This window comes from Micromonospora rifamycinica (genome assembly GCF_900090265.1).
GTDB classification, from domain to species: domain Bacteria; phylum Actinomycetota; class Actinomycetes; order Mycobacteriales; family Micromonosporaceae; genus Micromonospora; species Micromonospora rifamycinica.
The window spans coordinates 6,090,615-6,147,592 of sequence record NZ_LT607752.1; the positions used below are offsets into that span (position 1 = coordinate 6,090,615).

General features: G+C 70.0%; 53 protein-coding genes, 1 tRNA gene and 1 other RNA gene (2 of these 55 cut by a window edge). 35 read left to right on the top strand and 20 right to left on the bottom strand.

The window, feature by feature from the left end; genetic code table 11:
- From GA0070623_RS25805 to GA0070623_RS25815, 3 genes are all read left to right on the top strand, one after another.
- Positions 1–209 carry the 3' end of a peroxiredoxin gene (locus GA0070623_RS25805; protein WP_067315611.1) on the top strand. It extends 259 nt beyond the left edge of the window, so only the last 209 of its 468 coding nucleotides appear in the window; its start codon lies off the left edge, out of view; it ends in the stop codon at positions 207–209.
- Positions 210–292: 83 nt separating this feature from the next.
- Positions 293–367, top strand: a tRNA-Val gene (locus GA0070623_RS25810).
- Positions 368–497: 130 nt separating this feature from the next.
- A complete protein-coding gene (locus GA0070623_RS25815) occupies positions 498–1,286 on the top strand; it encodes an alpha/beta fold hydrolase (protein ID WP_067315608.1) in 789 nt (262 codons plus the stop codon).
- A 475-nt stretch (positions 1,287–1,761) separates the two neighbouring features.
- Here GA0070623_RS25815 and GA0070623_RS25820 read toward each other — a convergent pair whose 3' ends face one another.
- A complete protein-coding gene (locus tag GA0070623_RS25820; protein WP_067315915.1) occupies positions 1,762–2,700 on the bottom strand; it encodes an aminoglycoside phosphotransferase family protein in 939 nt (312 codons plus the stop codon).
- Between the two features lie 369 nt (positions 2,701–3,069).
- Between GA0070623_RS25820 and GA0070623_RS25825 the strand changes: the two genes are divergently transcribed.
- Complete coding sequence (locus GA0070623_RS25825) at positions 3,070–4,218, top strand: polysaccharide pyruvyl transferase family protein (protein WP_067313661.1); 1,149 nt, start codon at positions 3,070–3,072, stop codon at positions 4,216–4,218.
- Between the two features lie 136 nt (positions 4,219–4,354).
- On the opposite strand, the gene GA0070623_RS25830 is transcribed toward GA0070623_RS25825, so the two are convergent.
- Positions 4,355–4,552, bottom strand: a complete 198-nt coding sequence (locus GA0070623_RS25830) for a hypothetical protein (RefSeq protein ID WP_067313659.1) — start codon at positions 4,550–4,552, stop codon at positions 4,355–4,357.
- A gap of 82 nt (positions 4,553–4,634) precedes the next feature.
- Between GA0070623_RS25830 and GA0070623_RS25835 the strand changes: the two genes are divergently transcribed.
- The 3 genes from GA0070623_RS25835 (at position 4,635) to GA0070623_RS25845 (ending at position 9,664) form a co-directional block, all read left to right on the top strand.
- A complete protein-coding gene (locus GA0070623_RS25835; protein WP_067313656.1) occupies positions 4,635–5,156 on the top strand; it encodes a DinB family protein in 522 nt (173 codons plus the stop codon).
- Positions 5,157–5,390: 234 nt separating this feature from the next.
- Positions 5,391–8,681, top strand: a complete 3,291-nt coding sequence (locus GA0070623_RS25840) for a DEAD/DEAH box helicase (RefSeq protein ID WP_067313654.1) — start codon at positions 5,391–5,393, stop codon at positions 8,679–8,681.
- Entirely contained in the window at positions 8,678–9,664 is a 987-nt protein-coding gene (locus tag GA0070623_RS25845; RefSeq protein ID WP_067313651.1) for an SWIM zinc finger family protein, read from the top strand. Before GA0070623_RS25840 ends, GA0070623_RS25845 begins: the two co-directional genes overlap by 4 nt.
- Before the next feature lie 92 nt (positions 9,665–9,756).
- Here GA0070623_RS25845 and GA0070623_RS25850 read toward each other — a convergent pair whose 3' ends face one another.
- Positions 9,757–10,020 carry a DUF3040 domain-containing protein gene (locus GA0070623_RS25850; protein WP_067313648.1) on the bottom strand — a complete coding sequence of 88 codons (264 nt, stop codon included), beginning with the start codon at positions 10,018–10,020 and terminating at the stop codon, positions 9,757–9,759.
- Positions 10,021–10,538: 518 nt separating this feature from the next.
- On the opposite strand from GA0070623_RS25850, the gene GA0070623_RS25855 reads away from it, so the two are divergent.
- The 5 genes from GA0070623_RS25855 to GA0070623_RS25875 are packed head-to-tail and all read left to right on the top strand — an operon-like array spanning position 10,539 to position 16,677.
- On the top strand, positions 10,539–12,473 hold the full coding sequence (locus GA0070623_RS25855) for a DUF1800 domain-containing protein (RefSeq protein WP_067313646.1): 1,935 nt from the start codon (positions 10,539–10,541) through the stop codon (positions 12,471–12,473).
- 44 nt (positions 12,474–12,517) lie between these two features.
- A complete protein-coding gene (locus GA0070623_RS25860; RefSeq protein ID WP_231932550.1) occupies positions 12,518–13,885 on the top strand; it encodes a DUF1501 domain-containing protein in 1,368 nt (455 codons plus the stop codon).
- On the top strand, positions 13,882–15,303 hold the full coding sequence (locus GA0070623_RS25865; protein ID WP_067313642.1) for a ferredoxin reductase family protein: 1,422 nt from the start codon (positions 13,882–13,884) through the stop codon (positions 15,301–15,303). The genes GA0070623_RS25860 and GA0070623_RS25865 overlap by 4 nt, the downstream gene beginning before the upstream one ends.
- Positions 15,304–15,313: 10 nt before the next feature.
- Positions 15,314–15,910, top strand: coding sequence for an FMN-binding protein (locus tag GA0070623_RS25870; protein ID WP_067313639.1), 597 nt, complete (start codon positions 15,314–15,316; stop codon positions 15,908–15,910).
- A gap of 44 nt (positions 15,911–15,954) precedes the next feature.
- Entirely contained in the window at positions 15,955–16,677 is a 723-nt protein-coding gene (locus GA0070623_RS25875) for an FAD:protein FMN transferase (protein ID WP_067313664.1), read from the top strand.
- A 90-nt stretch (positions 16,678–16,767) separates the two neighbouring features.
- Here GA0070623_RS25875 and GA0070623_RS30145 read toward each other — a convergent pair whose 3' ends face one another.
- Positions 16,768–16,926, bottom strand: coding sequence for a hypothetical protein (locus GA0070623_RS30145; RefSeq protein WP_157517623.1), 159 nt, complete (start codon positions 16,924–16,926; stop codon positions 16,768–16,770).
- 198 nt (positions 16,927–17,124) lie between these two features.
- Positions 17,125–17,796, bottom strand: a complete 672-nt coding sequence (locus GA0070623_RS25880; protein ID WP_067314857.1) for a bifunctional DNA primase/polymerase — start codon at positions 17,794–17,796, stop codon at positions 17,125–17,127.
- 248 nt (positions 17,797–18,044) lie between these two features.
- Between GA0070623_RS25880 and GA0070623_RS25885 the strand changes: the two genes are divergently transcribed.
- The 7 genes from GA0070623_RS25885 (at position 18,045) to mctP (ending at position 25,085) form a co-directional block, all read left to right on the top strand.
- Positions 18,045–19,271, top strand: a complete 1,227-nt coding sequence (locus GA0070623_RS25885; protein WP_067314860.1) for a helix-turn-helix domain-containing protein — start codon at positions 18,045–18,047, stop codon at positions 19,269–19,271.
- 16 nt (positions 19,272–19,287) lie between these two features.
- Positions 19,288–19,869 (top strand): flavoprotein, encoded by a 582-nt coding sequence (locus GA0070623_RS25890; RefSeq protein ID WP_067314863.1) that lies wholly within the window; start codon positions 19,288–19,290, stop codon positions 19,867–19,869.
- A gap of 56 nt (positions 19,870–19,925) precedes the next feature.
- On the top strand, positions 19,926–20,792 hold the full coding sequence (locus tag GA0070623_RS25895) for a Nif3-like dinuclear metal center hexameric protein (RefSeq protein ID WP_067314865.1): 867 nt from the start codon (positions 19,926–19,928) through the stop codon (positions 20,790–20,792).
- Positions 20,789–21,526 (top strand): zinc ribbon domain-containing protein, encoded by a 738-nt coding sequence (locus tag GA0070623_RS25900; RefSeq protein WP_067314868.1) that lies wholly within the window; start codon positions 20,789–20,791, stop codon positions 21,524–21,526. The genes GA0070623_RS25895 and GA0070623_RS25900 overlap by 4 nt, the downstream gene beginning before the upstream one ends.
- 4 nt (positions 21,527–21,530) lie before the next feature.
- The gene (locus GA0070623_RS25905) at positions 21,531–22,814 is read left to right on the top strand and encodes a bifunctional RNase H/acid phosphatase (RefSeq protein WP_067314870.1); all 1,284 of its coding nucleotides are present in this window, start codon (positions 21,531–21,533) and stop codon (positions 22,812–22,814) included.
- A 251-nt stretch (positions 22,815–23,065) separates the two neighbouring features.
- The gene (locus GA0070623_RS25910; protein WP_067314872.1) at positions 23,066–23,311 is read left to right on the top strand and encodes a DUF3311 domain-containing protein; all 246 of its coding nucleotides are present in this window, start codon (positions 23,066–23,068) and stop codon (positions 23,309–23,311) included.
- A gap of 118 nt (positions 23,312–23,429) precedes the next feature.
- Positions 23,430–25,085, top strand: a complete 1,656-nt coding sequence (gene mctP, locus GA0070623_RS25915; protein ID WP_067314875.1) for a monocarboxylate uptake permease MctP — start codon at positions 23,430–23,432, stop codon at positions 25,083–25,085.
- Positions 25,086–25,383: 298 nt separating this feature from the next.
- Here mctP and GA0070623_RS25920 read toward each other — a convergent pair whose 3' ends face one another.
- A complete protein-coding gene (locus GA0070623_RS25920; protein WP_067305947.1) occupies positions 25,384–25,863 on the bottom strand; it encodes a MarR family winged helix-turn-helix transcriptional regulator in 480 nt (159 codons plus the stop codon).
- Positions 25,864–25,933: 70 nt separating this feature from the next.
- Here GA0070623_RS25920 and GA0070623_RS25925 point away from each other — a divergent pair, with 70 nt between their 5' ends.
- The gene (locus GA0070623_RS25925) at positions 25,934–27,157 is read left to right on the top strand and encodes an MFS transporter (RefSeq protein ID WP_067305950.1); all 1,224 of its coding nucleotides are present in this window, start codon (positions 25,934–25,936) and stop codon (positions 27,155–27,157) included.
- A gap of 16 nt (positions 27,158–27,173) precedes the next feature.
- On the opposite strand, the gene GA0070623_RS25930 is transcribed toward GA0070623_RS25925, so the two are convergent.
- Positions 27,174–27,935 (bottom strand): sulfite exporter TauE/SafE family protein, encoded by a 762-nt coding sequence (locus tag GA0070623_RS25930; protein ID WP_067305953.1) that lies wholly within the window; start codon positions 27,933–27,935, stop codon positions 27,174–27,176.
- Positions 27,936–28,075: 140 nt separating this feature from the next.
- Here GA0070623_RS25930 and rnpB point away from each other — a divergent pair.
- Positions 28,076–28,493: RNase P RNA component class A (gene rnpB / locus GA0070623_RS25935), an RNA gene on the top strand.
- A gap of 396 nt (positions 28,494–28,889) precedes the next feature.
- Here the strand turns inward: rnpB and GA0070623_RS25940 are convergent.
- The 5 genes from GA0070623_RS25940 to GA0070623_RS25960 form a co-directional block, all read right to left on the bottom strand.
- Complete coding sequence (locus tag GA0070623_RS25940) at positions 28,890–29,363, bottom strand: hypothetical protein (protein ID WP_067305956.1); 474 nt, start codon at positions 29,361–29,363, stop codon at positions 28,890–28,892.
- A gap of 259 nt (positions 29,364–29,622) precedes the next feature.
- Entirely contained in the window at positions 29,623–31,743 is a 2,121-nt protein-coding gene (locus GA0070623_RS25945) for a hypothetical protein (protein ID WP_089004186.1), read from the bottom strand.
- Between the two features lie 78 nt (positions 31,744–31,821).
- A complete protein-coding gene (locus GA0070623_RS30150) occupies positions 31,822–34,020 on the bottom strand; it encodes an ATP-binding protein (protein WP_157517500.1) in 2,199 nt (732 codons plus the stop codon).
- Positions 34,017–34,565, bottom strand: coding sequence for a hypothetical protein (locus GA0070623_RS25955; protein WP_157517501.1), 549 nt, complete (start codon positions 34,563–34,565; stop codon positions 34,017–34,019). Before GA0070623_RS25955 ends, GA0070623_RS30150 begins: the two co-directional genes overlap by 4 nt.
- Positions 34,566–34,911: 346 nt before the next feature.
- Positions 34,912–35,325: a GntR family transcriptional regulator gene (locus GA0070623_RS25960; protein WP_157746994.1), complete on the bottom strand. Its 414-nt coding sequence runs from the start codon at positions 35,323–35,325 to the stop codon at positions 34,912–34,914.
- Between the two features lie 555 nt (positions 35,326–35,880).
- Between GA0070623_RS25960 and GA0070623_RS31185 the strand changes: the two genes are divergently transcribed.
- The 4 genes from GA0070623_RS31185 (at position 35,881) to GA0070623_RS25980 (ending at position 38,282) form a co-directional block, all read left to right on the top strand.
- Positions 35,881–36,213: a hypothetical protein gene (locus GA0070623_RS31185; protein WP_231932551.1), complete on the top strand. Its 333-nt coding sequence runs from the start codon at positions 35,881–35,883 to the stop codon at positions 36,211–36,213.
- Positions 36,214–36,352: 139 nt separating this feature from the next.
- The gene (locus tag GA0070623_RS25970; RefSeq protein ID WP_231932552.1) at positions 36,353–36,550 is read left to right on the top strand and encodes a precorrin-4 C11-methyltransferase; all 198 of its coding nucleotides are present in this window, start codon (positions 36,353–36,355) and stop codon (positions 36,548–36,550) included.
- A 149-nt stretch (positions 36,551–36,699) separates the two neighbouring features.
- On the top strand, positions 36,700–37,521 hold the full coding sequence (locus GA0070623_RS25975) for a GntR family transcriptional regulator (protein ID WP_067305978.1): 822 nt from the start codon (positions 36,700–36,702) through the stop codon (positions 37,519–37,521).
- Positions 37,509–38,282 (top strand): glycosyltransferase family 2 protein, encoded by a 774-nt coding sequence (locus GA0070623_RS25980; RefSeq protein WP_231932553.1) that lies wholly within the window; start codon positions 37,509–37,511, stop codon positions 38,280–38,282. The genes GA0070623_RS25975 and GA0070623_RS25980 overlap by 13 nt, the downstream gene beginning before the upstream one ends.
- On the opposite strand, the gene GA0070623_RS30155 is transcribed toward GA0070623_RS25980, so the two are convergent.
- The gene (locus tag GA0070623_RS30155; protein WP_157517502.1) at positions 38,272–39,537 is read right to left on the bottom strand and encodes a hypothetical protein; all 1,266 of its coding nucleotides are present in this window, start codon (positions 39,535–39,537) and stop codon (positions 38,272–38,274) included. The two genes, GA0070623_RS25980 and GA0070623_RS30155, sit on opposite strands and share 11 nt — an antisense overlap.
- A gap of 216 nt (positions 39,538–39,753) precedes the next feature.
- Here GA0070623_RS30155 and GA0070623_RS25985 point away from each other — a divergent pair, with 216 nt between their 5' ends.
- The 4 genes from GA0070623_RS25985 to GA0070623_RS26005 all read left to right on the top strand — a co-directional run bounded on the left by GA0070623_RS25985 (position 39,754) and on the right by GA0070623_RS26005 (position 43,056).
- Positions 39,754–40,146, top strand: coding sequence for a transcriptional regulator (locus tag GA0070623_RS25985; RefSeq protein WP_067305982.1), 393 nt, complete (start codon positions 39,754–39,756; stop codon positions 40,144–40,146).
- A 306-nt stretch (positions 40,147–40,452) separates the two neighbouring features.
- Positions 40,453–42,042 (top strand): FtsK/SpoIIIE domain-containing protein, encoded by a 1,590-nt coding sequence (locus GA0070623_RS25990; RefSeq protein ID WP_067305985.1) that lies wholly within the window; start codon positions 40,453–40,455, stop codon positions 42,040–42,042.
- Positions 42,043–42,298: 256 nt separating this feature from the next.
- Complete coding sequence (locus GA0070623_RS26000) at positions 42,299–42,490, top strand: hypothetical protein (protein WP_067305992.1); 192 nt, start codon at positions 42,299–42,301, stop codon at positions 42,488–42,490.
- Positions 42,487–43,056, top strand: a complete 570-nt coding sequence (locus GA0070623_RS26005; protein ID WP_067306041.1) for a DUF2637 domain-containing protein — start codon at positions 42,487–42,489, stop codon at positions 43,054–43,056. The genes GA0070623_RS26000 and GA0070623_RS26005 overlap by 4 nt, the downstream gene beginning before the upstream one ends.
- Positions 43,057–43,082: 26 nt before the next feature.
- On the opposite strand, the gene GA0070623_RS26010 is transcribed toward GA0070623_RS26005, so the two are convergent.
- Entirely contained in the window at positions 43,083–43,436 is a 354-nt protein-coding gene (locus GA0070623_RS26010; protein ID WP_067306043.1) for a hypothetical protein, read from the bottom strand.
- A gap of 95 nt (positions 43,437–43,531) precedes the next feature.
- On the opposite strand from GA0070623_RS26010, the gene GA0070623_RS26015 reads away from it, so the two are divergent.
- The 3 genes from GA0070623_RS26015 to GA0070623_RS26025 all read left to right on the top strand — a co-directional run bounded on the left by GA0070623_RS26015 (position 43,532) and on the right by GA0070623_RS26025 (position 46,673).
- On the top strand, positions 43,532–45,286 hold the full coding sequence (locus GA0070623_RS26015) for a replication initiator (protein WP_067305995.1): 1,755 nt from the start codon (positions 43,532–43,534) through the stop codon (positions 45,284–45,286).
- A complete protein-coding gene (locus GA0070623_RS26020) occupies positions 45,286–45,471 on the top strand; it encodes a helix-turn-helix domain-containing protein (protein ID WP_067306045.1) in 186 nt (61 codons plus the stop codon). The genes GA0070623_RS26015 and GA0070623_RS26020 overlap by 1 nt, the downstream gene beginning before the upstream one ends.
- 62 nt (positions 45,472–45,533) lie before the next feature.
- A complete protein-coding gene (locus GA0070623_RS26025) occupies positions 45,534–46,673 on the top strand; it encodes a tyrosine-type recombinase/integrase (RefSeq protein ID WP_231932555.1) in 1,140 nt (379 codons plus the stop codon).
- Between the two features lie 59 nt (positions 46,674–46,732).
- On the opposite strand, the gene GA0070623_RS30160 is transcribed toward GA0070623_RS26025, so the two are convergent.
- Positions 46,733–47,197, bottom strand: coding sequence for a hypothetical protein (locus GA0070623_RS30160; RefSeq protein WP_157746995.1), 465 nt, complete (start codon positions 47,195–47,197; stop codon positions 46,733–46,735).
- A 740-nt stretch (positions 47,198–47,937) separates the two neighbouring features.
- Between GA0070623_RS30160 and GA0070623_RS30165 the strand changes: the two genes are divergently transcribed.
- From GA0070623_RS30165 to GA0070623_RS26035, 3 genes are all read left to right on the top strand, one after another.
- Positions 47,938–48,330: a hypothetical protein gene (locus GA0070623_RS30165; protein WP_157517503.1), complete on the top strand. Its 393-nt coding sequence runs from the start codon at positions 47,938–47,940 to the stop codon at positions 48,328–48,330.
- Positions 48,331–49,073: 743 nt separating this feature from the next.
- The gene (locus GA0070623_RS26030; RefSeq protein WP_067305999.1) at positions 49,074–51,203 is read left to right on the top strand and encodes a DUF1156 domain-containing protein; all 2,130 of its coding nucleotides are present in this window, start codon (positions 49,074–49,076) and stop codon (positions 51,201–51,203) included.
- Entirely contained in the window at positions 51,196–52,239 is a 1,044-nt protein-coding gene (locus GA0070623_RS26035) for a hypothetical protein (protein ID WP_067306002.1), read from the top strand. Before GA0070623_RS26030 ends, GA0070623_RS26035 begins: the two co-directional genes overlap by 8 nt.
- 70 nt (positions 52,240–52,309) lie before the next feature.
- Here the strand turns inward: GA0070623_RS26035 and GA0070623_RS26040 are convergent, their stop codons facing one another.
- The 5 genes from GA0070623_RS26040 to GA0070623_RS30470 form a co-directional block, all read right to left on the bottom strand.
- Positions 52,310–53,176, bottom strand: coding sequence for a hypothetical protein (locus tag GA0070623_RS26040; RefSeq protein ID WP_067306005.1), 867 nt, complete (start codon positions 53,174–53,176; stop codon positions 52,310–52,312).
- Between the two features lie 292 nt (positions 53,177–53,468).
- Positions 53,469–54,074, bottom strand: a complete 606-nt coding sequence (locus GA0070623_RS26045; protein ID WP_067306008.1) for a hypothetical protein — start codon at positions 54,072–54,074, stop codon at positions 53,469–53,471.
- Positions 54,075–55,337: 1,263 nt separating this feature from the next.
- Positions 55,338–55,826, bottom strand: coding sequence for a roadblock/LC7 domain-containing protein (locus GA0070623_RS26055; protein WP_084261209.1), 489 nt, complete (start codon positions 55,824–55,826; stop codon positions 55,338–55,340).
- A complete protein-coding gene (locus GA0070623_RS26060) occupies positions 55,823–56,194 on the bottom strand; it encodes a hypothetical protein (protein ID WP_067306011.1) in 372 nt (123 codons plus the stop codon). The genes GA0070623_RS26055 and GA0070623_RS26060 overlap by 4 nt, the downstream gene beginning before the upstream one ends.
- Positions 56,170–56,978: the 3' end of a hypothetical protein gene (locus GA0070623_RS30470; protein WP_172898465.1), read on the bottom strand. Its footprint extends 937 nt past the window's final position; the window shows 809 of its 1,746 coding nt (coding positions 938–1,746); its start codon lies off the right edge, out of view — the gene reads right to left on this strand; its stop codon occupies positions 56,170–56,172. The genes GA0070623_RS26060 and GA0070623_RS30470 overlap by 25 nt, the downstream gene beginning before the upstream one ends.

Consider the following 56,978-nt stretch of genomic DNA (forward strand, 5'->3'; position numbering starts at 1 on the left):
ACCAGTTCCCGCTGCTGTCCGACTTCTGGCCGCACGGGGCGGTCGCCCAGGCGTACGGCGTCTTCAACGACCTCGCCGGCATCGCCAACCGGGGCACCTTCGTCATCGACAAGGACGGCATCGTCCGGTTCGCCGAGATGAACATGCCGGGTGAGGCGCGCGACCAGCAGGGCTGGCGCAAGGCCCTCGCCGACACGGTCGCCGCCTGACCGGTCACCGGGCACACCGTTGCGACGGGTCGGGGGCCGGCAGGTAGGCTTGCCAGCCTCCGGCCCGCTCGCACGGGCGTTCCGGGCGCGTAGCTCAGCGGGAGAGCACTCGCCTTACAAGCGAGGGGTCGCAGGTTCGAAACCTGCCGCGCCCACCACACCATCGGCACCGGATCCGAAGGCCGCCGCCGGCCGGCTTGAGCAGCACCGTCGTTGCCGTCAGAGGCCGGGGGGACGCCGTCGGGGCCTCCGCTCCCGGCCCGCCGCAGCAGGTCGGGGGAGACGCCGGTGAGCTACGCGGACGTCAACGGACTACGCCTGTGGTACGAGGAGCACGGCGAGGGACGGCCGTTGGTGCTGCTGCACGGCGGCTACGGCTCGGTGGAGACGTTCGCTTCGATCCTGCCGGCCCTGGCACGGCGTCGCCGGGTGATCGCGGTGGACCTCCAGGGTCACGGCCGGACCGCCGACGTGGACCGACCCCTGCGGTACGAGTCGATGGCCGACGACGTCGCCGCGCTGCTGCGGCACCTCGACCTGCCCGGGGCGGAGGTGCTCGGTTACTCCCTCGGCGGCGGGGTGGCGCTGCGTGCCGCGATCCAGCACCCGGAGCTGGTGCACCGGCTGGTGCTGGTCTCCACCCCGTGCAAGCGGCAGGGCTGGTATCCCGAGGTGCTGGCCGCGCTGGCCGGCCAGGACGAGCGGACCGGCGAGCAGATGCGCGGCACGCCCCCGCACCAGCTCTACGAGCGGATCGCCCCCCGGCCGCAGGACTGGCCGACGCTGTGGGCCAGGACCGGTGACCTGCTGCGCCGCGAGTACGACTGGTCGCCGGAGGTGGCCGCCCTCGCCGTACCGACCCTGTTGGTCTTCGCCGACGCCGACTCGATCCCGGTCGCCCACATGGCCGAGTTCTACGGGCTGCTCGGCGGCGGCCACCGCGCCCCGGGCGGGGACGGCACCACCCGCCCCCTCTCCCGCCTGGCCATCCTCCCCGGCCTCACCCACCAGGAGATCCCCACCACCCCCCTCCTCCCCCACCTGGTCCTCCCCTTCCTGACCCACCAACTCCACTGACCCCCCGCCCGCCGACTCCTCCCCTCCCTCCGCCCCCGCCCCGCCCCTTACTCGGCCCCGCCCCTTGCTCGGCCCCGCCCCTTGCTCGGCCCCGCCCCTTGCTCGGCCCCGCCCCTTGCTCGGCCCCGCCCCTTGCTCGGCCCCGCCCCTTGCTCGGCCCCGCCCCTTGCTCGGCCCCGCCCCTTGCTCGGCCCCGCCCCTTGCTCGGCCCCGTCCCGGCTCAGCCCCGTCCCGGCTCAGCCCCGTCCCGGCTCAGCCCCGGTCCGGCTCAGCCCCGGTCCGGTGATCAAGAGGTTTAGGTCAGGCTGGGCGCTGAGGCTGACCCAAACCTCTTGATCACCCGTTCAGGCGGGCCGGGTGGGTTGGTGATCAAGAGGTTTGGGTCAGGGTGGGACGGGCAGGGTGACGTAAACCTCTTGATCACCGGGCCTAGCCGGGGGAGGGCGGGGCGGAGAGGTGGGGCGCCGAGGGGGTTTTACTGCGGGAGGCGGTGGGTTAGCCAGGGGAGGAGGGCGTCGGCCTGGGCCTGTTGGAAGTGGCGGACGGTGGGGATGCCCGGCGGTGGCGGCCGGCGGGCACTGTCGGTGAAGAAACCGGCCAGGCCCGCATAGAAGCCGGTCAGCACGGCAGGGTCGACGTCGGCGGTGAGCGGCAGCCCACGTACCAGGGCCTCGGTGTCGTGCCCGCCGTGCAGCTGCACGTTGACCAGCAGCAGTGCGGTGTCCAACCAGGCGGGGCCCCGGCAGGCCCACGGCCAGTCCACCACGGTGACCGAACCGTCCGGGCCGATCAGCAGGTTGTCAGCCCGGACGTCGAGGTGACACAGGGTGTCGCCGGTCAGTGCGGCCAACCCCCGGTCGGCTGCCGCGCACAGCTCGGTCAGGTGCGCGGCGGCCCACGGGTCGAGCCGGGGCGGCGGGTCGGCGACGATCCGCCGCCAGCCGGCGAAGTCGTGGGCCAGCCGCTCGGCGGCGGTCGGTACGTCCGGCACCGGGTTCGGGGTGAGCGCGCCGGCCAGGGCGGCCAGCGCGCGGAGCACCGAGTCGAGTTCGGCGGCCCGCCAGGGCGTGTACGGGTGCCGGCCCTCGACGTCGGTGAGCACCAACGCCACCCACTCGCCGTCGTCGTGCCAGCCGAGCAGCCGGGGCGTCGGCGCCGATCCGGGCAGGGCGGCGGTGTGCCTGGCCTCGGCCCGGTGCATCCGGGGCGTCTGCGGGTTCTGCGCCGGGCTGACCGCCTTGACGAACGCGCGCCGCCCACCGGCCGTTCTCACCCGGTCGGCGGTGCCGGGGGAGTACCCACCCGGTTGGGAACGCGCCTCGACCACCCGGTCGCCGATGATCTGCTCCACCGCCAGCCGGACCGACCGGGGCAACTCGGCCCACCCGATCCTGCCCCCGCCCGTGCCATCCATCCCCCCACCCTGATCGCCCCCCGCAAACCAGACAATCGGATTACCTCCCCCACCCCACCCCCACCCCACCCCCACCCCCACCCCCACCCCCACCCCCGCCCCTCGCCCCGCCCCTCGCCCCCGCCTCCTGCCCCTGCTCCCGCCGCCACCCCCGCGCATCGCGCGCACAAGCCGTTGATCAAGAGGTTTACGCCAGAGAAGTTGAGCAGGTTGACGTAAACCTCTTGATCAACGGGCTGAAGCGCCGGGGGGCGGGCCGGGCTGGGGAGGGTGGGGGCGGGCCGGGCGGGCGGGGTGGGGGAGGAAGGGTGGGCATGGGTTGGGGTTGGGGGGGAATGCGGGCGGGACGGTCCTGGGGAGGAGTGACGGATGAGAGGTCCCACCGGCTTGACCATCGGTGTGCTCGGCTCGTACGGCGGTCGGAACCTGGGTGACGAGGCGATCCTCACCGGGCTCCTCGCCGATCTCCGCGAGCAGGAGCCGAACGCCCGGATCATCGTGTTCTCCCGCAATCCGGCGCACACCGCGCTGGCCCATCCGGACGTGGAGGCGGTGCCCTGGGAGGGCGTCAGCCGGGTCGACTCGGCCGAGGTGCTCGGCCAGCTCGACCTGCTCATCCTCGGCGGCGGCGGCATCCTGTACGACAGGGAGGCCCGCCGTTACCTACGGGTCGTCCGGGTCGCCCAGGAACGGGGGCTGCCCCTGCTGACGTACGCGGTGGGTGTCGGGCCGCTCAACGACGGGGTGGACACCGGCATGGTCCGGGAGACCCTGGCCGGGGCGACCGAGGTGACCGTCCGGGACCAGGAGTCCCGGATGGTGCTGGAGGAGGCCGGGCTGCTCAACCCGATCACCGTCACCGCCGACCCGGCGTTCCTGCTGGAACCGGAGGACTTCCCGGCCCGGCTGCTGCGCGAGGAGGGGGTGCCCGCCGGTCGACGCCTGGTCGGGCTGAGCGTTCGTGAGCCGGGGCGGGCGGCCGAGCGGCTCGACGTCGACGGGTACCACCGGTTGCTGGCCCAGATCGGCGACTTCCTGGTGCAGCGGATCGACGCGCACGTGCTGTTCGTCCCGATGGAGCGGGACGACATCCGGCACTCGCACGGGGTGCTGTCACACATGGTGGCCGCCGACCGGGGGCGGATCCTGCACGGTGACTACTCGCCCCGGCAGGTGCTCGGCCTGATGCGACACTTCGACCTTGCCGTCGGGATGCGGCTGCACTTCCTGATCTTCGCGGCGATGGTCGGCACCCCGTTCCTGCCGCTGCCGTACGCGGGAAAGGTCTTCGACCTGGCCCAGCGGCTCGGCGTGCCGGCACTGCGCGGGGTGGAACGCGAGGTGGAGGGTCCGCTGCTGGCGGAGGTGGACCGGCTCTGGGACGAGCGGGACTTCCGCCGCGAGGCCACCGCCCAACGGGTCGCCGAGGTCTGCGAACAGGCCCGGGGCACCTCGCAGGTCACCCGGGCCGTGCTGGACGGCCTGCGGTCCCGTTCGCTGGCCCGGACGGCCGTCTGACGGCGCGGAAACGCCGGCCGGTCTGGGCGGCGCGGAAACGCCGGCCGGTGTGGGCGGCGCGGAAGGGACCGGTGTGCGCTGGCCCGGACGGGCTCTCTGACGGCGCGGACGCGCCCGGTGGCGCAAGCGCAGCGGGTCAGACCGCCGGGCCGCGCCACCGGTAGCGCCACTGGTCGCCCGCCGACTCCAGTTCGTAGATCTGGGCGTCGACCAGCCCCTGCGGGCCGAGGTGGTGGTGGGTCAGCGGGGGGCGCTGGTTGCTGTCCAGCTCGACGTCGACCGTCTCACCGTCAGCCGGGCCGTCCGCCAGGGGAATCCGTACCGTCGAAGCCATGCGCCCATCCTGCCAAGCCGACCGCCGGGCCGCAGGGTTTGCCGGGACAGCGGGCACCGGCGGGCGCGACTATCGTACGGCGATGACGGAGATCCACATTGACCCGACGCTGGGTCCGGTGCTCGCCCGGACCGGGGACGAACGGGCGGTGCTCGACGCGTTTCTCGACTTCCACCGCGCGGCGGTGCTGCGCAAGGCGCGGGGGCTGACCGACGCCGAGGCGTCCCGCCGGCTGGTGCCGTCGGCGACCACCCTGGCCGGCCTCCTGCGGCACCTCACCCTGGTCGAACGGAACTGGTTCCCCTTCCTGCTCGACCCGACCCCCGGTGACGTCTTCCCGACCACCGAGGAGGACGCGGCGGCCAGCTTCACCGTGCCGCCGGGGGAGACGCTCGACGCGCTCGCCGACGCCTACGAACGGGCCTGCGTCCGCTCCCGCGAGCTGGCCGCCCGGTTCCCGCTGGACCGGGTGGTCGCCCATCCGCAGCTCGGTGAGGTGTCGCTGCGCTGGATCATGGTGCACATGATCGAGGAGACCGCCCGGCACGCCGGGCACGCCGACATCCTCCGTGAGCTGACCGACGGCAGCACCGGCGCGATCTGACCCGACACCCCGCTCCGGTACGGTCCGACCCGCCCATCCCGGGCCGTCGCCCATCCCGGGCCGTCGCCCACCCTCGGTCGTCGGCCGCCCTCGCTGTCGACCACCCTGACCACCCCCGGGCCGTCGGCCACCCCGGTTCGTCGGTCATCCCGGGCCGGTCCGCCATGGCGTGCGGCGCTGACCGGTCGTCGCCGCCTATCCTGGCCCCCGGCGTCGACGACGAGGGAGAAGCGCGTGCTGGTCGTCCACGGATCGTGGCTGGTCGGGGCCGGTCTGGCGATCTGGGCGGAGGATTCCACCCGGCCGACGCAGGTGCCGCGTCGCCCCGGCCGGGCACCCCGCGAGCGCCCCCACCCCTTCGCCGCCGGGCCGGGCGCGCTCGGCGCGCTGCTCGGCGACCGCCCGGCCGGCACCGTGCTGCTCACCCTGCCGACCCGGGCCGGGGCGCCGCTGCACTCCCCGGAGCTGGTCCCGACCGCCGTCGGGGAACCGGCCCGCGGCCCGGTCACCCTCGCCGGTTGGCGGACCCCCGCCCTCCGGTACGCCCCGGACGACGCGCTCGCCCTGCTGGGTGACCTCGACGGGCTCGACGCCGTGGTCGGGGCGGGCCTGCGTCACCTGGCCCGGGTGGCCGAGCTCGCGGTCGACCTGGTGGCCCGGGGCCGGCTGCTGCCCGGCGTGGCCGACCCTCCCCCGGGGGAGGCGACCCCGGCACCGGCGACCCGGGTGGCGACCGGCCGGGCGGCGCGTTCCGCCGGGGAGGCGGTCGGGTGGGCGGTGTGGCGGCCCCTGCTCACCGGCGCGGACGCCGCCTGGGTCCGGTCGCTGGCCCTCGCCCTGCCCCCGGCGGTCCGGGCCGCCAGCGACGACCCGGTGCCCACCACCCGTCCCCGCCCCGGCACGGGCCGGGCGGCCGGGACGCCGTCCGGTCCGGGTGTGGCCGGAATGTCGTCCGTTCCCGATGCGGCCGGGGTGTCGTCCGCTCCCGGTGTGTCGTCCGGTCCGGGCGCGGCGGGGGCGGCTCGGGTCGTACCGGGTACCGGGGCCGGTGAGCTGGTGGCCGACGCGCTGGACCTGCTCACCGATGCCGCCGCCCGGCGGGCGCTGGCCGGCACCGACCTGGTCGGGGGCGGTCGGCGCGACGGCGTGACGGCCGGGTGGCTGGCGGCGCTGACCGGCCCGCACCGTCGGTTCACCGCCGGACCGACCGCCCTGGCCACCCTCCGCACCGAGCTGGACGCCTGGCAGCGCGACGCCGTCGGCGGCCCGGTCCGGGCCAGTTTCCGGCTGGTCGAGCCGGCCGACGACGAGATCGTCGACCCGCTGACCGTGGTGCCGGTCGACCCGTCGGGCGTCGTCGGTCAGGGGGGACGGTGGCGGGTCGAGTTCGGCCTCCAGGCCGCCGACGAGCCGGGCCTGCACGTCGCCGCCGGGGACGTCTGGCGGACGCCGGAGCGGCTGCCGGCGCTCGCCGGCCGGGGGGACGACCCACAGGAGACCCTGCTGGCCGAGCTGGGCCGGGCCGGGCGGCTCTGGCCGGAGCTGGACGAGGCGCTGCGTACCCCCGCCCCGGAGCAGCTCGACCTGGACGTCGAGGGGGCGCACCGGTTCCTGCGCGACGGCGCACCGGTGCTGCACGCCGCCGGCTTCGGGGTGCTGCTGCCGTCCTGGTGGCAGCGGCCGTCGGCGCGGCTCGGCACCCGGTTGCAGGCGCGCAGCCGGACCGCCCCGGGCACCGTCGCCGCCGCCTCCGCGCTCGGGCTGGACGCGTTGGTCGACTACCGCTGGGAGGTGGCGCTCGGCGACGAGACGATCGACGCCGACGAGCTGGCCGAGCTGGCCGCGTTGAAGACCCCGCTGGTGCGGCTGCGCGGCCGGTGGGTGGAGCTGGATCCGAAGCGGTTGGCCGCCGGCCTGCGGCTGCTGCGTTCCGCCGGTGAGCTGACCGTGGCCGACCTGCTCAAGATGGGGCTGGCCGGGTCGGACCGGCCGGACGCCCTGCCGGTGCTGGCGGTGACCGCCGACGGCCCGCTCGGTGACCTGCTGGCCGGGCAGGCCGAACGGCGGCTCGCCCCGCTGGACCCGCCGCCCGCCTTCCGGGGCACCCTGCGGCCGTACCAGCGGCGCGGGTTGGCCTGGCTCGCCTTCCTCCAGTCGCTCGGGCTCGGCGGGGTGCTCGCCGACGACATGGGGTTGGGCAAGACCGTGCAGCTGCTCGCCCTGCTCGCCGGGGACCGGCCGGACTCCGGGCCGACCCTGCTGGTCTGTCCGATGTCGCTGGTCGGCAACTGGCAGCGCGAGGCGGCCCGGTTCACCCCTGACCTGCGCGTCCACGTGCACCACGGCGCGGACCGGGCACGGGGCGCGGAGTTCGAGGCGGCGGTGCACGCCGCCGACCTGGTGCTCACCACCTACGCGGTGGCCGCCCGGGACGCCGTCGCGCTGGCTTCGGTCGGCTGGCACCGGGTGGTGGTCGACGAGGCCCAGGCGATCAAGAACGCGGCCACCCGGCAGGCCGAGGCGATCCGGGCGTTGCCCGCCCGGCACCGGGTCGCGGTCACCGGTACCCCGGTGGAGAACCGGCTGGCCGACCTCTGGTCGATCATGCAGTTCGCCAATCCCGGCCTGCTCGGCCCGGCGAGCAGTTTCCGGCAGTCGTACGCGGTGCCGATCGAGCGGCACGGCGACGCCGAGACCGCCGCCCGGCTGCGCCGGATCACCGGCCCGTTCGTGCTGCGTCGACTCAAGACCGACGCCTCGATCATCTCCGACCTGCCGGAGAAGCTGGAGATGGAGGTGCTCTGCAACCTGACCGCCGAGCAGGCCTCGCTCTACCGGGCGATCGTCGACGAGATGCTGGCGAAGATCGAGTCCAGCACGGGGATGGAACGCCGGGGCCTGGTGCTGGCCACCATGACCCGGCTCAAACAGGTCTGCAACCACCCCGCCCAGCTGCTGCGGGACGGCTCGCCGCTGGCCGGCCGCTCCGGCAAGCTGCAACGGCTGGAGGAGATCGTCGACGAGGTGCTCGCCGCCGACGAGAAGGCCCTGCTGTTCACCCAGTACGCCGAGTTCGGCGCGCTGCTGCGCGGGCACCTGTCCGCCCGCTTCGGCCGGGAGGTGCTCTACCTGCACGGCGGGGTCGGCAAGGCCGACCGGGACGACCTGGTGACCCGGTTCCAGTCCCCGGACGGCCCGGCCCTGTTCGTGCTCTCCCTCAAGGCCGGTGGCACCGGCCTCACCCTGACCGCCGCCAACCACGTCGTGCACGTCGACCGGTGGTGGAATCCGGCGGTCGAGGACCAGGCCACCGACCGGGCGTTCCGGATCGGCCAGCGACGGCGGGTGCAGGTGCGCAAGTTCGTCTGCGCCGGCACGGTGGAGGAACGGGTGGCCGCGATGATCGCCGACAAGCGGAGCCTGGCCGCGTCCGTGGTGGGCAGCGGCGAACAGTGGGTCACCGAGCTGTCCACCGGCCAACTGCGGGAGCTGTTCGCGCTGGACGCCGGGGCGGTGGTCGAATGACCGCCCGACGGGCCGGGCCGTCCGCCGGCCGCCCCGGCCCGGCTGGTCCCGGGGCGGGAGGCGGGTTCGCCGACTTCGGCCCGCCGCACCGGGTCGACGACGGGTTGCGGGCGCGCAGCACCCGGGGAGCCATCGGGGTCTCCTGGTGGTCCCGACGGTTCCTGGAGGTGCTGGAGTCGTTCGCGCTCGGCACCCGGCTCACCCGGGGCCGGGCGTACGCCCGCCGTGGTCAGGTCCGCCGGCTGGTCGTGTCACCCGGACGGGTCGAGGCGAGCGTGCAGGGTTCCCGCCCTGCGCCGTACCCGGTGGTCATCGCCCTGCCGCCCTTTCCCGACCCGCTCTGGGGGCGGGTCGAGCGGGAGCTGGCCGGGCAGGCGTTCTTCAGCGCCCGGCTGCTCGCCGGTGACCTGCCGGCCGAGCTGGAGGAGGTGTTCGCCGCCGCCGGGGCGCCGCTGTTCCCCGCCTCGGTGGGGGAGCTGACCCAGCACTGCGGCTGCCCCGACTTCGCGGTGCCGTGCAAGCACCTCGCGGCGACGTTCTACCTGCTCGCCGAGGCGTTCGACGCCGACCCGTTCGCGTTGCTGCACTGGCGGGGCCGGAGCCGGGACGAACTGCTGGGCCGGCTCCGTACGCTTCGCGCCGGCACCGCCGGGTCGCCCGATGTCGGCGGCAGGGCACCGGGTGGGTCGGCGGCGGCGGACCCCGTACCGTCGATGGTGGACGGTACGGCGACCGGCCCGGGCGGGGCGGATCCTGCTCCGGCGGGCGCGGCCCGGGTGCTCGCCGACCTGCCCGACGTGCCGCTGAGCGCGGCGGTGGACCGGTTCTGGCTGCCACCGGTGCCGTTGCCGGACCGACCGGCGGTCCTGGCCACCGACCCGGAACTGCTGCTGCGCCAACTCGGCGCACCCGCACCGGAGATCGGCGGGCCGGGCCTGCTGGAACGCCTGCGCCGGGCCTACCAGGCCCTCGAACCCGGCTGACCGGCCTCCCGACCAGCGTCGGACCACCGCCCGACCGGACCTCGGCCCGGTGCGGGCGGCGGGTCGGTCCGGGGGCGGCCGGAGCGGCGGGATCAGCGCCAGCGCCAACGGTGCCGGAAGTGCCACATGAGTCCGGTGTGGGCCGTCAGGACCATCAGACACATGGCACCGGCGGTCCGCCCGGCCAGGACGGTCATCGCGGGCAGGGCCGCCCACAGGACGACGGTCAACAGCAACAGCCAGCGTCCGCGCCGGGCTCGAATCCGATGGTCGAGTCGGGCGAAGAACCTCGGATCGCTCTCCCGGAGATGCCGGGTGATCTGGTCGAATCTGCGCTGATCCTCTTTGCTGAGCATGGCGGTGCCTTCCCCTCACGGCTTCAGCGGTTCGGCGGCTTACCCGCTCCGGCAGCGGGTCACGCCCTCCTGCTGCTGCTACTTTCGCCTCCCCGGACCGGCGGCGGAACGGGCTGTCCGCTGCGGCGGGGCGGCTGTCCGTTTCGACGGGACGGGTCGTCCGAAAACGGACCGCGGGGCGCGGGGCACGACCTCAGCGCGGGTTTACCGGCACCTTAAGTTTCGCTGTGCCGGTGAACGTCGTGCTTCCACGGCACGTACCACCGAACGGTCGCGGCGGGGTCGAGGCCGGACACGTCGTCCCTGCTGGGGACGCCGGCCCCCGCCCGGGGCGCAACCACCCGGTCGGCGGCGCTGCTGAGCTGCGCCTTAAGTGCCCCGCCCGGCCGTCGCGCGCGGCCTTGAAGGCCACCCACCGCTTGGCTACCTTCCCGGGCAACTCCTCCGGCAACAGCCGCCGCACCCGCCGCCCCGCCCGGTCGCAGCGTACGGCGCATCGAAGAAAGCGGGACTGGCGCATGGCCGACCGGAACGTGCCACCGCGGCGACCGCGTGACGGACAGGGGTACGGTGCCGCCCGTGGCCCGCAGTGGGTCGGCCCCGAGGGCCTGGGTCGGCAGGCGTTCCACCAGCCGGCCGGCAGCGGACTGCCCATTCTGGACGACGACGGTGACGACGATCGGAGCCGGGTCGGCCGGCGACGTGCCCTGGTCGCGCTGGGCGGCACCGCCGCCGTGGTGGCCGGTGGCGCGGCGCTGGCGATGAGCCCCCGGGTGCGGGGCCTGTTCGACGAGGCCGCCGGGGACGCCACCGGCGTCACCGCCACCGACGGCACGCCGGCCCGTCCGAGCGGCCAGCAGCCGAGCACGGTACGCACCTACACCGAGCAGAACGAGAGCTACATGGGCTCCCGGGCCGGCGCGGCGCTGAAGCGGAACTCGCCCAGTGGTGGCCGTACCTTCTCCGGGCCGGCCGACGCGGCGGCGCGGACCCCGGTGACGGTCAAGACCGTGCTGGCCAAGGACCCGGTCCGGCACCTGGCCAGCCGGGCCACCTTCGGGGCCACCCCCAAGGTGCTCGCCGACATCAGGCGGATGGGCATCGACGCCTGGGTGCGTCAGCAGCTCGACCCGGAGAAGATCGCCCCGAGCGCCGCCGAGCTGAAGCTCGCCGAGCTGCCCACTCTCGCGCTGACCAGCAAGCAGCTACGCGACCAGCGGGAACAGCTCGCCGCGCGGGGGGCACAGCCGGAGAAGGAGATGGTCGACGGCACGCTGGCCCGGCAGATCTGGTCGCAGCGGCAGCTCTACGAGGTGATGGTCGACTTCTGGAACGACTTCCTGCACGTCGCGGCGGACTTCGACGGCGGTGAGGCGTACCGGAACTCGTTCGACCGGGACGTGATCCGCGAGCACGCCATGGGCAGCTACCCGGAGATGCTGGTGGCCGCCAACCGGCACCCGGCGCTGCTGCTCTACCTCAACCAGAACGACTCCCGGGCCGACGCGGTCAACGAGAACCTCGCCCGGGAGAACCTGGAGCTGTACTCGGTCGGGGTCGACGGCGGCTACACCGAGAAGGACGTCCGGCAGGCCGCCCTGCTCCAGACCGGCCGGGGTGTCGACGACGGGCGGTACGTCTTCCGCCACGACCGGCACTACCGGGGCAAGGTCAAGATCCTCGGCTTCAGTCACCCCAACGACTCGACCGACCCGAAGAGGGCCGACCAGGTCGTCGACGCGTACCTCACCTACCTCGCGCTGCACCCGTCGACCGCCCGGTCGGTGGCGCGTGCCCTGGCCACCCGGTTCGTCTCGGACACCCCGCCGAAGTCCCTGGTGGACCGGCTCGCCCGGATCTACACGGTCAACAGGGGCTCGGTGAAACCGCTGCTGATGTCGCTGTTCAGCTCCTCGGAGTTCTGGGCGGCGGTGGGCCAGAAGGTGCGCCGGCCGATGGAGTACCTGGTCGCCACCTACCGGACGCTGGGCGTCGGGCCGCAGGCCGGGCCGGGCTTCCGCCAGGGCGACAGCAAGCGCACCGCGTTCGCCCAGGGGCTGCGCCAGATCCACGACAAGCTACGCGAGCTGGGCCACCACCCGATGGGCCAGCCCACCCCGGACGGCTACCCCGACGTCTACGTCGCCTGGACGTCGGCCGGCACGATGGTCAACGGCTGGAACGAGGCGGCCGAGCTGATCGCCGGGAACCGCACCCCGTTCACGTACACCCGGCCGGAGAAGCTGGTGGCGAAGCCGCCGGCGACCGCCGGGGCGTACGTGGACGCGCTGGCCCAGCGGCTGGTGCACCAGAAGCTGTCCACCCGGGAGCGGAACCTGATCCTCGGGGTGGCCGGGGTGTCCGCCAGCACCAGGGTCGACGCCACGTTCGACGGGGCGATCGCCGCCGTCGCGCGGGCGATCCTCGCGTCCCCCCAGCACCACCTGCGGTGAGGCAGTCGATGGAGAAGCCGGCGACGCATCCGAGGGAGAAGACCGTGCCCGCGTTCCCCCCGCACCCCGAGTGCCCCGACCTGCGCCGGCTCGCCGACAACCCGGCCGAGGCGCTGCTGCGCGCCGAGGCCGACGTCGTCGCCGCCGAGAACGCCGCCGAGGCCGACCGCTACCGCCGGCTGGAGGAGCTGGAGGAGGCGCAGCAGGACGGGCGCGGGGTGACCCGGCGGACCTTCGTCGCCGGTGCCGCCGCCACCGCCACCACGCTGGCCACCGCCCAGTTCGTCAGCACATCGGCGTCGTTCGCGGCGACGAGGACCGGCACCCTGATCCACGTCTTCCTCTACGGCGGGCTGGACGGACTGAGCCTGGTCGCCCCGGCCGACGACCCGGTGCTCGCCAAGGTCCGCCCCGACCTGCTGCTCGGCGACGACTCGCTGGCCCTGGGCCGGGGCTTCAAGCTGACCAGCGCCTTCGCCCCGCTGGAGAAGTGGCTGCGGACCGGGCGGCTCGGCTTCGTCCCGGCGGTCTCCGACGAGCGGCTGTCCCGCAGCCACTTCCAGGCCGCCGATGCCTGCAACCTGGGCGGCCTGCCCAGCGAGACCGGCGGCCGGGGCTGGCTGGACAGCCTGGTCGACTCCCTCGGCAAGGGCACCGCGTTCCGTAGCGTCGGCATCGGCAGCACGCTGCCCCGCTCGCTGGTCGGCACCAACGGCGCGCTGTCGCTCAACAGCGTCGGCTCGCTGCGGCTCAACGGCGACGACCGCTACCGGGCGGCCACCGAGAAGGCGATCCGGGGGCTGTTCACCGGGATCCACCATCCCGTCGAGGAGGCGGTGATCGAGGGGATGGGCGCGCTGTCGACCGCCCAGCAGCTCGCCGCGAAGCCGTACCGGCCGGCGGAGGGGGTGACCTACGAGGGCATCGGGTACGCCTTCCAGCAGCTCGCCCAGTTGATCAAGGGTGGGGCGAACGTCCGGGTCGCCACGGTCGGCATGGGTGGCTACGACACCCACGAGAACCAGGGCACCCGCGCCGGCGGCCAGCTCCACCGGCGACTGGGCGAGCTGGCGAAGGCGATGGCGGCCTTCCTCACCGACCTGGGCGACCGGGCGGACGACGTCACGATCATGGTGTCCAGCGAGTTCGGCCGGCGGGTCGCCTCCAACGGCGGCGGCACCGACCACGGCCACGGCGGGGTGGTCACCGTCCTGTCCGGCCGCCGGCTCGCCGGCCCGCTGCTCGGTGCCTGGGACGGCCTGGGCGACCTGGACTCGGGCGACGTGCCCGAGTACAACAACATGTTCGACGTCTACGGCACGGTGGCGCAGGGCCGGTTCGGGCTGACCACGGCCCAGGTGGACGGGATCTTCCCGAGAAGGAAGTTCACCCCGATGAAGCTCTACGCGTGACCTGTCGGGACCTGCCCGCCGCCGGCCGTCGTACCGGGGATCCGTCCCGGCACGGCGGCCGGTCGGCTGCGTCCGTACCCCCGCCGCCGGCCCTGCCCCGGCGGGGGTCCACCGGCCGGCGGGTGCTGTCCGCGCTGTTCTGGCTGGGCCTGGTCGCGGCGGTGCTCCCGTGGTGGCTCGACACCCCGGCCGGTTCGCTGGCCGGCACCGCCGACCTGCTCACCGCGGCCGGGCGGGTCACCGGCCTGATCGCCGGCTACCTGCTGCTCGTGCAGGTGCTGATGATGAGCCGCCTCGGCGTGCTGGAACGCGGGGTCGGCGGCGAGCGGCTGTCCCGGGTGCACCGGGACCTGGGCGCGACCCTGCTGGTGGCGGTGCTGGCCCACCTGTCGCTGCTGGTGGTCGGCTACGCGCGGACCCAGGGCAACCCGGTCACCACCCAGGTGGGGGTGCTGCTGCGCGACTTCGACGACCTGGTGTCCGCCTTCGTCGCGGCCGGCATCCTGGTGCTGGTCGGCGGCACCGGCGTCCGGGCCGTCCGCCGGGCGGTGCCCTACGAACTCTGGTACCACCTGCACCTGACCAGCTATCTCGCGCTGCTGCTCGGCTTCGGCCACCAGTTCAGCAACGGCGCGCAGCTCTTCCCGCCCGGCCCGGTCCGCACCGGCTGGACCGCCGGCTACCTGCTGGTGGCCGCCGCCCTGGTCTGGGGCCGGCTGGTCGCGCCGCTGCTGCTCAACCTGCGGCACCGGCTGCGGGTGACCGACGTGGTGGCGGAGAGCCCGGACACCGTCTCGATCTACCTGACCGGCCACCGGCTCCTCCAGCTCGACCTGCTCGGCGGGCAGTACCTGCGCTGGCGGTTCCTGACCCGGGGGTGCTGGTGGCAGTCGCACCCGTTCTCGCCGTCCGCCGCGGCGAACGGCCGCTGGCTGCGGCTGACCGTCAAGGTGGTCGGCGGGCACACCGCCGACCTGCGCGACCTGCGACCCGGCACCCGGGTCTGGGTGGAGGGTCCGTCCGGGACCTGCACCGCCGCGCACCGGACCCGGGAGCGGGCCCTGCTGATCGCCGGCGGCAGCGGCATCGGCCCGCTCCGGGCGATGCTGGAGGAGCTGCCGCCCGGCGCAGCCCTGATCTACCGGGCCCGCACCCCGGCCGACGTGCTGCTGCAGCACGAGCTGGACTGGCTGGCCCAGGCCCGGCAGACCGCCGTCTGGTACGTCGTCGGCTCCCGCGACGACGCCGGCCCCCGGCAGGTGATGAGCCCGGACGGGTTGCGCCGGCTGGTGCCCGACCTGACCCGCCGGGACGTGTACCTGTGCGGACCACAGGGGCTGGTCGACTCCTCGGTGCGGGCGCTGCGCCGGGCCGGGGTGCCCCGCCGGCAGATCCACCTCGCCCCGTTCGAGCTGTAGGAGGGCTGACATGCGTCGCGCGCTTCTCGCGATCACCGGGCTGGCCGCCGGCACCACCGCGCTGGTGGTGCTCAAGGGGGCACCGGGCACCGGCCAGGCCCACCAGGGCCTGCCGGCCACCACGCCGGCCGGCACCCCGGCCCGGAGCGGCCCGGCCACCACCGGCCCGGCCACCACCGACGCGACCCCGCAGCGCGCCACGGCGACGAGCCGGCCGACCGGCCGACCCGGCGCCACCCCGAGCCGCACCCCCGGCGGCACCCGGAGCACCCCCGGCGGCACCCCGCCCGCCCCGAGGGCCGGCTCCGCCGCGCCGCCGTCGGCCACCCGCCGGGTCACCGGCCCGGTGATCTCCACGGAGTACGGCAACGTGCAGGTGCGGATCACCGTCTCCGGGACGAGGATCGTCGACGCGGTGGCCGTGGAGCTGCCCCAGGGTGGCCAGTCCGACCTGCGCAGCGCCCGGGTCGACGACGCCTACAGCGGCACCTCCGGGGCGGTGGTGCGTCAGCAGAGCGCCCTGCTGGACACCGTCTCCCAGGCGACCGCCACCAGCGACGGCTACCGGCGGTCGTTGCAGGCCGCGCTCGACCGGGCACGCGGGTGACCGTGCCACGGACCCGGCCCGGCCTGCGCCGGGTCGAACAGGTGATGGGTACGGCGATCAGCCTGGACCTCGCCGACGACCTGCCCGCCGCCACCCTGCGTACGCTCGCCGGCGACACCTTCCGCTGGCTGCGTGAGGTCGACGCCCGGTTCACCACCTACCGCGACGACAGCGAGGTACGCCGCGTCGACCGGGGCGAGCTGCCGCTGTCCGGGGCGTCGGCGGACCTGCGCGCGGTGCTGGCCCGCTGCGCCGACCTCTGGGGCGACACCGACGGCTACTTCGACGTGTACGCCACCGGACGGCTGGATCCCTCCGGTTTCGTGAAGGGCTGGTCGGTCCAGGTCGCCTCGGACCGGCTGGTGGCCGCCGGGGCCGCCCACCACTGCCTGAACGCCGGTGGCGACGTCCGGGTACGCGGGCACTCGTCGTCCGGGCGGCCGTGGCGGATCGGCGTCCGGCACCCCTGGGACGCGTTCGCCACCTGCCTGGTGCTCACCGGTACCGACCTGGCGGTCGCCACCTCGGGCGTCTACGAGCGGGGGCACCACGTCCTCGATCCCCGGCGGGGCGAGCCGGCGCGGGGCCTGCGCTCGGTCACCGTGGTCGGCTCCGACCTGGGCGTCGCCGACGCCTACGCCACGGCGGCGGTGGCGATGGGGGTGGCCGGCGTCGGCTGGCTCGACCGGCTGCCCGGCCACCGGCACGCGGTGGTCACCGACGACGGCCGGCTGCTGCGCTCCACCAGCCTGCCGCTGGTCGACTGACCGCACGACCGGGCGGTACGGGTGCAGGGGCGTGGTGGGGCCGGTGGACGGTGCCGGCCGGTGGACGGCAGCGGGTGACCGCGGTGCGGGTCACCGGGCGGTGCGCCGGGTGCCGGCCGGGCGGGAGCCGGTGGGTCGGGGCCGCCCCGGTCGGGAACCGGCGGGTCGGCTGTCCGACCAGTGCCGGGGTCGCCGCCGGTGCGGTGGTTCGGTGCCGTCGGTGTGCCGCATCTCGTCGTCCCTGGCCATGTTCCTACCCCCGCTCCGCAGGCGCACCCGCGCCGTCGTGGTGTGCAACGAGCGCGGCGGCGGCCGGGACGCTGGCCGGAACCCGACCCTGCCGTGCGGCACCCGGCCATTGCCGCCGTGCGGCACCCGGCCATTGCCGCCGTGCGGCACCCGGCCATTGCCGCCGTGCGGTGCCCCGCTGTGGCCGCCGCGCGGTGGTCAGTGGCCGCGCCGGGGCAGCGGGAGCTGGCCGGGCAGCAGCTCCGGGGTCAGCGTCACCCCGTCGGCCCGTAACGCCTCGATCAGGGTGTTCTGCAGCAGGTACGAGTCGGGCAGTTGCCAGCGGGCCTGTTCCGGGGCGACCGCCCAGCGCACCGTGCCCTCGGGCAGCCGGGTGGGCGGGGCCGGTATCCACGACCCGGCACCGTGGCGCACCACGTGGAAGCAGTGCTCCAGTTCGGGGCGGAGCGGGTCGCCGGGGCGGACCAGGAACATCCACCGCCCGGTCGGGGTCACCACCACCGGCCCCTGGGCACCCGACCCGGCCGGGTGGCCGGGAACCGCGTCGAGCAGCCGCCGGCCCAGCTGCGCCGAGACCTCCAGCACGTCGAAGGCGCGGCCGGTGGGCAGCAGCACCCCGTGCGGACGACTGCGCCACCAGGTGGCCACCCGGGCCGGGTCGGTGCTCGCCCCGCGTTCCCAGTTCTCCAGGGCGGGATGACAGCCGACCGTGGGGCAGCCGGCCCGGCCGCAGACGAAGCGGCTGCGCGCGAGGCAGGCACCGGGGGTCACCTCCCAGCCGTGCACCGCGTACCGCACGGCGATCCGGCGCAGCCGGACCCGCTCGATCGGCGACAGCTGGGCGACCCTCGGCCCGACGTTTCCCCACATGTCCCGTGCTCTCCGCTCACTCCGACCGGTCACCGCGCCACCCCCTACGTCGAGCGCCGTCACTGTCCCGACCCGGGATCGTTGACCTGACGAACAGCCCGTGCAACTTGCACGAAAAGTTACGAGAACCACCTGTATGGGTGCCGCACACGCTGTGCGACCAGCAGGGACGGACGGATCGGAAGCACCCCGCCGGGGTCGTCCGCAGACCGGCCGGACGAACCGACGAGGGGGAGGAACGGGAGAAGATGGACGAGCTGCCGATCGGGCGACGGGTGGCCTACTGGCGCGGGCGGCGCAAGATGTCGCAACAGGTCTTCGCCGACCGGCTGGGCAAGTCCAAGAGCTGGGTCGACAAGGTCGAGCGCGGGGTCCGCCGGCTGGACAAGTTCTCCGTCCTGTACGAGATCGCCGTCATCCTCCGGATCGACGTGCAACTGCTGCTCGGCAAGGACCCGGAACGGCGCAGCGACGCGCTGACCTGCATCGACCAGATCGAGGTGCAGGAGATCCGGGCTGCCCTGGAGCAGTACAGCTCGATGACCGCGTACTTCGACGCGGTGTCGCACCCGCCGCCCCTGCCCGACCTGGGCAAGGCCGTCACCCACGCCTGGCTCACCTACCAGTACGGCCGCTACGCCATGCTCACCCGGGCGCTGCCGAAGCTGCTGCGCGACGCCCAGGCCGCCGACGCCGGCCACCAGGGGGAGCAGGCGAAGGAGGCCGCCAACCTGCTCGGGCAGGTCTACCAGATCGCCTCCTCGGTGCTGCGCAAGCTGGGCGAGTGCGACCTGGCCTGGTTGGCCGCCGACCGGTCGATGGCGGTCGCCCAGCGTGCCGACGACCCGCTGCTGGCCGGGGTCGCCACCACCCGGGTCTGCAACGCGCTGGTGGCGATGGGCCGGGCCCGCCCCGCCCTGGAGTTGAACGTCAGCATCGCGAACCGGCTCGCCCCCGGCGGCATGAACGACAGCGGGCCGGGCCGGCTCTCCGTCTACGGCATGCTGCTGTTGCAGGGGGCGATGGCCGCCGCCCGGTTCGGTGACTCGGACACCGTCGAGGACCTGTTCCACGGCGCCCACGAGGCGGCCGTCATGCTGGGCGGCGACCAGAACCACTACTGGACCTCCTTCGGCCCGACGAACCTGGAGCTGCACCGGGCCGCCGCCGCGGTGGAGATGGGCGACGGCGGACGGGCGGTGGAGATCCACCAGCGGATCCCCGAGCCACGCTTCAACGGGTTGCTGCCCGAACGCCGCGCCCACCACCTGCTCGACATCGCCCGGGGCTACACCCAGGTCGGTGACATGGCCAAGGCGGGGGAGATGCTGCTGCGCGGCGACCGGCTCGCCCCGTCGGAGATCCGCTGCCGGCCGATCGCCCACGAGGTGATGTCCGACGTGCTGCGTCGCACACGGGGTGCGTTGCCCGCGCCGCTGGCGGAGTTGGCTGAGCAGATGGGAGTCGGAGTATGAACGCGGCGGTGGCCGGATGAGCGGCGGACCGCACCGGAACGACGAGCGCCGGACGGTGCTCTACGTCATCGCCTGCGGTTCGCCGCTGGCCCGTCACCTCGACCGCCTGGTCGGCCTGGCCCAGGACGACGGCTGGGAGGTCTGCGTCGTCACCACCCCGGACGGGGCGAAGTTCGTGGACCGGTCCGCGCTGGCCCGGCAGACCGGCCACCCGGTGCGGACCCACTACAAGAACCCGGGCGACCCGGACCTGCTGCCCCCGGCGGACGCCATGGTGGTCTGCCCGGCCACCGTCAACACGGTCAACAAGTGGGCGGCCGGGATCACCGACACCCTGGCGCTGGGCCTGCTGGTCGAGGGGCAGGGTCGGGGGGTGCCGGTGGTGGTGGTGCCGTTCACCAACGCGGCGATGGCCGGGCACCCGGCCTTCCAGAGCGGCCTGCAACGGCTCCGCGAGTGGGGCGCCACGGTGCTCTTCGGCGACCACGTCTACCCGTTGCACCCGCCCGGTACGGGGGAACGGCACCTGCACGCCTTCCCGTGGGAGGTGGCGGTGGCCGCCCTGCCGGACCGGTCCCGGGCCGCCTCGGCGGCCTGACCCGGGCGGCGGGCGGCGGGCGTGGTCGCCGCTGCGCGCCGGTAAGCTGACCGGCCGTGAGCACAACCGCGTCCCCGCCGTCCGTCGCCGACGTCGTCACCGAGCTGGACCGGCGTTACCCGCCCGCCTGGGCCGAGGAGTGGGACCGGGTCGGTCTGGTGCTCGGCGAGCCCACCGACCCGGTCCGCCGGATCCTCGGCACGGTGGACGTCGTACCCGAGACGGTCGCCGAGGCCCTCGCCGCCGGGGCCGACCTGATCGTCGCCCACCATCCGCTGCTGCTGCGTGGTGTCTCCTCGGTCGCCCCGACCACCTGGAAGGGGCGGATCGTGCACGACCTGATCCGCGCCGGTGTCGCCCTGTACGTGGCGCACACCAACGCCGACGTCGCCGCACCCGGCGTCTCCGACGCGCTGGCCGCCCGGTTCGGGCTGACCGACCTGCGCCCCCTCGCGCCCTCCGCCCCCGGTTCCCCGTCGGCCGGTGGTGGCCGGGGCATCGGCCGGATCGGCGAGCTGCCCGCCCCGATGAGCCTGGCCGAGCTGACCCGGCACGCCGCCGCCGTCCTGCCGGCCACGGTCTGGGGGGTTCGCGCCGGGGGTGATCCCGGGCGTATCGTGCATACCCTCGCGGTCAGCGGCGGCTCGGGCGAGGGTTTCCTGGCCGCCGCGACCGCCGCCGGAGCGGACGCGTTCCTCAGCTCCGACCTGCGGCACCACTCCGCCGGTGAGCACCTCGCCGCCGGTGGACCCGCCCTGCTGGAGGCCGCGCACTGGGCGACCGAACGACCCTGGCTGGACGACGTGGCCGCCCACCTGCGGGCCGGCTTCGGCGTCGAGACCGTGGTGTCCGACCTGGACACCGACCCGTGGACCGTGCACGCCGCCGCACCCGCGATGGACGACAAGGAGCCCCGACCGTGAAGGCTGAACCCCAGGTCCAGCGCCGCCTGCTCGATCTTCAGGCGATCGACACCACCCTCGCCCAGCTCGCCCACCGACGCCGGTCGCTGCCCGAACGGGCCGAGTTGGAGGGGTTGGCCCGCGAGCTGTCCGGGTTGGAGGACGAGCGGGTCCGGGCCCAGGTCGCCGTCGACGACCTGGACCGGGACATCGCCCGGCTGGAAAAGGACATCGACCAGGTACGGGCCCGGAAGAGCAAGGACGAGACCCGGCTGGCCAGCGGCAGCGGGCCGGCCCGCGAGCTGGAGGCACTCCAGCACGAGCTGGTCTCCCTCAACCGGCGTCAGAGTGACCTGGAGGACGCCGAGCTGGAGCTGATGGAGCAGCGCGAGACGGCGCAGGCCACCCTGGACGGGATCGAGGCCCGGATCGCCGAGACCCGGGACCGGCGGGCCGCCGCCGAGCAGCGCCGCGACGAGAGCCTGGCCGCCATCGCCAAGGAGGAGGAGTTCAAGCAGGGCGCTCGTAAGCCGCTCGCCGCGGACCTCCCCGCCGACCTGGTGAGCCTCTACGACAAGATCCGCGAGGACACCGGCCTCGGTGCGGCACTGCTCACCTCGGGCCGCTGCGGTGGGTGCCGGCTGGAGCTGTCCGGGGCGGACCTGGCCCGGATCCGCCGGTCGGACCCGGACGAGGTGGTCCGCTGCGAGGACTGCCGGCGGATCATGGTGCGTACCAACGAGTCGGGGCTGTAGCCCGGTGGCGGTACGCGCGGTCGTCATCGAGGCCGACGGCGGGTCGCGGGGCAACCCCGGTCCGGCCGGGTACGGTGCCGTGGTCCGGGATCCGGCCTCCGGCGAGGTACTGCTCGAACGTGCCGAGGCGATCGGCACGGCCACCAACAACGTCGCCGAGTACCGGGGTCTGATCGCCGGGCTGGAGGCCGCCGCCGAGCTGGGCGCGGTCGAGGTCGACGCCCGGATGGACTCCAAGCTGGTGGTCGAGCAGATGTGCGGCCGGTGGCAGATCAAGCATCCGGGGCTGCGCCCGCTCGCCGCGCGGGCCGCCGCGCTGGTCGACCGCTTCGACACCGTCCGGTTCAGCTGGATCCCCCGGGACCGCAACAGGCACGCCGACGCCCTGGCCAACGCGGCGATGGACGCCGCCGCCGGCAAGCCGTTCCGGCCGACGCCCGGTTCGTCCGCCGGCCAGCCGTCCCGGCCGACGCCCGGTTCGTCCGCCGGCCAGCCGTCCCGGCCGACGCCCTCGTCGTCCGGCGACGAGCCGTCCCGGCCGGTGGCCGGTGCCGACTCGCCGGGCCGGGCGCAGGCCCGCGAGGTGGCCGCCCGCGCGGCCACCCGGACCGCCGGCACCGACCCGGCGACCACCAAGGCGTCCTGGGAGCCGCGACCGACCTTCACCGCCACCCGGCTGATCCTGGTCCGGCACGGCGCGACCGAGTGGACCGTGCAGCACCGCTACGCCGGCCGCGCCGACGTGCCGCTGTCCGAGTCCGGCCAGGCCCAGGCCCGGGCCACCGCCGCCCGGGTGGCCGCGCTGGCCCCGTCCGTCGCGGCCGTGCTCAGCTCCCCGCTGTCCCGGTGTACGGCCACCGCCGAGGCGATCGCCGGGGCACTCGGCGGTCTGCCGGTACGCCCGCAGGACGACTGGATCGAGTGCGACTTCGGCGACTGGGACGGCCACACCTTCGCCGAGGTGCGGGACCGCTGGCCCGGCGAGTTGGACGCCTGGCTCGCCTCCACCCGGATCGCCCCGCCGGGCGGTGAGTCGTTCACCGAGGTCGGGCAGCGGGTCGACCGGGCGATGGCGGCGCTGCGCGAGGCGTACCCCGGAGAGACCGTGGTGGTCGTCTCACACGTCTCGCCGATCAAGCTGGCGTTGCGCGACGCCCTCGCGGCCGGCGATGCCTTCCTGCACCGGCTCTACCTGGACGCGGCGGGCATCTCGGTGCTCGACATGTGGCCCGATGGCGGGATCGCGGTCCGCTCGGTCAACGACACCGCCCACCTGCCGCCCGACTGAGCCCCGGTCGCCCACCGGCCGGTCCGGGACGTCCCGGACCGGCCGGTTCGCTGTGGCCCGGTTCGTCGTGGCCCGGTCCGCGGGTCGATGCGCCGTCCGTCGCCGGTCGATGTGCCGGGCCTGGGGTACGCCGCTCGGCGCAGCCGGCCGGCCGTTGAGCGCATCGTCGCGCGCCGATGGAAGGTGAACCGCTCCACCGGGTCGTAGCGTCCGGCCGTTACCGGTCGGCACGACTACCGGAGGTGGGTCAGATGACCGTCGGCGAACCGGAGACACCCCGTGCGGCGTCGTCCAGGGCGAAGGACCACAGCCCCTGGAACTGGTTGCTCTTCGTCCCGATCGTGGTGCCGCTGATCCCGGTGCTGTTCAACGCGGACTCGCCCCGGCTGTTCGGCTTCCCGCGCTTCTACTGGCTGCAACTGGCCTGGATCCTGCTCGGGGTGGCCACCACCACGCTGGTCTACCGGATGACCCGGAAGCGGGGTGGGGACCGGTGAGCGCGAGGAGTGAGCCGGTTGTGCGAGCCCCGCAGTCGCGAACGGCAGGTGGCTCGGTGAGTGCGAGGAGTGAGCCGGTTGTGCGAGCCCCGCAGTCGCGAACGGAGGGGGAACGCTGATGTGGCGTGATCATCTGACCGAGATCATCGTCTTCTCGGTGCTCTTCCTGCTGGTCAGCGCGATGGGTTTCGTGGCGGCCCGGTGGCGGGCGCCGAAGGACATGGCGCACCTCGACGAGTGGGGTCTGGGCGGGCGCAGCTTCGGCGGCTGGATCACCTGGTTCCTGGTCGGCGGTGACCTCTACACGGCGTACACCTTCGTGGCGGTGCCGGCGCTGATGTTCGGGGCGGGCGCGGCCGGTTTCTTCGCGGTGCCGTACACGATCGTCATCTATCCGCTGGTGTTCCTGGTGCTCTGCCGGCTCTGGTCGGTGTCGCACCGGCACGGCTTCGTCACCCCGGCCGACTTCGTGCGCCGCCGGTTCGACTCGCCGGTGCTGGCCCTGCTGATCGCGATCACCGGCATCGTGGCGACCATGCCGTACATCGCGTTGCAGCTGGTGGGCATCGAGGCGGTGCTCAAGACGATGGGGGTCACCGGGGACAACGCGGTGGCCCGGCACCTGCCGATCATCATCGCGTTCGCGATCCTGGCCGCCTACACCTACCAGTCCGGGTTGCGCGCCCCGGCGCTGATCGCGTTCGTCAAGGACAGCCTGATCTACGTCGTCATCCTGGTGGCGGTGATCTACCTGCCGTACAAGCTGGGGGGTTGGGGTTCGATCTTCGACGCGGCGGACGCGAAGTTCGCCGCCTCGCCCAACCCGAACGACGGCATCCTGCTCAACGCCGACAATCAGCTCCAGTACGTCACCCTGGCGTTCGGTTCGGCGCTGGCGCTCTTCCTCTACCCGCACAGCATCACCGGTGTGCTGGCCAGCCGGAGCCGGGACGTGATCAAGCGGAACATGTCGGCGTTGCCGGCGTACAGCCTGCTGCTCGGGCTGATCGCGCTGCTCGGCTTCATGGCCATCGCGGCCGGGGTGAAGCCGCTGCCCGGGGCGAAGGAGGGCACCCTCGACAGCAACACGGTGGTGCCGGTGCTGTTCGACCAGCAGTTCCCGGACTGGTTCGCCGGGGTGGCGTACGCGGCGATCGGCATCGGCGCGCTGGTGCCGGCGGCGATCATGTCGATCGCGGCGGCGAACCTGTTCACCCGCAACATCTACAAGGAGTACCTGAGGCGGGACGCCAGCCCGGCCCAGGAGGCGACCGTATCGAAGGTCACCTCGCTGGTGGTGAAGGTCGGCGCGGTGGCCTGCATCGTCTTCCTCGACCCGCAGTTCTCCATCGACCTCCAGCTGATCGGCGGCGTGATCATCCTGCAGACGCTGCCGGCGGTGGCGCTGGGTCTCTACACCCGCTGGTTCCACCGGGGCGCGCTGATCGCCGGTTGGGCGGCCGGCATGGGGCTGGGGATGTGGATGCTCTACCAGATCCCCAACCCGGCATCGAAGCGCGCGCACTTCGGCGGGTCGGCGTTCCCGCTGTCCGACTTCGGCTTCGACACCAAGAAGACGATCTACGTGGGCATCGTCGCCGTGCTGGTGAACCTGGTGGTGGCGGCGCTGGTCACGCTGGCGCTGCGGGCGGCGAAGGTGGCCGAGGGCACCGACGGCACCACCCCCGACGACTACTTCGCCGACGAGGGCGACCCCCGCATCACCCCCGCCCCATCCCGGACCACCACCCCGTCCCCCGAACCCATCGCCTGACCAACCCCCGCCCTCCGCCGCCCCCGTTTCCGCGCCCGCCCCGGTGATCAAGAGCTTTGCGTCACCCCGCCCCCCGAATGCTGACCCAAACCTCTTGATCACCGACCTCAGCCAGGCGGAAGGTGGACTCGGCGGCCGAGTCGGTCACGTGATCAAGAGGTTCAGGTCAGTTCTCGGCGGGATGTTGACGTAAAGCTCTTGATCACCGGGGCGAGGCGGGGCGGGGCGGGGCGGCGGAGGGCGGGCGCGGGGCATGGGGCGGGGCGTGGGGTGGGGTGGGGCGGGGCGTGGGGGTGGGTCAGGGGCGGCGGGTGCGGGAGTCGAGGGCCTGGTTGAGGCGGCCCAGCAGGGTGGCCAGGGTGTCCCGGTCGGCGGGGGTCCAGTCGGCCAGGATGTCGCCGTAGAGCCGGGTCCGGGCGGCCTGGACGGCGGCCATCCGGTGCAGGCCGGCGGCGGTGGGGGAGACCACGGTGCCCCGCCCGTCCATCGGGTCGGGGGTGCGGGCGATCAGGCCGTCGCGTTGCAGCGCCGACACCTGGCGGGTGACCGTGGAGCCGTCCAGGTTGAGCCGGGCGGCCAGTGCCGAGACGTTCTGCGGGCCGGTGGCGTCGAGGTGGCGCAGGATCACGTACGCCGCACGGTCGAGGACCCGGTGCTCGGCGCTGCCGGTGGCCCGGCGGGTGGCCTCGCCCAGCCGCATCAGCAGGGCGACCTCGGTCTCGATCCGGCCGAGGGTGGCCTCGCCCGACTCCGTTCGCTTCGCCTGGTCGTCACTCATAGCTGTATGATACAACAGAATTAACTGTACGATACAGCTATATGCGGCTTCGGCCGGACGGGAGAGCGGAGTGGACCGGCATACCGAGCCCCACCGCAGTGCCATCTACGCCACCACGCTGGTGGCCTTCCTCGCCATCGCCGGCATCGCCGTGGTGGACCCCATCCTGCCCGCCATCGGCACCGCGATCGGGGTCACCGCCTGGCAGGTCGAACTGCTCTTCACCGCGTACATCGCGGTGATGGCGGTCGGGATGATCCCGGCGACGCTGGCCAGCGGACGGTTCGGCTTCAAGCCGGTGCTCGTCACCGGCGTCTCGGTGGTCGGCCTGGCCGCCATCGCCGCCTCGTTCAGCGACGACATCGTGCAACTGTCGGTGCTGCGCGGCGTCTGGGGGCTGGGCAACGCGATGTTCTTCGCCACCGCCATGGTGGTCCTGGTCAACCTCGCCAACGACCGGGAATGGGTGGTCGGCCTCTTCGAGACCGCGCTCGGCCTCGGCTTCGCCGTCGGCCCGCTGATCGGCGGCCTGCTCGGCCAGGTGAGCTGGCGGCTGCCCTTCTTCGTCTGCGGCATGTTCATGGTGCTCGCCCTGCTGGTGGCCGCCCGCAAGCTCCGCGAGCCGACCCACCGGCAGCCGCCCGTACGGCTGGGGCAGATCCTCACCACCTACCGCCGGCCGGCGTTCCTGATCCTCTGCGTGGTCACCGCCGCGTACAACTTCGTCTTCTTCGTGGTGCTCGGCTACACGCCGCTCTTCCTCGGCCTCGACGTCGTCCCCCTCGGCCTCGCGTTCACCGGCTGGGGTCTCGGCCTGGCCGCCGGCATCCTGCTCATCGGCCACCGACTCGCCCACCGGATCGGCGCCGTGCAGACTGTCGGAGTGGCGCTGGTGGGCCTGCTGGCCTGCATGCTCCTCTTCGCCACCTCGACCGGCACCGCCGAGACGCTGGTGGTGCTCGTCGTCGCCGGCCTGTGCATGGGGCTGGCCAACGCCAACCTCACCGATCTGGCCCTCGGCCTCGGCTCCACCGACCGCCGGGTCGCCACCGGCGTGTTCAACCTGGTCCGCTGGGGAGCCGCCGCACCCGCCCCGATCCTCGCCGGCAAGCTCGCCGAACACGGGCTGGCGCTGCCGTTCTGGGTCGGCGCCGGAGTGCTCGCCGCCGGCCTGCTGGTCTACCTGACCTGCGCGCACCTGATGGCCGCCGGCTACGGGGAACGGTTGCGCTGGTCCCGCTGGAACCGGGCCGCCCGGCAGGCCGAGCACGAGCCCGTCGGGGAGGCCTACTGAGCGGCCCCGGGGCCGCTCAGCCCAGCGCCCGCCAGAGCAGGTAGAGGCCGATCGCCGTACCGAAGCAGACGATCAGCGTCCGGAGCACCACCGGTGGCAGCCGGCGGGTCACCCGGGCTCCCACGTACCCGCCGAGCATGGTGGCCGGCGCGACCACCGCGACCGCCGCCCAGTTGACCGGCCCGAACAGGGCGAACACCACCAGCGTGGTCAACCCCACCACGGCCGAGAGCAGGTTCTTCACCGCCGACACCCGGGCCAGCGTCGCGTCCAGCACCAGGGCCAGGCCGGCGACCAGCATCACCCCCAGCGCCGCGCCGAAATAGCCGCCGTACACCGTGCCGACCGCGACCATCGCCTGCACCGTGAGGGTACGGCGGCGCGGGCCCAACTCGGCCGGGTGGCCGACCAGCCGGCGCAGCGGCCCCTGGAAGGCCAGCACCGCCGTGGCCCCGAGCACCAGGAACGGCACCACCAGGTCGAACGCCCGCGCCGGGGTGGCCAGCAGGAGCAGGCAGCCGACCCCCGTGCCGAGCACCGCCGTCGGCAGCAACGGCCACAGCGTCCGCCGGGGCGGCAGGTCCATCCGGCTGCCCGCCACACTGGCCGCGTAGCCGGGGAAGACCGACACCGAGTTGCTGACGTTCGCCGCCACGGGCGGGATGCCCACCGCGATCATCGCCGGGAAGGTGATCAGGGAACCACCGCCGGCCGCCGCGTTCACCGTGCCCGCAGCGAGACCGGCGACGAGCAGCAGCGCGGCGTCAGAGAGATCCATGGGGCCAAGAGGTTAGTACGCCCTGATCAGAGCACGTCCACCGCGTCAGCCGCGTACCAGTTTCGGCTCCGTCGCGGTGTGGACCGGGGTGGGCGGGATCGGTGCGGGACGCCACGTCGGTAGGATGGGAGCGCGACGGACGAGTCGACCGGGCGGTCGCGTCGGCGGGCTGCTGCCCGCCGCCGAGGAACGTCCGGACTCCACAGGGCAGGGTGGTTGCTAACGGCAACCCGGGGCGACCCGCGGGACAGTGCCACAGAAAACAGACCGCCGACCCCACTCGGGGACGGTAAGGGTGAAACGGTGGGGTAAGAGCCCACCAGCACCCCGGGTGACCGGGGTGGCTCGGTAAACCCCACCCGGAGCAAGGCCAAGCAAGGGCGTCACCGCAAGTTGACGACCCGGCGCAGACGCTTGAGGGCTGCCCGCCCGATGTCTGCGGGTAGGCCGCAGGAGCCTGTCGGCGACGGCAGGCCGAGATGGATGGCCGCCGCCGGTGCGGACCTCGTAAGGGGTACGCGCCGCGCACAGAATCCGGCGTACAGGTCGACTCGTCCGTCGCCCACCAGCTCAGAGCCGCGATCAAGGCTTTGAGCTGGTTCTATGTCCGGGCGTCGATGGTCGTCGTTGGTCAACATTGGCCGGCGTTTGACGCCCTGTGGACGCCCTGACGCCCTGGAGACGCCCTGAGCGCTGGCTCAGTTGACCCTCGCCTCGGGGCGGCCGCGCCGCGCCGTCGTGTGGCCTCTGCGGGGTCGGCGTGCGGGGACTCCGGGCAGGGGCCGGCGGCTGTGGGGGAGGGTCGGGCACATCCTGGCCGTGGAGCTGGGTGCCGGGATGGGATGAGTCAGTGGCAAGCCAGTCCCGGGGTTGGACTGGCGCGGCAGCCGGAAGCCCCGACCACGCGACCAGGCTGGCCCCGCCGGCTTCCGTACCGCCGTGTGTCGGCCGCGGTCAGCGCAGATAGGCCCGTTCATCGATGCTCTGGTGTGGTTCGGTCAGGAAGACATCGACGGGTACGGGGCCGTGGGCGATGTTCAGCGTGTCGAGGCGGTAGAGCCAATCTCCGGTGCAGTGGTGGGCGAAGCGGTAGTTGATCTGCCAGCGCAGCCATTGGCCCCGGGGGAGGCGTACGGCTGGCGGGCGGCGGTGTCGGCGGGGCATGCCCCAAGCCGTCGGGATCAGCTCGACGCGGACCTGGTCCTCGGTGTGGCTGAGTTGGACGCCGCCGCAGGAAGGTATGCCGTAGTGCAGGGAGATGGCTGGTTGGAAGCCGTCGTGCTCGTGCATCGTGACCTCGTGGGTGAGGGGCGCATGGTGCTGCGGCAGCGTGAACGCCGTAGGTAGGGCGTTGCGGCGGGCGGCGTGGTGGCCTCCGCGTGACTGCTTGGTCCAGGAGACGCGGACCCACTGAGCGACGATGTCCACCCGGCGGATGGTTCAGGCTTCCTGGTCCCCTTGGCAATCCGATACCGACGAGCCTCCTGGGGCGGTGTCCCGGCGGCTGTCGGCGGCTCACCGCCCCGGTGCCGTAGGCGTCCGGGGCGGCTTGCCGCCGGCCGGGCTTGCCGCCCCGCACCGCGCGGAGCGCGGTGCCTTGATGAGAAACAGCTAAATTCGGCAGTGCAATCGGTCTGCAAATCGGTCTGCTAGTAGCGACGAAGCGCCAACCATTCCACCGCAAGTGCTACCTCATGTGGGAGGGCTTGGTGCGGCTACCCGGCATCTGAACTGTGATGATATGCCTCGGGATCGGGTCTCCCTTGATGTCGAACGTTGTATGCCCGATCAGTTCGCTAAGGTGTGGTGCTGGCCCTGTTGGGTCGAATGCCTTATGCCTTAAGGCCACCAAGAACCCGATCCGCACATCGGTTCCCTGATAGGCTGCCGCCTGCTTCAAGTAGGCGGTCTTGTCGGTCATCGGGACCTTCGTTGAATCCACTTTCATCTCGATATGGATCGCGAAGCCATCGAACTTAAGCCGCAAGTCAATACGGCCTCCTGCAACGTGCTGGACTTCGTACTCGACGGTCGATCCAAGATCACTTTGTGTGAGGTAGCCATCGAGATCATGGTGGATTGCGTCTTCTTTGGCTGCTGGGTTGAAGAGATACGGGAATCGGTCAGATTGCCTATTGGTTCGCGTCGTCACGAATCGAATGACGATTCGCAGGAGTTCGTCGACTGTCGTAGCTACTTCGTCGCGATAGTCGGGACTTGATGCGAGAGCGCTTCGAATTTTTGAGAAGACGCCAGCCTCGACCAAGTTGAAACTGTGTCTTCCGATTGTTCGATTATCAACTGCGCGGGCGATCTCGTGTAGAGCGGCTGGGCTAAGTGTGGCTAGCTCGTTGGCCCCGATGGACCCAGTTGAAACTAGTTGGTTAAGTGGCGGCGGCAGCGGCGTATCTGCCGTACCGCCGTCGCCTTTTCCCTGACCGCCTCCTCCGAGTGCATGTGAACGGGCGGCAGCCAAGACCGCCCGGGCTGCTTCGAGTTGTTCAGACAGGATCAGCCGTTGATCGGCTGCGGTTGATGCGCCGACCTGCTGTTCAAGTTCCTGCGTGTGGTCTTCAAGGTTGCTTAGCAGGCCAGCGGTCCTAGCAAACCCTGTCTCAATGATCGGCTGAACCAGGCTTAAGAGACCATCAACATCATTTCCGTGGCGTACAACTTCCACTGAGCGGGAACCCATATAAATCTGCAATAGGTGATCTACGACCACTGCGGCCTTATAGAAGCTGTTTCGGTCGAACTCGAGTCGGAGTCTGCCTAGGTCGTCCGCAAACCGACTCCATGCGGAAAGCGCTGCTCGTTTCGGGTCACCGTACCAGTGGTTCAAGCCGACGGAGGCGACGTTGATCCTTCGTACTCGTTCGGCAAGGTTTTCGAGAGCTTCAGGCTGAAGGTGTGACGTTCCTAGGGAGGTGACGGTGGGTGGCACCCCTGACTGCTGAATTAGGGAGAGTAGAAGTTCAACGACAGTGAGGAGTACGTCGGCATCCTCGCGCTCATAGTTTTCTCGGGCGGTACGCAGGTATACTGCCGACCCCTCCAAATGTGCAGCAACTTCCGCTAAGTCTGCTGCGCGAAGCGCGCTAACTAGTTCGATTCCAGCCAGCGCCCATGCCGCGTCGGACGCGACATCCTCCGGATCCAGGTTGGGTTCAACTAAGGCATCCGGTTTATCTAGACCAGCGACTAGTCGGATTACCCGAGAAAGAGACGTCGTGTGTGGCCAGTGATCTACAGCCGTTCCGACCGCCCGTATAACGGCAGTTGCAAGCGGCTTTGGAGCCGGTGCATCAAACCTTTTCAAGAGAGCAAGCAAGGCGAATGGCGGATCGTCGTCGGCGAGGTTTATCCGCGTGAGCGCTTCGAGGGCGTCTGCTGCCCGTTGGGCTGCTTGTGGGGTCGGATCGCGAAGCTTGCAGTAGTCTCGAACTATCTCCTCAAGATCCACTGCCAGGTGATTCTGAAATACCCCAAGAGCTGCCGGGCAACTGAGCAGAATATTGAGGCTATCGGCGAAGACGGCAGGGTTTTGGGTTTGCGCTACGGCTGTCGCGATAGCGCTAAAAGCAGGGGCGTGGGCGCGTGTCCGGTTTTCGGGCTTCGCTATATCCCGGGCAAGGAGTGCCACGAGCGGAGTGAGTACGGGGCTGTCGGCCATGGCGGCGCCCTCGGCGGCAACGCGCTCCCAGCCGCCGAGGTCACAGAGCGCATTGACATCTGGGGGCCGACCTGGAGCTGCGGAGAGCAGCCGCATTAGGTCGTCGGCCAGGTGGGAGGACGATGGAGTGGTCATGCGTCCCCTCCCTGGGCGGTGTTGATGCATAGCCTAATGGGTTACGGCCTTGAACTCCTGCTGAGTGCTCTCAGTTGGTCACCACACGTAGTCGTCACCCTCTGCTACGATTCTGCTTGCGGGTGGAAGGAGTTCCACAAGTGGACCGGCGTTGCGGGTCGCCACGAAGATCTGCATCTCGGCCTCCCGGGCGACTTCTTGGAGCGCCTCAACCATTGTCGCGAGATCTTCTTCGGGCATCTCTTCTGCTGCTGGGGAATCGAGGACGAGTAGGCCTGGGTGTCGACCGATATTGTTGGCGTAACCATGTCTAATAAGGGCAATAGCAGTGGCGATCTTAAGGCGTAGTTTTTCGCCCTCCGTGAGCCCCGTGTAGGTGGTTTGCCGAGCACTCTTAAGTAAAGACATATTCGCTGCGCCATCTAGCTTGATACGGCTGAGGTTATTCGCCCCGAATCTGTCGGCCATGCGCTCTACATCGACCGAAATTGCCTTCAATAGCGGGTCTTGTTCGCCTTTTACCCACTTCTGCAATACTTTTTCTGCCGCCTCAGCTACGGCTGCGCGAACAGGATCAACCGAATCAATGGCGGCGGGGTCACCGGACTGAGTAAGTGCCGCGAGAGCACCTTGAGCGCGAGCGAGGTCCAACTCAAGGGCTCGCCTGCTTTGAGCTGCTGTCAGCATGCTGCGGTTGGCCTCGGCTTCTGTCGCCGCACTATCACGTCGGCTTGAAAGGTCCTGGATCTGCTGCTGCAGCGCCCTCAGTCGTTCTTCTGCTGCGTTGAGCGCTGCTGTGGCGGCCTCAATTTCGTTGATCGGCCGGTCGGTCAGGTCCTTGCTGGTGTCGAGCGTTACGGCTTCCGACATAAGTGCCGAGGTGATATCCGCAGGTGCGGATTCGGCGACAATAACGTTAGCTTCTAGTGCTTCGAGGTTGAGGCTGCTTGTACACACCGAACACTGGTGTTTTGTTGGTTCGGCTGCTTGCCTCTCGGCGGTTACTTCGGCCGTGCAGCGAGGACAGACGCTCGGACGCATACGGTGAAAGAACTTTGTTGCGAGCGCCGTCTCATCTTTGGTGTGGATGCGGGCCTTGGCGGCTCGTAGTTGCTGACGCGCGGTGTTGGCGAGTTCTGTCTGTGCAATAAGCTTGATTTGAAGTTCGTGCACTTGTCGTGCCAGTTCTGAAGCTCTATTGGAAAGGCTCAATACTGTGTTGAGATCGGTGCTTTCTGTGGGGAGTTCTGCAATTAGTTCCTCCACTACCTTGACAGCTCTCTCAGCGTTCTCGCGGTTCTGCCGAACTGCGTCCCCGGCTGCTCGCGCCTTCGCCGCAGCGCTTGACTGTTCGGCGTCCAGCCCGCGTTTGGCGGTCGTTGCAGCAGCCTGCGCTGGGGCCCACTCTGTACCAACGAACATCTGCAACATCCGAATACCGAGAGTCTGCTCGTTGCCGACGATGGGATCTAGTTGGTTGGCGCGGACGACAAAGGCGCTTGAGTAGGACGGCCAGGCGTGTACGCGAGGTTGGGTATCTTGCCAGACCGGAATTTGTTCGAGGTGGAGACGGGGCATCATAAGGGAGCCCATGACTCGCTCGAACTCGTCGCCGTCAAAACTCCCTAAAATGATCGGTTTATCGGGGCCGCCAACGTTTCCGATTTTGACTACCTGTCCGACTGCGTGGCCATCTTGAGCTTCGAATGCTACTTGCAGTCGTTCGGGGCCGACGGTCCAATCGACTTCGACATGTCGGATCCATTGTTTAACATCAGGCTGAAACCGGGCGCATCTGCCGGTAAGTGACCACATGAGAACGTTGAGTACGGTTGATTTTCCACGCAGGTTTCGGCCTGAGCCGATCCCATTTACGCCAATCTGGGGCTGCCACTCGAAACTAAAAGGAACGGGGACGAGCAGGATGGAGGTGTCATCCTCATCCTCGCTATTCTCGAAGTTTCCCGCCTCGTCGTTAAACAAGGTGATCATGCCGTCTTTGGTGGCTTCGGTGATACGGGGTGGTCCGGATGAGGCACCTTCTTTGATTTCGATCGCGCTGTTACTCCCGGCGTGGGGGTCTGTTGGCTTGAGCAGCTTTGTGCCGCTGAAGTGGATGCGCGTGACGCGAAGCGGGACCGGAATGGCCTTGGTGGCCGATGAAGGGATGCCAAGGTCTTCGAGAATCCCGTCGACCTGCTCTGGAGTGATGAGTTGCCGTCTCTCGCCTCGCCGCCTAGCGAGGGTCGTGACGATCTCTTCGGCCAGGGCGCTCATGCATAACCCTCCGTGCTGTCTACACCAGCATTGACAGGCATTCTTGATTCAGTCGGCGCAGAGGCGCGCAGGACGGCGAGACGATGCTGTACTCGTGGGGCGATCGGGGCGATGTCGAGGCCCAGCTCGGTGCCTGCGTAGGTCGCCTGTTGGTACTGCCGGTCTTTCAGGCGTTGACCGACATCGTCGCCAGCTACCAGCTTTACTAGTTTTACCTGCTTCGCGTACCAATTGAGGACGGGCTCTTCTTCCAACGCCACAGCGGCGTCAGCGCCTGCCTGTGTCAAGAAGAACTGGTTCCGCTGGCTCTTCTTCCCAGGTTGTCCCGTCCGGTTGAGCATTGCGAGCCCGTATGTCTCCAAGATGGAGAACGCATCGTCAAGCTGTTCGTAGGCGCCAAAGAACCAGCGCGGCATCGGGTACCAGCGCAGGTCTGGCTCCAGGTCATTCAGCAAGGACCACGCAACGTCGAGGTAGCCTTCATGAACTTTGCCTGCCTCGACCATCGTTACAAGTTCGTCGGCCAGGTAGTCCGGGTTCCGCATCCAAAAGTCCATGGCTTGGAGTCGCAGCTCGCTGCGAATTGCCCTCACGGCGTCTGTTGGGTCGCTCTCTCTCGGAGGCTCCCCACACTCAGCGAGCAGGACCAAGACCCGAATGGCGTGCTGTGTTCTAGTCGCCGCCGGTCGCCCCTCGGCATGCACGACACCCATGGCATCGGTCATCCAGCACCCACTCCCCACGGTGACCATGATGTGACCGGTTGGCACGATACAGGGCCGTGGGCGTGGTGGCGACCCGTCGTATGGGCGTAGGTCGTATCTAGTCCTCTAGGGGATCTTGATGGTTCGGTCACTATCCCATCAGGTCGGTCGAGAAGCCACGGCCGCTTCACCGAGGCAGGCGGTAGGTCCTGACGACCATGTGAACTGAACGAGCTGTCCTGGTGATGATCTCTTGTTCCACCAGCGCGGTTCCCACTTCGACGCCAAATAGAGCTGCCAGGTCGGGATCGGCCGTGAGGAGGCGCTGTCGTGTTTGCGTCTCAGAGCTTGCGTTCTGTTCGGACCCGAGCTGCGGAGGGCTGGCATAGGTGCCACGGCCATGCTCAGTAGTAACCAACCGCTCTTCCCGCAAGACGGCAACAGCTTGGCGGACGGTGCCCCGGCTGGCTCGGAACTCGGCAGTGAGAGCACTCTCTGTCGGCAGAAGTGTGCCGGGCGGGATCGCGCCGCTTGTAATCCGATGCCTTAGCTCGTCGGCGATGGTGCGGTAGCGGGGCTGTCCGTAGTGCGGGGTGGGCACCTGTTCACCGTACCCGGCACTTGTTGTACCAAGTGCCAAGCAAGCGACGTGTTTCGACGTCTAGACAACTCGTCCACTTGTAGATACGTTTCGTGGTGTGCGGCCGGGGTGACGGCTCGTGTCAGGGGTGGTCGCGGTGTCGGCCCTGGCCGCACCTATGCGCGGCGTCCCTGTGGGACCGGTTGCGGTAGCCGCGTAGACAAGTTGGCTCGGCGATACCCGACCCGTCCGGCGTCGGACGGTGCGCCGTGCCTTCATCCGGGCCGGCGGCCGGCCACAACCAAGCTCGTGGTCGGCCGCCGGTTCCTCGTCTACCTGTGGAGGTGCGATGTCCGGCTCTCATCGTCGACGCGGTTGGTTGTCGTCCTGGTGGCCCCGCCCACGTACACCGATCCCAGCCGCCAGCGGCAACACGCCGTCGGCGTCGTCCGGCGGATCGGGCGGCCCTGCGCCCTGGTCGTCGGTCGACGTCACGCGGGAACTTCCCGTGCTGCGGTATGCGCCGTTGATGACGGTGGCTCAGGCGCACCGGGGCCACGGCGGGCGGTGGACACGATGACCCGACCGAGTAAACCGGCCCCGGTCACGAGTCACCCGGACTGGTGCACGCCGGAGCGGTGCGGTTACCTGGTGCCGCCGGTGATGGCGCACATGGCCCGTCGTCATCGCGGCCACATGCTCCGGGTCGGTGAGAAGCGGGCGAGTGGGCTCGTCGTCACGTACCTGATCAGTGCGGAGACCCCAGGCGCTCCGTTGGTGTGCGTGCACGCGTCGTGTCGGGCGGGGAACGCGTGGGCGGAGTTGTCGCTGTCGGAGGCGGCCGAGCTGGTGGAGCAGTTGCGCGGGTTGCTGGCGCAGGCCGGCGGGCAGGGGGCCAGCGATGAGTGACGGCTTCCCGATGATGAACCGGCGGCTGCCGGCATCGCCTCGACCGGTGGTGTGTCCGCCGTGGTGCCGGGGTTGTGGGCCGAACGATCCGATGCACCGGGGGTACCTGGCCACGATCGGGCGGGAGGGGACCGGCTGGGTGAGTCTGCAACTGCTCATCGACCGGTTCACCCGCCGCGACCCGGCGATCAAGCTCGACGCGACCCACTACGGCACCACGCAAACCGTGCTCCTGACGCTCACCCACGTCGACCGGCTCATCGAGGAACTGACCCACGCCCGACACGCCATGCAGGCACAGGCCGGGCGACACGGGCGGACGGGAGAGACGCGGTGAACACCAACGGCCGGCGGGGCACGGCTGCGCGTGGTCCTGGTGGGCGTCGTGGGCAGCCCCCGCGAGCAGGGGCGGTGGTGGTGCCGGCGGTGCCGGAGCGGCCGGCTGGGGGGACCACCTGGCAGACGTTGGAACGTCTAGGGGGTACGGTGACCGGTGTGCATGGCCGGGACTGGCGCCCTCGCTACCTGCAACTCGCCGAAGAGTTGCGGGCGAAGATCATGAGTGGGGAGCTTGCCCCCGGCACGCTGATGCCCAGCGAAACCGAGCTGGCCGAGTCGTCCGGGCTGTCCCGCACGAGCGTCCGCAACGCCATCCGGCAGCTCCGCGAATGGGGCCTGGTCCGGGCGGAGCAGGGGCGCGGCACCTACGTGCGGGCACCCCGCCAGCGGGTACGCCGCCGCAACACCGAGCGGTACCAGTGGGAGAAGGACCGGGTCCTGCTCGACGAGGACGAACGGTTGAAGACCGGCGCGACCGAGCACGACACCGGCCTGACCGTCGATGACCTCAAGTTCCACGCCGAATACACCCGCGTGGACGCCAATGAGGAGATGGCGGCGGCCCTCCAGGTCGAGCCGGGTACGCCGCTGCTGCGCCGGGTCTACTGGACATCCTCGCGGCACGAGAACGCGCCGCTGACCGTGTCGTACTCCTACCTGCCCTACGACCTAGTCGCCGCGAACCCGGACCTGCTCGACGCCAGCAAGGAACCCTGGCCCGGCGGCACGCAACACCAGCTCTACACCCTTGGCATCGAGCTGGACCGCATCGACGACGAGATCCGCGCCCGGCCCCCGTCACCGGATGAGGCCGAACTGTTGGACATCGACCCGGGTGTCTCCGTGCTCACCGTGCGGAAAACCTCCGTCGACACCACCGGCCGGGTCGTCGAGGTCGCTGACGTGGTGATGCCGGGGGACCGGACCGAGCTTGTCTACTCCCACAAACTCCAGCGGTGGAAAACTTGACGCAGCTCGTCTCGGTCATCACCCCGGTCCACGCGCCCAGCATCGAGTACCTGGCTGGCGCGTACGCGTCGCTGGCCAAACAGGAGATGCCGCCGGGGTGGGACTGGCAATGGCTCGTCCAGGAAGACGGACAGACCGGAGCCCTGGCCGACGCACTGCCCGACGACCCCCGGATCAGCCTCGGTACCGGCCGACCTGGCGGGCCTGGTGTTGCCCGGACCCTCGCTCTTTCCCGGGTCGCCGGGGAGCACATCAAGGTCTTGGACGCCGACGACCAGTTGACCCCGGGCGCGCTGGCTCGGGATATCGCCGCCTTCGACGCGCATCCGCAGATCGGGTGGACCACCTCGCGGGTGCTCGACTTGCTTCCCGATGGTTCGACCGCCGGATGGGACAAGGACCCGGCCGGAGGGATCATCGAACGGGGCGCGGTCCTGGCCTTCTGGCAGGCCAACGACTACCGGGCATCCGTCCACCCGGCCACGCTGTGCCTGCGGCGGGATCTCGTCTTCGCCCTCGGCGGCTGGATGGCCCTACCCGCCTCCGAAGACACTGGCCTGCTCCTGGCCGCCAACGCCGTCACCGCCGGCTACTTCACCCGCGAATACGGCCTGCTCTACCGCAAGTGGCCCGGCCAGGTCACCAGCCAAGCCGCACACCGCGAACCCGCCGAATACCAAGCACGCATGAAGATCATCGAGGCGCGGGCGCAGACCTTGGCCTCAATCGTCCCGAGCGGGTTCGATGGAGCTAAGGCATAATTCCACTACCAAGGCTGAGGGTTTGCACCTCGAGATCAATGGGGGATCTCGGGTCAAATCTCTGAGAATGAAATCGATCTTCCAGGTGGATCAGATTCCAATGTTGGAATTCTTGAGAAGCGAGAGGCGAGTAACTGATTACAGCCAGCTGTGCCTGCCCGGCTAGTTGCTCTAATCGCTGCAATGCAGTGAACTGAATCACCGTATGAAGCCTGTCCAGGAAGCCGTCAATTATCATGAATGTTGGCTCAACTCTTGCGTGATGCTGAGCGTAAAAGCCAACTATTTCCATGATTACCAAGTCATTGAACATGGGCGGGTGGCCCGATTTGTCGGTGGCCATGTGGTAGGAGCGGCCATTGTGCTCGATTACATATCGGACTGCATCCTTCTCTATTCGAACTTCTTTGACTAGTCCACTGGCCTTGGGGATGGAGTTCAGGATTCCCCTCATTGCGGTCGGGTTGACGTCAAGGAACTGAGCGAGTGATGTCAGGCTGCTGATGCGAGTCCTGTACCAGTCCGAAAGAAGTATTGTTTTGTATGGCCGCGCGACGTATGGGACTGGGCGACCATCGAGAATGTGGGAAACTTCGCCGCGCCGGCCCTTTGTGGCGACTTGGTGGGTCTGTGGATCGAACCACCGGACAGCGATATCAACATCTCTTCGATTTGAAATTTCGGCCACATAGTGAGGATTTGCGACACTGCTGATTAATCTTGCGAGCATGGTTTTTCCGCTACCGTTGTGGCCTGCGATAAAATTCCGCATGCCCAAACCGATATCGCGACCAGACAGGGCTGCCGGCGCTGACTTGATGGAAATTGACTCCACAAGACCGTAGTTATCTAAGGCAGTGCCGTGCATGTCCAGCGATTTGCGCGCCTCGTGCAGTCGTTTCCATGCCCGCAAATCCGCTACCGAAAATGAATCTCCGCCATCTGTATCGATTGCCTTGCCATGATCGTAGCAGCACCATATTCCATTCTCTGCCGAACTGCGTTCGTTGGCGGATAGGCCCCCTGTGCCGCGAGGTCCGCCTGGGGCGGCAGCAAAGATATGTGCCGCCATTCCAATGTCAATGACGTCTGCTGCACCCGGCCCAGGTCCCACGGTCAATCTTCCGCAGTTCAGTACGGAGCATTGGAATCCCGCCCGCTGGGCAATTAGTCGGCGCGTGGCGGCTGAGAATTCTGCGCGCTGTTCCACCTTGGGCGGCGTCTCCTCGCTAGTCAGGGAGTAATTCGACTTCACGCTACCGGAGAATGCTGAGGCGGACGAGCGGCGCTATCGCGTGCTGGCGCGTGACTCGAATACCCCTATTTCCGACAAAATATTATAGATTTCCCTTCACGACTTCAATGAACACGCCGAAAACGATCCCCCTTCAAGTTGTTGACTTGTCTGCCAAGTGGTGTCTACCTTGGAGTCTCCACTTGGCAGACATGCCAACAACTTGGAGGTTGAGCGATGGCTCTGCGTGGCGGTACGAGGTTCGCCGTGCGTTGTGAGGACGTCTTCCCGGCGGGGTGCGCCCTGGTCCCCGACTCCCTGGGTGAGGTCGAGGACTACGACGAGAAGACCGGGCGGCGTAGCCCGGCGAAGGACAAGTTGACCGGCCAGCGGGTGTGGCAGGTGCGGGTGATGGACCTGGACCCGGAGCTGGGCAAGCGCTCCCGGGAGACGACGGTCAAGATCTCCGCCGACTACCAGCCGGTGCCGCCGACGGGTGCGCCGTTCGAGGCGGTGGAGTTCGAGGGCATGACGGTGACGCCGTACGTGACGAACAACAACCGGATGGCGTACTCGCTGCGGGCGACCGGGATGCGTGCTCCGGCGGGTGTGGCGAAGAAGGCGGCGTAGCCGCTGGTGGTTGGGGGCGGGGCTGTCTGGTCTTGGCGGACGGCAGCCCCGCCCCCTTGGTGTCTCTTTCCCCTGCTCTGTCGAGAGAGGTAGTGACGTGTCCAAGCGTAGGCGTTCGGCTGCCCTGGCTTCGCCTCGGTGCGAGGTGTGTCAGTCCCGGTTCGACCCGGCCACGGGTGCCGACGGTCGGTGTGGCGGGTGTGTCGGGCAGCTCGTTCTTCCGTTTCCTCCGGTCCGGGATGCGTCGGGCCGGTTCGTGTCGCTGCGGGGTGGGCGATGATGCGCCGGCCTCGTGGCGGGGTCGTGATGGTGACGGCCGGGGATCTGATGGTGGTCCGGCCGAAGCGGTTCGTCCTGCCGATGTGGCTGGTCGTGCTCGGCCTGGTGCTGCGCTGGGCCGCCCGGTTCTGCTGGTGGTGCCTGCGTCACCCGGTCACCGTCGGCCTGGCCGTGGCCGCCGTTGTCCTCTACGCCGATTACGGCTGGCCGGGCCTGGTGGTGCCGCTGGTGCTGGCGTCGGCGGTGTCGGCGCTGTGGCGGTGGCGCGATGAGACGTCCTGGTGGCGGTGGTGCGCGGGGCCGTTGCTCGGCCGGTTCCATCAGGTCGTCGTCTACCGGCGGGCCTGGCCCGAGGCTATGACCCTGTGCGGGCTGGCCGCGACGTATGACCATCTGCCGGTCCTGCCGCAGTTGCTGCGGGTGCGCTCGGATCAGGCCCTGGACGTGCTGACCGTGCGCATGGTCCGGGGGCAGACCCCGGCCGACTTCCAACAGGTCACCGCGAACCTTGCGTACGCCTTTGGCCGGCGGCACGCCCGGGTTTACTCCGAGCGGCCCGACACCCCGCCGACCCGTACCGGCTCCTGGGCGCTGCCGCTCGGGTGGGTGGACCGGCTGCGGTTCCGGGACCGGCCCACGCTGGTGTACCTGGTGCTGGTCCGTACCGATGCGCTGCGGCCGGTGGTGCCGCCGTTCGACACCCCGGCGGTTCCTGACTTCACTGCGCTGCCGTTGGCGCGGCGGGAGGACCTGGGGACCTGGTCGCTGCACCTGCTCGCCACGCATGTGCTGATCGGTGGGGCGACCCGTTCCGGGAAGGGCTCGGTGCTGTGGTCGCTGGTCCGGTCGTTGGCAGGGGGCGTCACGTCGGGCCTGGTGCGGTTGTGGGTGATCGATCCCAAGGGCGGGATGGAGTTCGCCATGGGTCGGCCGCTGTTCGCCCGGTTCGCGTGCAAGTCGTTCGAGGCCATGGCGGATCTGCTCGACGAGGCCGTGACGGTGATGCGGGAGCGTCAGACCCGGCTCGCCGGCACCGTTCGGGTGCACACGCCGACCGAGGCTGACCCCCTGGTCGTGGTCGTCATCGACGAGATGGCCGCACTGACGGCGTACCTGCAAGACGTCGACCTGCGTAAGCGCATCGCCGGCTCGCTGGGGCTGCTGCTGTCTCAGGGTGCCGGGGTCGGGGTGCTGGTGGTGGCGGCGTTGCAGGACCCGCGCAAGGAGGTGTTGCCGTTCCGGGACCTGTTCCCGACCCGCATCGCCCTCGGCCTGACCGAGGCCGCTCAGGTTGATCTCGTGTTGGGTGACGGTGCCCGCAACCGGGGTGCCCTCGCCGACCAGATGCCCCGATGGGCCAAGGGCGTGGGCTACGTGATCCTCGACGGCACGCCGGAACCCATGCGGGTCCGGTTCTCGTACGTCAGCGACGACGACATCCGCGACCTTGCCCGCCGCTACCCGGCCCCGGTCGACGCGGCGGACATCCTCGCCCAGGTCGGTCGGGAGTCCACCCCGGAACCGGTCCGGCCGGCGCTGCCCCGGCCCCGACGCGGGCCGCTGCTACCCGACGCGCTGCGCACCATCCTCGACACCGACCAGGGCGAACCCCGATGACCGGCCCCACCGACGGCCGGCGCTTCTACCGGCTGCGGACCCCCGAACCGGTCACCGCCGTGTCCGTCCGCGTAGACCCCGACCGACCCGACCCGTACCCCGTCTATCTCGCGGTGGGTGCTGGCCGGCGGCGGATGTCCCTGACCCCCGATGAGGCGTGGGCGCTGTGGCGTTGCCTGTCCGAAGCCGTTGCCACCCTCGGCACCCCTCCCGACTACATCCGCACCGACATCCGACCGGCCCGGAGGTAACCGCCATGACCACCCTTGCCCGCGTCATCAACCGGCTCCGGCGTCCGCTGCGTATCCGGCTCGTCGGCCCGGCCGACCAGACCGCCGCCGCCCTGCACGGCCTCGCGCACATGGTCAACCGCCGCCCCGACATGGCCGACCGGCGCATCCGCATCGACCTCACCATCCGCGACAAGCCGATGCAGGAGTGGCGATGACCGCACGCACCGAATCCGCCGTACGCCTGGTGATCCTGCTCGCCATCGGCACCATGGCCGGCGCAGCCGCCTTCACCCACGTCCACGACCTGTCCGTCACCCACGGCCAACCCGACTGGATCGGCTGGGCCAACGCCGTCGCCGTCGAACTCATGGCCATCTACCTCGGCCTGGAACTGCGCGCCCGACGTCGCACGGGTCGGCCCGTCGGCCTGGTCGGCTCACTCCTGGTCGCGTTCGCACTGCTCTCCCTCGCCGCCCAGGTCGCCGAAGCCGAACCGTCGGTGTGGGGCTGGACCGTGGCGGCCGTGCCGTCCCTGGCGTTCCTCGCCCTGGTCAAGGTCGTCCTGTCCAACGCCCCCGCCGTGCCGCCGGCTCCCGAACCGGACCAACCCCCGGGCGACTGGTACGGAGTGCCTGAGCAGGCCACCACCGAACCCGAGCGCCCGGCTGACCCCGTGCCGCCGGCTGTCCCGGTTCCGGCTGCCATCTCTGCCCCGGCGGCGGTGCTGCCTCCGCGCGTTGTCCCCTCGAACCGGCCGCACGTCGTCGGGATCATCCGATGACCGCCACCCTCGCCGCCGGCCGGCGGCTACCGGAACTCGTGCACGACCTCGATCAACCCGACGATGTGCGCGTTGAACTCGCCCAGCTCCTCAGCCGGAACCCACAACTCCAGGATGGTCTTCCCGCCGGCCTGCTGGACCGGGTACCGGCGCAGAAACTCCGACTCCACCCGGAAGCGGGCGACGTAACCGACGCCGGACGCGGGCACGTTCCAGTCCCGGGCGATCATCACCGCGTAGTCCTCGTTCAGGACCGGGTAGAAGATCGGCTGATCAGGCAGACGCGGCGGCCACGCCCGCCATCCGGACTCGCGGACGAGATCCAACTCTTCCGGCCCGGTCGGACGCCACAGCACCGTCGTACCGTCATCGTCGCTCATGTCGACCTCGCCACTCGGGTTGCTGGTGAGCCCGGACAGTACCGGCGCACCCGCACCCGGAACCACCGCATTCCGCTCACGGCGGGGGTGGGCCGATGACCGCTCCGACCCTGCCGGCCCTCGAACCGGCCGCTCCGACCCCGGTTGCGCCTCCTCGGCCGGGGTCGCGGGCGGCCCGCATGGCGCTACCCCGCTCGGTCGACGTCCTCAAGGAGATCGCCGCCGAGTACGGCGTCTGCGTGCGCCCCCTCGCCATGCGCCGCACCGACCTCGACACCGGCCTGACCGAAGTCATCGACCTGCCCTGCGGGGCCACCCGGGAAGACAAGTGCGCCCCGTGCGCCAAGAAGAACCGCCGGCTGCGGCAGGCCCAGATCCGGGAGGGCTGGCACCGCGATGACGAGCCGTTGCCGCCGCCGGAACCGGCGACCGAGGAACAGAAGGCGCTGATCCTGCTGCGGGGGCATCTGGAGTTCTCCCGTGACGAGGCATCGCGGGCGTGCCAGTGGGACCAGGTCGAAGACCTCGACGACGCTATCCGCGAGGTGGAAGAGGCGATTGCGGCCGAAGGGCTCCGGGGTCGGGTCGCCCCGCCGCACGCGACCGGCGACGACGACCAGGGCGACGACGACACCGGCCCGCGTCGCAAGCGATCGACCCGACGGCGGCAGGATGCCCCGGAGCTGCCTCGGCGCAAGGTCGAGCGGCGCACGGTCGGCAGGACGTACACCGCTGCGGACGGCACCACCTACCGGCCGTCGATGTGGCTGACCCTCACCCTCGACTCCTACGGTCCGGTCCGGCCCGACGGCACCCCCGTCAACCCCGACCGGTACGACTACCGCCGTGCCGCCTGGGACGCCGTGCACTTCCCCCGCCTCCTGGATCGGTTCTGGCAGAACCTGCGCCGCTGTGAGGGCTGGAACGTCCAGTACGCCGGCTGCGTCGAGCCGCAACGTCGCCTTGCTCCTCACGCGCACTTCGCCATCCGGGGCACCATCCCCCGCGACACCCTGCGCACCGTGGCGGCGGCCACCTATCACCAGGTGTGGTGGCCGGCGGTCGACGTCCAGCAGTACACCGCCGACCGACCCCCGGTATGGGACGAGCAGGCGGCGGCGTGGGTCGATCCGGATAACCGCGAGCCGTTGACCACCTGGACGGAAGCCCTCGACGCCATCGACGACGACCCGCACGCGGAACCGGTGCACGTCGTCCGCTTCGGTACCCAGGTCGACGCGCGCGGCGTCATGCCCGGCACCACCGACGCCGAACGGACCATCCGGTACGTCACGAAGTACATCACCAAACACACCGGCGACGTGCACAAGGCCACCACCGACCGGCAACGCAAACACCTCGACCGGCTCTGGCGGGAACTGCGCATCACGCCCTGCACCGACCGATGCGCCAACTGGCTGCTCTACGGCATCCAACCGAAGAAGGCGAACGCCAAGCTCAAGCCGGGCCGGTGCAAGGGCAAGGTCCACCAGCGGGACACCCTCGGCATCGGCGGCCGGCGCATCCTCATCTCCCGCGACTGGTCCGGCAAGACGCTCAGCGACCACAAGCACGATGTCCGGGCCTGGGTGCGGTCGCTGCTCGGTGTCACGGTCGGCCTCGATGGGGTCGACGACCAGGGCGCCACCGTCGAACCGGTCCGGCACGCCTGGGAACTGGCCCGACCCGATGACCCTGACGTGCCGGCCATGGCTCATCGACTGCTGCGGTCGATCAGCGAGCGTGCCCGCTGGCGCTCCGAACTGCTCGCCGCCAAGGACCGCGCCGCGCAACTCCCCGACGACGGATCGACGACGGAAGCGGACGACACGACGGGGGAGGGGCTGTGATGACGGCGAACGAAGGGCTCTGGACGGTCCGAGACGTGTCGGCGTACCTCCGGGTACCGCAGGAAACGCTGTACCGCTGGCGCAAGGTCAAGTACGGTCCGCCGGCGGCCCGGGTCGGCCGACACCTGCGGTACGAACCGGAAGCAGTCCGGGCGTGGTTCCGTGAGCAGACGGCGGCGGCCTGATGGCACACGTAGAAGATCGCTGGTAAAACGTCGTCCGGCATCCTGGCGGCCGTACCGAGCGTGTGAAGTCCGACCGGTTCGGTAAGGGCCTGCGGTACCGCGTCCGCTACATCGGGCCGGATGGCCGGGAGCGTAGCCAGTCCTTCCCGGACCGGGCCAAGCGCGACGCTGAGGCGTTCCTTGTCTCGACGGAGACCGACAAGCTTCGGGGCTCCTACGTCGACCCGGTCGCCGGCCGGGTGACCTTCGCCGCGTACGCGGAGAGTTGGTTGCGTACGCGCTCCTTCGACGAGTCGACGCGGGAGAGTACGGAGTTCCGGGTTCGGAAGCACCTGCTGCCGTTCTTCGGCTCTCGGCAACTGGCGTCAATCAAGCCGGGTCACATCCGGGAGTGGGACGCGGCGATGGTCGGCAAGCTGGCTCCGGCAACCCGGGCGGTCGTCTTCGCGCATCTGCGGACCATCCTCGGCGCGGCGGTCGACGACGAGCGGATCGCCAAGAATCCGTGTTCGGCAAAGTCGGTCACCCCGCCGCGACCGGTGCAGCGTCGGGTGGTGCCGTGGCGGTACGAACAGGTTTCGGCAATCCGCGGTGGCCTCGCCCAGCGGTACCGCCCGATGGTCGACCTCGGCGCGGGCTGCGGGCTACGGCAGGGGGAGATCCTGGGGCTCGGTGTCGACGACATCGACCTTGACGCCGGGTGGGTGCACGTCTCGCGTCAGGTCAAGCTCGTCCGCTCCCGGCTCGTCTTCGGGCTGCCCAAGAACGACCGGGACCGTCGGGTGCCGTTGCCCGACTCCGTCGCCCAGGTGCTGCGCCAGCACCTCGACGACTTCGCCCCGGTGCCGCTCACCCTGCCGTGGGAGAACCCGGCCGACGACGAGCGGGTGACGGTGCCGCTGCTGTTCACCACTACCCGGCGGGGTGCGATCAACCGGCGCACCTTCGACAACAAGAGTTGGCGGCCGGCTGTCGTGGCGGCCGGCATCACGCCGACCCGGGCCACCGGGATGCACGCGCTACGCCACTTCTACGCCTCGTCACTGCTCGACGCGGGGGAGAGCATCAAGGCGCTCGCGTCGTACCTCGGCCACGCCGACCCCGGCTTCACCCTCCGCGTCTACACGCACCTGATGCCGGCCAGCGAGGAACGCACCCGCAACGCGATCGACGAACTGTTTGCCTCGGGGGATAAGCCCTGACGGCCCGGCGACGGCCCACAGCGGTTGTCGCCGGGCTCCGCCCCAGCTCAGCGGGCATTTCACCTTCGTAATCCGGCGTACAGGTCGACTCGTCCGTCGCCCACCAGCTCAGAGCCGTGATCATGGCTCTGAGCTGGTTCTATGTCCGGGCGTCGATGGTCGTTCTTGGTCAACATTGGCCGGCGTTTGACGCCCTGTGGACGCCCTGAGCGCTGGCTCAGCGGGGCGGTGTCCGGAAGTGCTATCGAGAGTCCTCCGGGGGCCTGCCGGGCGGGCGCGCTCTCGACGCGGGCGACGTCGGCTTCCGGGATCCTTGCTGCGAGTACCTCGACAAAGCCGGGGCTGGGAGATGGTGACCGTGAGGTCACCTCAACTTCGCGAAGCTCGTCGGGGGACGCCTCGACCAGCACGGTGAAGAGGTAGTGCCCGTTCTCCATCCGGAAGGCGTCCGCCCACAGATCGATGACGGAACCGCTGCGGAGTTCGATGCTCCAGTGGGCCGGCGGGCCGGCGGCGTATCGCACGGCGCGTCAGCGTACTGGCTGCGGCGGGCGGACGGTGTCCATCGACGGGCCGGTGGCAAGCCAGTCCCGGGGTTGGACTGGCGCGGCAGCCGGAAGCCCCGACACTCGTCCAGGCAGACCCGCCTGCTTCCGTCACGGCCTCGCTGGACCTGGCCCCTCTGGTGGTGGGCCACCGGCCGGGCTTGCCGCCCCGCACCTCGCGGAGCGGGGTGCCTTGATCCGGAACAGAGCAGATCGGTAACCACGCGGGTAATACAGGACGCTACTTCTGGGTCACCGTTCCGCTCATGCGAAATACCCTACGACCTGGTCGCCGCGAAGCCGGACCTGCCCTCTTTCCTTCATCTTCGCCCCGTAGTGCTCCGCGGACGCTGGCTCGTAGTAACCCGTCATTGGCTCCCTCTGCGATCTTGAACGTTCACCTACCAGGTGAACGTTGTGGTCCTGCCTCGGAATCCAGTTCGACTGGCCCTGGTGGCCAGGCAGCATAGAGCGTTGTCTAGTCACTGGCGCGATCAATCCGCAGCCCGCGAGATGTGATACGAGATGTTGTCAAGTTTTTGACAACTGTGCTGTCTGATTGCCCGTAGGTTGCGACTCACCTGCTATTGATGCAAGGGTCGGTAGGCGGCGGGCTGCCTATCTTGGCTTGGGCTACTGAGGTGGATCCAACTGTTGAAGGATGCCGCGAAGCTATTAAGGGGGTGATTCGACTGAGGGAAGTCATTACCACTGTTGTCATGGCACTTGGTACCGCAGCGCTCCAGCTTGTAATGAAAGGTCTGAGTCGAACCAATCATGCGGGCAAGAATCACGGCTTGAGTCTGGATGACGCCCTCTTCTGGTCCGATTGGGTGATTGCCGCGGCGCTTGCACTATCTGGGTCTATAGTCGTGTCGTCGAGTCAAGGCAAGCCGATTCCTCAACTGCAACTCTTCCTGTGCTTTGCTGCAATATTCTTCGGCTGTAGTGTCCTTCCCTTCTTCCTGAGGATATTCGCCTACGGGCCTGATGCCGAGATCAAGTCTTGGGGCTGGTGGGGGCTCGGATGGGTCCTGGTGGCCAATGCCTTCGGAGTGCTCGTCCTTTTGAGCGCAGTTTGGGCGGGGGTGGCGGTCTATGATCGGCAATAGTAGTGACTCCGACGGTCCTGAAGGTCACTCCCAGTCCGAGAAGGTGGCTGCCGCCGCAGGTGCGGCTGCAACTGTCGGCAGCGCAGTCGCTTCGATAGCCGTGGCGGCCGGAATGACTGCCATCCCTGCAATTGGTATCGCTCTTGCCGCCTCGGCCGTGATCACAAAATTGGTGGCGACGTACCTTCGCAAGAAGCGGGACAAGGGCTAGCTGGCCCAAGGTTGTGTGATAGAAAAACTTGCCTGGGATTCATGGAGGGCTTCGGTCGCCGCGCCTTGCGGCGGTCAGCAATCTGTCGAAAATGTCGACGTCCCTTATTCCTCTCCGCCAAAGCTGTTTGTGTAGCATGCGGAGGGAAAGTGGCAAGAGTGGCCTGCAGTGTCTATGGCTGTTTCCACCCCTGGTGAGAGGGCTGCCGTGATCGGCATCCCGCGTGCAGGTGGGCTCGTCCGTCGCCCACCAGCTCAGAGCCGTGACCAGGCTCTGGGTCCATGCTGTGTGCGCGGGCGTCGATGGTCGTCCCTGGGCAACGCTGGCCGGCGTCCGACGCCCGGGAGGCGGGATGCGCGGGTGGCGAGCCGGTCCCTGGTGGGGACCGAGGTGGCAGTCGGTAGCCCGGTGGCGCCTGGTAGCTGGCGAGTCACCACCTGCGTCGTCGCTGCTGTCGGATCGCCCGTGTAGCCTTCGGGCCTACGCCATGCCTGTGGCCTAGCCAGCCATGCCTGTACGGAAGAAGCGTCACTTGCCACGGAACGAGGCTCCCCTACGGCAGCCCTTCGCGCTCGAATCCCGGTTCGATGCGGCGTTCACCGCCCGCCTGGCGTTGCGCGAGAAGCAGGTTCAGCAAAGCTACCGGCCCATCATCAGCATCCACAAGTGGTTCGCCCGACGGCCCGGCACCCTTTTCCGGAACCTGCTGCTGAGCGAGTTCGGGGACGGGAAGGTGAGTGAGGAGTTCTGGCAGCCGCACAATATCGACGCGGTCATCGCCGACCCGTTCATGGGCGGCGGCACGACGATGTTCGAGGCCCTCAGGTTGGGTGCGGGTGTCGTTGGTCGGGACGTGAACCCGATGGCTTACTGGCTGGTGCGGCAGGGCATCGAAAAGATCGACCTCGACGAGTTCGCGGCGGTCGGGGAGAAGATCTGGCTCCAGTTGCTCGACGAGCTCGGTGAGCTGTACAAGACGCGGTGTGAACACTGCGACGGCGACGCAACCGTCAAGTACTTCCTCTGGGTCAAGACGTGCCGGTGCCCGCATTGTGCATCGGTTGTTTCGCTGTTCCCCGGCTACCGGATCGCCGAGGCCGTGCGGCATCCGCGCGAGGTGTACCACTGCCCGCGTTGCGATCGGTTGCGGGAGATGGGGGCCACGAAGGACCCGCGGTGCCCGGAGTGCGCCACCAGCCTGAAGGGGAACGCGAGTCGCGGCAAGGCCACCTGCCTGGATTGCCAGACGACCTTTGCCTTCGCCCCCCATCTGGCGACCCCTCCCGAGCACCGTCTCTTCGCTATCGAGTACCAGTGCGTCACCTGCTACCCGAACGTCAAGGGACGACAGTTCAAGACGCCGGACAGCGAGGACCACCAGCGGGTCGAGGCGGCGGGCCGCCGCCTGGGTGCCGGCGGCGGGGACATTCCTGACGACGCGATCCCCGAGGGGGACGAGACCAACCGGCTCCTCCGGTGGGGCTACCAGCGGTACCGGGCGATGTTCAACGACCGTCAGCTGGTCGGTCTGAGTACGCTTCTGCGGCTGATCCGTGAAGTCCCGGACCAGCGTCAACGCTACGCCCTGGCGACCGTCTTCAGCGACTTCCTGCGGTACCAGAACCTGCTGTGCCGCTACGACACCTACGCGCTGAAGTGTCAGGACATCTTCTCGGTCCATGGATTTCCGGTCGGGCTCATCGCGTGCGAAAACAACCTGCCGGGCACACCCCGGGTGGGATCCGGCTCGTTCATCCATTTCGTCGAGAAGTTCCGCAAGGCGAAGAGGTACGCCCAGCAGCCGTTCGAGATATCGCATGACGGCGGGCGGAAGCGGGTGCTCCCCATTCGCGGGGAGAGCGCCGAGGCGGCCCTGGTCGCCGGCCTGCCCCGGCGGGGGGAGGCCTGGCTGGACTGTGCTCCCTCCCAGGAGGTGCCGCTGGGTCGTCGCTCGCTCGACGGTGTCTTCACCGATCCGCCGTACTTCGACAATGTTCAGTACGCGGAGCTGATGGACTTCTGCTTCGTGTGGCTGCGCAAGTTGCTCAGCGATGACATCCCGGCGTTCAGGCGAGCATCGACCCGCACCGAACACGAGTTGACCGGGAACGACACCCTGAACCGGGGCCTCGTCGAGTTCACGACGGGCATCAGCGCGGTTTTCCAGCGCATGCGCGCCGGGCTCAAGGAAGGCGCTCCGCTGGTGTTCACCTACCATCACAACCAGCCGGCCGCCTACGCCCCGCTCGTCGTGGCGTTGCTCGACGCGGGCCTGACGTGTACCGCCACCCTGCCGGCACCGGCCGAGATGGCCGCCTCCCTGCACATCGCGGGCACCGGGTCGTCGATCCTCGACTCGATCTTCGTTTGCAGGTCCGCGGGGTTCGTCGCCGACAACGCCGCCTTCCTGCCCGACCGCACCGAGGATCTGGGCGCCGCGGTCGACCGGGACGTGGCGGCGATGCTGGCGGCGGACTACGCGTGCACCCGGGGCGACGTGGCGTGCCTGCAGGCCGGCCACATCGCGGGTCAGACCGTGCGGGACCTCGTCGACGACTGGGACCTGTCCGTCCCCGTCCCGGATCGGATCGCCATTGTCACCGCTCACATGGCCAGCCTTGCGGTGAGCACGGGAAGCAGGTCACAACCACCCCATGACTGACGTCCGCCCCTACCAACTCTCGGACGCCCAGCTGCTGGAGCACCTGGACGCCATGGTATCGGTCACCTTCGCTGACCTCACCAGCCAGTTCATGTTGCTGCCGCGCGGTTCCGCCTTCGTCGCCTATGAGGAGTTCCTGGCCGGCTATGAGGCGGTCCGGCAGGCGACCGGCGGCTTCGCCGGCGTCAGCGTCGACCGGTTGTGGAACGCGCTCCGCAGGAATGCCCTGGCCCTGGTGGCGATTCGCTGCATTCTTGGCATCTCCCCGCCGGAATGGGAAGATCTGACGTTCGAAGAGACCGGCGTACGGCTGCCCAGCAACTGGGCGCGGGGGCTCGACGGCAGAGTCAAGCGGAACCACGCGTTCTTCACCTCCTCCACCGGCATGACGGCGCTCACCGTCGAGCGGACCACGCTCCTTCTGCAGAGTGCCTGTAGCGCCCTGTCGAGCGGGGCGGAGGAGACGCCCGCAGGTTTGATCCACCGCCTGGACAAGATCGACACCAGGGAAGGCCTGGAGAGCGTTCGTTACGTCGCGCAGCAGCACGTTCCGTACGCTGTCCTGTTGTACGAGCGTTACCTGGGCCGTCCGTTCGCCAGCCATCGCGATTCCGTGTCGGAACTCGTGGGCGACGTGATGGAAAGCGCCATCGAGGAGCAGTTGACCTCCCAACGCATCCCGTTCAGAAAGACCAGGCGAGCCGAACGGGTACCGGGCTTCGACCAGGCTCCGGACTTCTTCGTTCCCGACGAACTGGCGCCGTCGGTCATCATCGAGGCCAAGATCACCGGCGACGACGGAACGGCGCGGGACAAGGTCTCGCGGATTCTGCGCCTCGCCAGCATGAGAGACCAGCGGATCGCCGACGGTCGCCGTGGGTTCCAGGTCGTGGCCTGCATCGACGGTCGCGGCTTCGGCGTCCGCCGCCAGGACCTGAAGGACCTGCTCACCGCGACGCGTGGCAAGGTCTTCACGGCCAGCAGCCTGGGTGATCTGGTACGCAACACGGATCTTCACACCTTCAGGCCCGGCTGACCCGGGTGCGGTGGCTGGGTGGCACGTGCTGCCGGCTGATCCGTTGCGACGTCCGGTCGGCGAGAGGTCGTCAGTAGCCGGTGGAGGGTGACCGGCTGGCGGGGTCTGACGGCTGGCCCGGCGAGGGCGGCGCCGTAGGCTCCTGCGGATCCTGGTTTTTCCCGCCCTGCCGGGTGGGACACGCCGGTAGCGGCTCCAGTTGACCCAGCTTCGCGCGAATCGGCACGGTGCTGTACAGGATATCTATGACCTTTCCGTACCCGGTCGGCTCGACTCTGCAGAGCCTCCTCTCGCGGACGTCGTCCTGATCGATGATCTCGGGCTGGAAATTCTCGTACATGACGGTGAGATGGTGGTCCCCTGACTCCAGCACGTAGACCGTGACCCCGTCCGGGTGGCTCCTGGTCCTGATCTCCTCGTGCGTCAGCCACATCGGCTGCTGGGTCAGGATCAGCATGAGGGGCAGTCCCGCATAGGCGATCATCTCCGCGTACGCGGGACGGCCTCCCGCCGTGTCGGGCAGCCTCCTCGACGAGGCGGGCCGTGGTCTGACGATCATTCCGGCGGTGGCGATCGAAAGAACGTAGACCAGTGGCAGGGACGCGGAGAGCAGCGTGTAGGCGGTGAGCCAGGCCGCTCCCTTGATCCGACGCATCCGGCCGGGGCTCGACTCCATGATGCGCTTGAAGACCAGGATAAAGAGCGCCGCCAGCAGGAACGGTGCGAAGTAGAACAGGGTGGAGATCACCGCTGCCGGAATGTTCAGGGTGCGCAGCACCAGCATCGTCGTGTCACGATCACCTCTGCTCACCTGGTAGACGCTCCAGATCGCGGCGACCACGGGAATGGAGGCGGCCACCAGCCCGGACGCCAGGGAGGATCGGGCTTCGGCGCTCCACCACGTGGTCGCGCCGCCGGTGCCGTCGGTTGCGGTCACCCGGGTGGAGCCCGCAGGCCTGTGCCGACTTCGTCGCCCCATGCCTCCAGGGTAATCTCACTGATCGGGGTTGTTCGATAGCTCTGCGTGGTGGGTCGCGGGAGTGAGGGGATGGTCCTGCGCCCGCCATACGAGGGCTGCCGCCTCTCCTGCCCGGCCGGCAGGACAGCTCTCCCGGTGGTCCTCCACGGACGACCACCGGGAAGCGGCAGGGCACCGAAGCCGAGCCTGAGCTGTCCGGGCGTCGACGTCGTCCGTGGTCGACGTCGACACCCGACGAGCCCGCGTCAGGTCACACCGTGCAGTCGTGTGGCCCGTCGGTGGTGAGGAGCGCCAGCGAACACACCTTCAGCAGGGGGTAGTGCGGCCCCATGACCGTCGCGGCGGTCTCGGCCGAACTGTCCACCGGCACGTTCTGGGTGGCGTGGGGGAAACCGGCCACCGGCATCAGGTTCCGCAGCAGGACCATGTGCGGGGCCGCCGGGTAGGAGACGGAGAACGGCAGGAAGGTGGCCCCCTCGATCCCCTCGATCGCCGTCCGCTGCTGTTCCCGCCCGAGCACGTACGTGTAGTAGCCGTGCCGGTCTAGGCGGGTGTCGTCGTCGTAGCGGCAGCCGAGGCTCGCCGGTGCGTCGGTGAACCGGTTGATCACGACGGGTTTGACCTGGCCGCCCAGGTTGGTGCACATCGAGAAGTACCGCAGGTCCGTGTGGCGGCGCGGCCAGACGCCGGGATGGTTGCCGGAGACGGTACGGGGCGCCCGGCCCCGGATCACCATGACCTGGTCCGCTGCCGGCGGGTTCACCCAGGTGCCGAGGTACGCGTTGTCCGGGTTCGGCGCGAGGTTCTCCACCTCGGACGTCCGGGTGAAGAGCTTCTGGCCGGTCTCCTCCGGCAACCCCGGTCCACCGGGATGCCCAGGCCCGCCGGGTCCGCCCGGTCCGCCGGGTCCGCCCGGTCCGCCCGGTCCGCCCGGTCCGCCCGGTCCGCCCGGTCCGCCGGGATGCCCAGGCCCTCCTGGCCCGCCCGGTCCGCCGGGATGCCCCGGTCCGTCACCGGGTCCACCCGGTCCACCCGGTCCGCCTGGTCCGCCGGGATGTCCCGGCCCTCCCGGCCCGCCGGGATGTCCCGGTCCACCGGGTCCAGGTCCGCTCGGGTGTCCGGGGCCGCCAGTCGGGTGTCCGGGGCCGCCAGGATGTCCGGGGCCGCCGGGCTCGACGTCGGCGGACCTCTCCGTCTCCCGGGCGGGGGTCGGTGCCGGGGTGGTGGGGGTGCTTCCGCCCGACGTGCAGGGGGGCAGGGTCTGTGACACTCCGTCGAGGGTGAGGGTGACGGTGGGCAGCACCACCGTCGAATCACCACCGGCCGGTAGGTAGACCCGGAAGATGACCGACGCCTTCGCGCCGGGCAGGGCGTCCTCCCGGGCCAGTGGCAGACGGTTGGTCTGTCCCGACGCCACCTCCGGGCTGATGGTGAGGGTGAACCGGCCACCCGGCGCGGCGGGGGACTTCCACGGGTTCAGGCTGCCCGGATCCGGTGTGATCAGGTAGTCGGGCATGCTGGAGCTGACGCCATTACGCGTAAAGTAGGTGGGCTTGTCGTCGTACACGTTGAAAGAGGCGTATCGCGCGTCGGGGAAGACCCCGGAGATGGTGATTTCCAGACCCGGCGTGACCGGGTAGATGGTCGACCAGTAGGTGGCGGCGGTGTCCGGCCAGTAGGCGTTCAGGCTCGTCGCCCCGTACTTCGACGACCAGGCGCAGGTCGGCATGGTGGTGCCGGCGGCGGTACGCTCGGCCTCGGCCGGTGCGGCTGCCAGGGGAATGCTCAGGGCGATCAGCCCTGACAGGAGGAGAAGCGGCCGACGTGTGGCTCGCGTCGATGATGCGAGTACAGAGAGTGGCATCCGTCGACTTGATCAGAAATATGTGTCGACGCAGTTACTGAAGCGGTCAATTATCGTTGCTGTGTCGCGCGTTTTCGACCTGACTGTGATTACTGTTTGGAGGCGGTGGTGATTTTATCGGAAAAGCCAGGTCGAGGATATCTGGTCGGGTGGTGCGGCAGAGTGTGGACAAGTGCGGGATTCGCCCGTTAAAGAATGTCTGCGGCCGGGCGGCCGGGGCCACGACGTGGTCCGTCGCCGCCCCCGCCGTCCGGGTCAGGCGTCCGTCGGTACGCGGGTCAGCAGCACCGCGAGGCGGCTGGCCACTCCCGGGGCGTGCAGGTGCAACCGGGCGACGTTGACGGCGTCCGTGCCGACGACGGCGAGCAGGGCCTGCTCGCTGACCGCGTAGACGCTCAGGTAGCCCTCCTGGTTGCGTACCGTGGACTGCTGGAACTCGCCCTGGCCCAGTCGCATCCCGACCTGCCGGCCGAGTCCGAAGGTGGTCGCGGCGAGTGCGGCCAGGTCGTTCGGGTCCACCTCGTTCTGGAGGTTGTGCGTGATGAGCAGGCCGTCGACGCCGCCCAACACGCAGCCGTGCACCCCCGGAATCTGATGCCGTAGTTCCGCCAGCTCCCGACTGATCGCCGGGTACGGCAACGAGCTGTCCCCGGCGAGCGACGGCGGGAGTGGCCGGGCGGCCGGCAGCTTGGCGCGGCGTGCGGAGCGGCGGGGCAGGGCGGTCTCGGTCTTGTCGGCGCTCACAGTTCCAGGCTCTCCTCGATGGTGCGCAGCTGGTGCCGGGCCATGGCCAGGTTGGCCCGGCTCTTGCTCACCATCAGATAGAGGAAGAGACCCTTGCCGGTACGCCCGGTCAACGGTCGGATCAGGTGGTACTGGCTGCCGAGCGTGATCAGGATGTCCTCGATCTCGTCCTCGATCTTGAGCATCTCCAGGGTACGCATCTTGGCACGGACGACGTCGGTGTTGCCGGCGGCGGCGACGGTCAGGTCGATCTCGCCGGTGCCGCCGGCCACGCCGAGGGTCATGCCACTGCTGTAGTCGACGAGCGCCACCCCGATCGCTCCATCGATGCTCATCGCGTTTTTCAGGGCGACGTCCAGGCTAGCCACGGTGGTGTTCTCCCGGTTCGACAGGGCGGCGCCGCCGTTGGCCCCTTCGTCTTTCTGCCCACGTGGTGGGCGGGGGTGGCGCCGCAAGAGGTTTGACGAGGCTCGCACACACCTCGATCCGCTCGCATCCGGGGTCGCCGCATCGGCCTGTCCGGCCGAGCACTGTCGGCCGGCTGTCCGGTCAAGAGGGGCAGGCCGAAGGATGGTTCGTCCCGCGGCGGCCTGTTACCAGGTGTCCACGCCGCGCGACATCGGCGGAGGCCCCTGATCCGACGGCGGTCGAGCTGCGGGGCCGGCGGCGTCGGGGGTCGCGGGCTGCCGTCCGGCTGCTTCTCGGGCAGGTCGGGGCCGGTTTCGCGGTTCTGCCCCCGGGGAGTCCGAGCACGTCTACTGTGGAAGTGGTCGTGACCGATTGCGGCGATCCGGTGGCGGTCGGGCTGCGCCCGGTGCACAGTGATCTCATGAACGACAGCGGAAGTGGTGGGCACTACTACTGGTGCACCCGACACCACCGGGTCGAGACCGATGCCGACGTGTGCCCTGCCAAGCACGTTCTCGGACCGTATCCCTCGGCAACCGACGCGCAGAACGCCCTGCAGAAGGTGCAGGAGCGCAACGAGGCGTGGGAGGCCGAAGACGCCCGCTGGGCCGGGGAGGGCAACTGAACGGCGCGGGACGGCCCGCGTCGAGGACTCCGTGCCTCCGTGGGGAGGCACGCGGGAGCATGTCCCCAAGGAGGGAACCGAGATGGCCGAAGCAACAGAGGCCACCACCCGCCCGGCCG

Bases quoted from the DNA above. Each gene is read 5' to 3' on its own strand.
- GA0070623_RS25920 (WP_067305947.1), bottom strand. From the start codon at position 25,863: ATGAGTGACGACCAGGCGAAGCGAACGGAGTCGGGCGAGGCCACCCTC.
- GA0070623_RS26010 (WP_067306043.1), bottom strand. From the start codon at position 43,436: ATGAGCGACGATGACGGTACGACGGTGCTGTGGCGTCCGACCGGGCCG.
- GA0070623_RS31185 (WP_231932551.1), top strand. From the start codon at position 35,881: ATGACCCGACCGAGTAAACCGGCCCCGGTCACGAGTCACCCGGACTGG.
- GA0070623_RS25845 (WP_067313651.1), top strand. From the start codon at position 8,678: ATGACCGCCCGACGGGCCGGGCCGTCCGCCGGCCGCCCCGGCCCGGCT.
- GA0070623_RS25855 (WP_067313646.1), top strand. From the start codon at position 10,539: ATGGCCGACCGGAACGTGCCACCGCGGCGACCGCGTGACGGACAGGGG.
- GA0070623_RS30145 (WP_157517623.1), bottom strand. From the start codon at position 16,926: ATGGCCAGGGACGACGAGATGCGGCACACCGACGGCACCGAACCACCG.
- GA0070623_RS25890 (WP_067314863.1), top strand. From the start codon at position 19,288: ATGAGCGGCGGACCGCACCGGAACGACGAGCGCCGGACGGTGCTCTAC.
- GA0070623_RS25835 (WP_067313656.1), top strand. From the start codon at position 4,635: ATGACGGAGATCCACATTGACCCGACGCTGGGTCCGGTGCTCGCCCGG.
- GA0070623_RS26005 (WP_067306041.1), top strand. From the start codon at position 42,487: ATGACCGCACGCACCGAATCCGCCGTACGCCTGGTGATCCTGCTCGCC.
- GA0070623_RS25910 (WP_067314872.1), top strand. From the start codon at position 23,066: ATGACCGTCGGCGAACCGGAGACACCCCGTGCGGCGTCGTCCAGGGCG.
- GA0070623_RS25880 (WP_067314857.1), bottom strand. From the start codon at position 17,796: ATGTGGGGAAACGTCGGGCCGAGGGTCGCCCAGCTGTCGCCGATCGAG.
- GA0070623_RS25985 (WP_067305982.1), top strand. From the start codon at position 39,754: ATGGCTCTGCGTGGCGGTACGAGGTTCGCCGTGCGTTGTGAGGACGTC.
- GA0070623_RS25885 (WP_067314860.1), top strand. From the start codon at position 18,045: ATGGACGAGCTGCCGATCGGGCGACGGGTGGCCTACTGGCGCGGGCGG.
- GA0070623_RS25875 (WP_067313664.1), top strand. From the start codon at position 15,955: ATGGGTACGGCGATCAGCCTGGACCTCGCCGACGACCTGCCCGCCGCC.
- GA0070623_RS26000 (WP_067305992.1), top strand. From the start codon at position 42,299: ATGACCACCCTTGCCCGCGTCATCAACCGGCTCCGGCGTCCGCTGCGT.
- GA0070623_RS25825 (WP_067313661.1), top strand. From the start codon at position 3,070: ATGAGAGGTCCCACCGGCTTGACCATCGGTGTGCTCGGCTCGTACGGC.
- GA0070623_RS30165 (WP_157517503.1), top strand. From the start codon at position 47,938: ATGGCACTTGGTACCGCAGCGCTCCAGCTTGTAATGAAAGGTCTGAGT.
- GA0070623_RS26015 (WP_067305995.1), top strand. From the start codon at position 43,532: ATGACCGCTCCGACCCTGCCGGCCCTCGAACCGGCCGCTCCGACCCCG.
- GA0070623_RS25930 (WP_067305953.1), bottom strand. From the start codon at position 27,935: ATGGATCTCTCTGACGCCGCGCTGCTGCTCGTCGCCGGTCTCGCTGCG.
- GA0070623_RS30150 (WP_157517500.1), bottom strand. From the start codon at position 34,020: ATGAGCGCCCTGGCCGAAGAGATCGTCACGACCCTCGCTAGGCGGCGA.
- GA0070623_RS25850 (WP_067313648.1), bottom strand. From the start codon at position 10,020: ATGCTCAGCAAAGAGGATCAGCGCAGATTCGACCAGATCACCCGGCAT.
- GA0070623_RS26020 (WP_067306045.1), top strand. From the start codon at position 45,286: ATGACGGCGAACGAAGGGCTCTGGACGGTCCGAGACGTGTCGGCGTAC.
- GA0070623_RS25990 (WP_067305985.1), top strand. From the start codon at position 40,453: ATGGTGACGGCCGGGGATCTGATGGTGGTCCGGCCGAAGCGGTTCGTC.
- GA0070623_RS25955 (WP_157517501.1), bottom strand. From the start codon at position 34,565: ATGCGGAACCCGGACTACCTGGCCGACGAACTTGTAACGATGGTCGAG.
- GA0070623_RS25820 (WP_067315915.1), bottom strand. From the start codon at position 2,700: ATGGATGGCACGGGCGGGGGCAGGATCGGGTGGGCCGAGTTGCCCCGG.
- GA0070623_RS26035 (WP_067306002.1), top strand. From the start codon at position 51,196: ATGACTGACGTCCGCCCCTACCAACTCTCGGACGCCCAGCTGCTGGAG.
- mctP (WP_067314875.1), top strand. From the start codon at position 23,430: ATGTGGCGTGATCATCTGACCGAGATCATCGTCTTCTCGGTGCTCTTC.
- GA0070623_RS25830 (WP_067313659.1), bottom strand. From the start codon at position 4,552: ATGGCTTCGACGGTACGGATTCCCCTGGCGGACGGCCCGGCTGACGGT.
- GA0070623_RS25945 (WP_089004186.1), bottom strand. From the start codon at position 31,743: ATGACCACTCCATCGTCCTCCCACCTGGCCGACGACCTAATGCGGCTG.
- GA0070623_RS25870 (WP_067313639.1), top strand. From the start codon at position 15,314: ATGCGTCGCGCGCTTCTCGCGATCACCGGGCTGGCCGCCGGCACCACC.